Genomic DNA, 57,671 nt, shown 5'->3' on the forward strand with positions numbered 1-57,671 from the left:
GGGAAATAGGCAAAAATCGAACAAAACAGAGGGTGATAACGCCAAAATCGCGCTTGAATGGCTTTTTTTCGAGTTGAAAAGCGATTCAGCGATAAATCAGGCGTTAATCAGACCCTCCCTAGAAAAGCTCCAAGACATAGGAATCTACACCATCGTAGTCACTGCAAAACTATATCGAGCTCATGATTTACCACACTTTGATATGCTCGTGTCAGGTGCCAATTCCTACTCCTCATGCACGAGAGCAGCAGAATTTATCTCAAATCAGCTTTCCTGCAATCTACAACAAAGCAGTAGGTTCATCATACTGCCAACCCTTAAGTCCTCCAGACAAAAACGTATGAAACCTACCTGAATGTATTGAAAAGGGCGTTGTGTGTCTTAACTTTAAAAAGAAATTCCTCATGGGCATACGGTCACTGTGTCAAGTGCTGTAATTCACTAAATCGGTTAATTAGGCGTGACACGGAATCACTTGAATTCGGTAAATTGATAATACAGCGACATAACGTAGGAAGGACATAAATCCTGGCTTCTATATTGTCACTGAAGATTGATACCTAGATCTGTTAACTGATAGAGAAAATTCTATGAACTCAACAAGTGATTCAACCCAAACTAAAAGCCTCCCTGCACTCGTACCGGGACGCTGGGTACGGCCTAACCTGCTTCCAGTGCTTTTTGGGATCAATGCTGAACAGGCGAGGAAATATCGGGAACGCGGATTTTGGCTGGAGGAGAAGCATTGGCGCTTCGATCCCGTTCGTCGCGTTGTTTATAACCCAGAAGAAATCGCAAACTGGTTTGAGGGAAAGCTGTGACAAAAAAGGACAACTCACTGGTGCTGCCGAAAGGGGTCGAAGTCCACGGCAATAAGCTGCGGATCTCCTTTCAGTATGGTGGTATGCGATGCCGGGAATCTGTTCCCGGCATCGCAAAAATTAACAAGTCGAGTATCGCCTACGCTGAAAATAAACGTACTTTGATACTGACAGAAATTAAAGAAAATCGCTTTGATTACGCGGCACATTTTCCGAATTCGAAAAATGCAAAACTGTTCAGTGGTTGGGGTGGTCCCGACCTGAGCAAGTTGGTTTCGGAATGCGTTGATGAATGGCTTTTGAAGCAAGAGGGAAAACAAGCCCCCTCGACTTACAAGAATTACAAGTCGAAATCAAAACATGTCATAACAAAATGGCCGAAGCGAAAGATCGCTGAGGTAACAAAAACTGAGATCGAACTATTCCAGACTGAACTGCTCCGTAAAGGATTGGCACCAAAAACCGTGAACGATGTTTTCACTGTCGTTCGCGGCATTTGGTCAGATGCGTTCCACGACGGCATTGTCCGAATCAATCCTTTGGAGCGTATCCCAAACGTGGAACGAGATAGAGATCCTGAGTTTGCAGACCCTTTCACTCTGCAGGAACTCGATCGCATCCAATCGGTTAAGACGATGCGCCAGCAAGACATTAACATGGTAATGTTCGCGTGTTGGTGTGGGTTGTCCATATCCGAGTTAATAGCGCTCTCCTGGGACGATGTAGACATGATTGGAGGGGTGATTAAAGTGCGCCGCGCCCACGTTAACGGTGAGTACAAAGTGCCCAAGGAAAAATCGCGCGTACGTGAGGTGGAACTGATAGAACCGGCTAAACAGTGGCTAAAACGTCAACAGGCAGCAACTTATCTGTTGCCGCCCTACATCATCGAGGTCCGCCAGCGTGACAATGTGACAATCAAGGAAGACACGGTTCGGCTGGTGTTCCGCAACGGCCAGAGCAATCAACCGTGGAACAACGCCAGTCTGTATCGGTGGTTTTCCGGCCACCTTCGCAGGGCCAAGGTGCGCCATCGCGGGCCGAACCAATGCCGGCACACATTTGCCAGCCGGATGTTGTCCAACTATATAAGTCTGGAATGGGTGGCCCATCAGCTGGGTCACGTGGACACTACCATGGTGAAGAAACACTACGCTCGCTGGATTCAGTCCGACACACCCAAAATGGCCGCTCAGGTTTCGCAGATGCTCGGGTTTAAAGTGGACGATAACGGACAGGAAAAACCGGATTCTGCCCCAATTCTGCCCCAAAAATGAAAAAAGCCCTGATTTTCTATTTGAAAATCAGGGCTTTAGTATGGCGGAGAGGGAGGGATTCGAACCCTCGATACGCTATTAACGTATACACACTTTCCAGGCGTGCGCCTTCAGCCACTCGGCCACCTCTCCAATAAACTGTTTCAAATCAGCAATGTCGTCGCTCATTTGAGGGCGCAAACTTTAATGGTTTTACGGGCGGTTGGCAACTCCCTTTCCAAAAATTGCAAAAACTTTTTAGCCATCAAGCGGATTTCTGTTTACCGGTTGAAGAGATTCAGGACTATCGTTACAAAGAAAGCCATCAACAAGAGGAACTCACGATGCTGATGAAAGCCGAGCAATCGACACTGCTGCTGATCGATGTTCAGGAGAAACTGATGCCCGCCATAAGCCACGGGGATGAAGTGATAGACCGGTGCACCATACTTGCCACCATTGCAGGGCTGATGGAGGTTCCGGTGCTCGGCACCGAGCAATTGCCGGACAAACTTGGCCATAATATTGAAGCGGTGCGGGAGTTGTGCGACCAGACTCTGGCCAAGCATCATTTTGATGCCTGCCCGGACGGTCTCGTTGACCGGTTACCGGAAGGTCGGCAGCACATTGTCATCGGCGGTTGCGAAACTCATGTCTGCATGATGCAGACTGCCCTGAGCCTGCTTGATGCGGGCTATAAGGTCTGGGTGGTGGCCGATGCGACTGGCTCCCGGAACGAATTCGACCGGGATGTCGCCTTGGATCGGCTGAATGAGAGCGGAGCAAAGATTGTCACGCTCGAAATGGTGGCGTTCGAATGGATGCGCCATTGCAAGCACACCCAATTCAGAAACATCCAGTCACTGATCAAATAAAGCCATCCAGCACGGGAACCATGACGTACAAAATCCATTCAGTCACCGGTGCTTTGAGGTTAGCAATGCTCAACATGGACTTTTCCAGAAAGGTCGTTATACGCACAGCCGAACAGGATTGGGTTCCCAGCCCAGCCGGCGGCGTACTCAGGAAGCCCCTCGCCCGGGAGGAAGCCGAACGAGGCCACGCCACCAGCGTTGTGCGGTATGAGCCCGGCGCCTCTTTCAAGCGACATGAGCACCCCCTCGGCGAGGAAATCCTGGTGCTTGAAGGCGTTTTTTCCGATGAAACGGGTGATTACCCTGCAGGCACCTATTTGCGCAACCCTCCGGGAAGCGGGCATGCCCCGTTCAGCAAGGAGGGCTGCACGCTGCTGGTCAAGTTGCATCAGTTCGACGAACGCGATCAGTCAATCGTTCGCGTAGACACTCACAACACGCGTTGGCTACCCGGTATTGGCGGGCTTGAGGTCATGCCGTTGCACGAGTTCGAGCACGAACATGTAGCCCTGGTTAAGTGGCCCGCCAACGAAGTCTTTCAGCCTCACAGGCACTTCGGGGGCGAGGAAATTTTCGTGCTGTCCGGAGAATTCTGTGATGAGCACGGCCGTTATCCCGAAGGTACCTGGATTCGCAGCCCCCACCTGAGCCAGCACCATCCGTTCGTCGAAAAGGAAACCGTCATCTGGGTTAAAACGGGCCATCTACCAATCCAGGCGTAACAAAAAGGGCCCCAAAGGGCCCTGAAGTGCTAAGAGATCGCCGTGTGCTGCCAGTTGTTTCTGTGGAACGCGCCGTTGCTTGCGACCTCCGATGCCGGGCTGAATCGTGCCTCCTCCCCGGCGGGGACCGCAAACACGTGGTAGGCCTCAGGGCCGAAAGGATCGAGCGCCGTATCAAGGTACTCAAGACTGTCCGGCACCGGCTCTCCCGAGAACGCGACGCGGAACTGCCGCTCCAGAGTTGGCGTGGTCACGCTCAGAGGCTGCTCCACCCAGAGATATACAGCCTTGTGGGGCACGATGTACTCGCTGCGCACCACCCTGTAACCCTCTTTGAGCGTGAGCGTGGTCGACTCTTTGCCCGGTTCGAGACGAAATTTATGGATGGTTTTCATAGCTGCTGCTCCTCATTGGGTTGCTGCCTTTTACAGCTTCATAATGAACAGGAACAGGGCTCGATAAAATAAGCTTTTCTGATCTTTTTACATCGATATTTTCGATGTTACTGGGGTTGTTTGTTGCCCTCGTGGGCTTCAACAATGGCACGCACTCCCTCGTGGGCGGTCTTCCGACCACGAGTAATGGCGAACAGCTCATCCATCACCTCTTCAATCGAGGCAATCCGCTCAACCTGGTACTGTCGGCAGACCTCTGCCCTGATCGCAGTCGGGGCAGCAAACACACCATACCCCTGGCTTCCGAAGACCTTTATCAAGGCACTGTCGTCCACCCGGGCGACCAACTTCATGCGAACTCCATTCAGGGAAAACCAGTTCATCAGGCGCTCGAAATAGGGTGCGCCGGTCGCGTTGGCCAACAGCGGCTGTCCATTGAGGGATTCCGGGAAGCCCTTCTTCAGCTTCTTTGCCAGGTCCGGCGCTGCGAACAGGCTCATGCTGGATCCCGACAACGGATGCACGGTGAGATTGCCCTCTTCCTGGAGCTTTGGCACACGGTCTGTGAGCACCAGGTCCAGCTCTTTGCGCTTCAAGCTCAGAACCAGATCCTCAGTACGGCCGGTCTGGCAGTCCAGCTGGATTGCGCGCTCACCCGCCATGGCGGGCTGCAGAAGTTGGTAGGCAATCAATTTGTGAATGGACGCAGATACACCTGCTCGCAAAGTCAGCGGCCGCTCGGAAGGGTCGAGCCTAAGGGTTTCGGTGAGTTCACCAGTGAGTGCAAAGATCTCGTTGGCATATCCCAGGACAAGACGGCCAAAATCGGTCAGGGCCAGCTTACGGCTTTCCCGGGAAAAGAGGCGACCACCTACCGAAGCTTCAAAGGTGGCCAACTGGCCGCTGAGGGTTTGTGGTGCAAGCTCGAGAACCTCACTGGCGCGGGCAATCGAACCTTCTCGACTGATCACCCAGAAATAATAGAGATGGCGAAGGTTAAGCTGCTCCATCACTCTTTCCGGCTTCGACGGCGTCAGGCGCCCGATCCCGCAACAGCCAAATCCCCATCAGCAGCCCGTGCAGAATAAGGAACGGCACCGCAACCATAACCAGCCCGCCCCAACCCAGCCAGCTCAGTATCGCGCCTGCAGACAGCGCAGCTGTAGCCTGGGCACCGAACACCATGATGTCGTTCAGGCCCTGAACCCGGAATCGCTCCGAATCCCGGTAGCCACCAGGCAAGAGCGTGGTGCCGCCGACAAAGAGAAAATTCCAGCCAATACCCAGTAACAACAGGGCGGAAAGGTAGTGGTGGAAACTGATGCCGCTGGCTGCGAGGACAATGCAGCCAAGATAGGCCAGCAGCCCTGCCGCCATCATCAGCGGTATACCCACCACACGGGTCAGCCAGCCACTGATCAGAGACGGAAGATACATGGCCATAATATGAAGCTGTATAACGCGCTTGGCATCATCAAGGTCGTGACCGGCCATCTCAGTCATACTGAGTGGCGTTGCTGTCATGATGAAACTCATCACAGCGTAACCGATAGCTGCACCGCTGATCGCCACCCATACCAGTGGGTTGGCCAGAATCTCCCTTAACGGGCGGCCTCCCCCCGGCCGGGCTTCCTGAACCCGTTCGCCCCGGGCCCGATAGCCAACGCCAAGAATCAGCAGGGCACCACCCTGCACGACCGCCAGACCAACCCAACTGATCAGAAATGGATGCTGCTCGGCCGCGCCACTGCCCAAACCAGCCACTTCTGGCCCAAGCCAGGCCGCCACCAGACCTCCCAGTAGCACCCGAGCTGCGGCAGACCCCGCCATGGCCGATGGCACAGACTCCATGGCCGCAAACCGATATTGGTGAACAACCGCCAGCCCGGTGCCGCCAACGACGGCAGCAAGGCACAATAACGAGAACAAGCCAGACCAGGACGCCAGCGCACCCAAAACGCCCGCCACGATGCCCATGACTGCACCTAGCAGCATGACTCGCTTTCGCCCTACCCGCTCCATCAGCCAGGTGGCCGGTTTGATTGCCAATACCGTACCCACAACCACCAAGCCAACCGGCAGGGTTGCGTACTCTGCCGCCGGTGCGAGCAAGCGCCCTTGAATACTGCCGATAAATACGATGAAGGGGGCGGTGCACATGGCCAGTGCCTGAGCGGCGACCAATATCCAGACGTTCATTGGCATGATTTACTTCTTCCGGTAAATGATGCCGGGGTGGCACTGCACCATCTCATAAAGATCCGGCAGACCATTCAGGGATTCCGATGCCCCCAATATCAGATAGCCGCCCGGGTTGAGCGCCCCGTGCAGACGGGTGAGAATGTCCTTTTTGAGGTCTGCAGAAAAATAGATGAGCACATTACGGCATAGAATGATGTCAAACTTCCCGAGCATGTAGCGCTCCAGGAGGTTCAGCTCCTTGAACTCCACCATGGCTTTGATCTGGGGGCTGATCTGCCAACCACCGTTCAGAGACGGCTTGAAGAAGTGCTTCTGGCGCTCCGGTGACAGCCCGCGCCCAATCGCGATCATCTCGTACTCGCCCCTGCGAGCAACCTCCAGGACGCTTTTCGAAATATCTGTCGCGGTGATCTTCACATCCCTTAGCTTACCGGGACGCGTACGCCGGAATTCATCCACCACCATTGAGACCGAGTAGGGCTCCTGCCCGGTGGAACACGCAGCGGACCAGACCCGCAAGGGCTGCAGAGACTTGCGTTCTTCGAACTCTGGCAGCAGCTTATCCTGGAGAATTCTGAATGGGTGATTGTCTCGAAACCACAGCGTCTCGTTTGTGGTCATCGCATCAATAACCACTTCCCTCAGACTGGTGCGGCCGGGCCGTTTCAGACGCCCTAGCAATTCACCCAGGGAGTTCAGGCTGTTTTCCTCAAGAATCCGGCGCAGACGGCTTTTCACCAGATACTGTTTATTGTCTCCCAGCAGAATGCCACACGCATCCTGCAGGAACGTTTTGAATTCTTCGTATTCCTGGGGCGTTATATCCGCTTTCATTGGATCTCTATTGTGGGTAGATCTGTTAACCGGCGCATCAATGCTGATCGATCACTTCCATCACGCGCTCGGCCAGCTCATCAGGGCTGAATTTTGCCATAAAATCATCTGCACCCACCTTTTGAACCATGGCGCGGTTAAACACACCGCTCAATGATGTGTGCAGCATGATGAAAACATCTTTCAGGGCCGGGTCTTCCTTGATCCTGGTGACCAGGGTGTAACCATCCATTTCCGGCATTTCAACGTCGGAAATAATCAGCGACAAATGATCCCGCGCTTTGCTGCCGTCCTGAGTGATTTCCTTCAAATATTTGAGGGCCTGCTTACCGTCGTTATGAGTAACAACCTCCATCCCGATCGCGGTCAGGCAACGCTGGATCTGCCGGCGAGCAACAGCTGAATCATCAACCACGAGCACCGGAAGATGGCCGGGGATACGCTCGGCGCTTTTTGCAACAAGCTCCTCAGTGACATCTTCCCGAAGCGGAGAAACCTCTGAAAGAATCTTCTCCACATCAATGATTTCTATTAATTTATCTTCTATCCGCGTAACCGCTGTCAGGTAAACATCTCTGCCTGCACCCTTGGGCGGCGGCACGATGTCTTCCCAGTTCATGTTCATAATGCGATCCACGCTCGACACCAGAAAGCCCTGGGTTTTCCGGTTGTACTCGGTGATGATCACAAAGCTGGTCGCCAACTGCTCCTGAGGAATGCCAGGCAAGCCAATCGCCATGCTCAGGTCAATAATCGGGATGGTCTCGCCGCGAATGTGTGACACGCCGCGAACCACATGGCGACTGTTCGGTATTGAGGACAGCTTCGGGCACTGTAAAACCTCTTTCACCTTGAACACGTTGATGCCGTATACCTGTTTGCTGCGCAGCCGGAACAGCAGTAACTCAAGCCGGTTCTGACCGACCAGCTGGGTTCGCTGATTAACGCTGTCTAATACCCCTGCCATGATGTTTCACTCCTGGCGCGCCGAAGCCGGCATCAAAATTGCTTACAATCCACAAAGCGTGGTTTTCGCGCAAGCGGGCCAAATAATTGGCAACCTGCGGTTATCAATCTTTAACGACCGCAACGCCATTTCCTTAACCCGATTGCCATAAACATGCACTTAACAACAGCATAGGATAAAGCGACACAGATGCGAATCATCTTTTTAGCCACCTTATGCCTCTTTACCAGTTTGCCAGTACTGGCCGGGGATGCAACAACGGCGAGCGATATACGACGAATTGCCGACCAGTTTCTGGAGCAATGGGCCGCCAGCCAATCCGAAACCGGTTACCGGATCGAATATAGCGTCGGGAACATTGACAGCCGACTCTCACTTGCGCCTTGCGACGGCAAACCCGCGCTCGGTTTTGCCAGCGAGCCACTGGAAACCACCACGCCGTCAGTACTGGTCACCTGCGAGGGCAAACGCCCCTGGAGGATGTATGTGACCGCCAGCGTTGAAGTATACGGCACCGCTCTTGTCGCCGCCCGCCCGTTGGCGAGAGGTGAACGCTTGTCGGGCAGCGCCGTTGCATCACGCCAGGTACAGATCAACGCCAGCCACCGGGGCGTGCTGAATGACCCTGAAGCCGTATCAGGCATGATGGTTCGCAGATCGGTGAGAACCGGCACCCTGATAACACCAGATCTGCTCGAAGCGCCCAATGCCATCGAACGGGGTGACCATGTTATTATCGTCGCCCGCACTGGGTCCTTTTCGGTCAGCTCCAGGGGCAAGGCACTGGCCAGCGCCGGAATTGGTGAGCAGGTGATGGTGGAAAATCTCCGCTCGTCCCGCACGGTGAGAGCGACGGCAGTCGCGCCAGGCCGGGTAGAAATTCCCATGTAATTCTGCCCACCCCAGCCGCCGGAATTTTTTTTCCGGATTGGACTAAAGTACGGCAACACTTTGCCGATAAGTAGACATAAACCCGAATCCGCCACACCTTCAGTGTGGCCCCAGGCAAGCAGGTAACCTTATGTCAGTTGACTTAAATGGAATTGGCCCAGGCCAGGTCAACACCACCAGAACCACGGCCGATAAATCAACCGGCAGCCAGAGTACGCCTTCGACTGCCGGCGAGCAGGCAAAGGCCCAGAGCCCTGCTGCTCGCGGTGAAAGCGTCAGCCTCAGCAACCAGGCCAAAAACCTGAAGCAGCTGGAACAGAAACTTGGCGACTACCCTGAAATGGATGACGATCGCATTGCGCAGATTCGCTCTGCACTTGAAAGTGGCACCTACAAGATTGATGCAGAGAAACTGGCCCAGAAAATGCTTGAGATGGATAACAGCATTTTTGGGTGAGTAAGACATGGCCGCAATCGATGAGTTGAAGACCCTGCTTTCAGAAGACATCCGCCAGCTTGAAACACTGGCGGAGCTTCTCCACCGGGAAAAACAGGTATTGTCATCTCAGGATGTCAAACCCCTCCAGATTATCACCGAACAAAAGAACCACGTTCTGAGTGACATTCGCGAGCGTGCGCGGCAGAAAATCCGCCTCCTGGTCAGTATGGGCTACCGCCCGGATAGCGGCGAGCCGTCGCGCTTTATCCGTGCTGGCGGCATGGACGACCTGTACCAACTCTGGAAAACCGCCGATCAGAAACTCCGTGAGTGTCAGTCCGCCAACCAGAATAATGGTCGCGTCGTCGGGCACCTGCAAAAGAGGCTGACCCGGATAACAGACATCTTCCGCGGTGCCTCGGCACAGCAGAAGCTTTACGGCGCCCAGGGCCAGCAAACCAGCGTATCCAGCAGAACCATTCTCGCGAGCGCCTGACACCCGCTCCGAAATCAAAAATGCCCGGCATTCTGTGCCGGGCATTTTTTGGTTAGAGCAATCGTTCAGCGAGTGTAGATCGTCATCTGGGAATCCGGATGGAAGCGGATATTCTGGATGCTGATATTACCCATGGACGGCGTTTGACCACCCATCACTCGGATATTATCCATGCGAATTTCCTCGATTCGCTCCGGCATAGCCAGGCGAAGCGCGCCGTCGTCACGAATCGAATATCGCGCCTCCCCTTCACGGTAATGTACCCCGGTAATGCTGAGATCCGAATCCAGAAAGCTGAGAACCGGAACAAAAACGTTGGCGGCGAGGCGAATGCCTTCTACGGCATCCAGACCGGCGGTATCCGGGTCAGTTATATCACCCGCTTCTGCCCGCTCCGGCATGGATGCCACCGTGCTGATACGGTCGAGAAGATTAACGCCACTCTGAGCCGATACGTTGGACATTTCATCTTCCGACAGCGGCGCAAAACCACTGGACTCATACAACTGGCCGGCTTCCGCGGTGGCCGCAGAATCGGTCGAAGTATTGCTTGTCGCCGCGAAAGACACCAACGGCTGGAACGGCAATGCCACCACAGCAACCAGTGCAGCCGCATTACGATAACGGGACTGATGCTTGAGCACTCGGTGCAGTTCTTTCTCGGTAATCCATCCTGCGGAAACCAATACCTCACCGAGCCGCAGCCCCGAAGAGCGCTGCGCATGCAGAGCTTCTTCCAGTTGGCCCTCAGAAAGATAGCCACGGTTAATCAGCAGCCGGCCAAGGCGTGACTTCTCTTCAAATCCTTGATGGACTTTCACTAGACCTCTCCTGTGTTCACAATGAACACCGCACAACTCAGCTCGGTATTTCGGTTTATCCGTTCAATATAGCCCAAGACTAGCCGAGTGCTGCCCCACATGCTGTTTGTATTTGCTCTTATCGGGGTAAGGATCTGTTAAGATCGTGCACTGTTTTGTAGCTAACCTGATTATGTCAGGAATTCAGACACTGATTAAAACAGCGAGCACCATTGAAATGACAAATTCCGTGAAAATCCCCCCGTTTGTGATGTCTGTCGCGTTTATCGTCATGTCCATCCTGTTCCTGTCTGGTCAAGCCCAGGCAGAGACCAACAGTGAACTGCCGAAAGTGCGCTTTGTAACGTCGGAAGGCGCTTTCGAGCTTCAACTTCGACCAGACGTCGCCCCCGAAACTGTGGAAAATTTCCTGGGCTACGTTGAAGACGGCTTTTATGACGCCACCATTTTCCACCGTGTTATTTCGGGTTTCATGATACAGGGCGGCGGGTTTACAGCCGACATGGCTCAAAAGCCGACCAACGCACCTATCAAGAATGAAGGCAGCCAAACCCTGCCCAACCTGCGCGGCACCATTGCCATGGCCCGCACCAGCAATCCGGATTCAGCAACCTCACAGTTCTTCATCAATGTTGCCGACAATGACTTTCTCAACGCCGGTGTGCGTGGTGCGGGTTATGCGGTGTTCGGCAAGGTCACCGATGGCATGGGCGTTGTAGACCGAATCGCATCTGTCGAAACCGGTCGCAAACGTGGCATGGCAGACGTACCGGTTAAACCGGTAGTGATCGAAAGCGTTACAATGCTGAGCGCCGAAGACTGATCACTATGGACCAGCGTGTGAACCCGCCGGCCACAGAGCCGGCGGATTTAATCTGGCGGGAGGGTGTTCCTGAGTCGGCGCGTTTCGGCGACGTGTACTTCAATCGTGAAAACGGGCTGTCTGAATCCCGGTACGTGTTCCTCGAGCCAAACAATCTGCCAGACCGGTTCACCAACCTGCACAGCAACGAGCATTTCGTCATTGCAGAAACCGGCTTCGGAACCGGCCTGAATTTTCTTGTCACCTGGTCTGCATGGCGGAAGTGTCGACCGGAAAATAGCAGCATTCTGCACTTTGTGTCGGTTGAACGCTTTCCACTGCCCCAGGAAGATCTGCGTAAGGCGTTCGAACTTTGGCCGGAGCTGGCCTCACTGGCCGATGAACTGCTCACACAGTACCCCCACCTGATAAAAGGGACCCACCGCCTGGTATTCGACGGCGGCCGGGTTCGCCTCACCCTGAGCTTCGGCGATCTGCTCAGCGCCCTGAGCAACCACTCCTTCCAGGCCGACGCCTGGTACCTGGATGGCTTTGACCCCTCGCTCAACCCGGAGATGTGGACTGATGACGCCATTAAACGGGTCAGAGAACACAGCAAGCCCGGCACCACTCTCGCCACGTTTACGGCGGTTAGCCGAATCCGGAAGGCTCTGGAAACAAACGGTTTCTCCGTACAAAAACGGCCCGGTTTTGGCCGCAAACGGGAAATGCTGACGGCGAACATAAGCTCTGGTGCCCACACATTGGAAGTTCCGGCTGTTGAGAGGGTTACTATTATCGGAGCCGGAATTGCCGGCTCTCTGCTGGCACGCAATCTTGCCGAACGTGGCATTCCGGTGCTGCTGATTGACCAGGCGAGCGCCCCTGGCGCAGCAGCGTCCGGCAACCCCCAGGGTGCGCTCTACGCCAAACTTGGCATCGAATACAACGCTCAGGCCGAACTGGCCGCAACCGCACTGAGCTTCAGCCAACGCTACTACCGGCCATGGCAGTCCGACTTCTGGCATCCTACCGGCCTGCTTCAGCTGGCCACCACGGATCAGGAAGTGGCTCGACAACAACGGTTTTGTCAGCGTAACCGGTACCCCGAAGCCTTTCTGACTCCCGTCGATGCCCGGAAGGCGTCGGCCCTGGCCGGCATCGAGATTAAGGCACCCGGGCTGTGGTTTCCCGGTTCCGGCTGGCTGGAGCCATCCAAAGCCTGTCAGACGCTGGCCGACCACCCGCTGATTGACGCCCACTTTAACGTCAGCGTTGCCCTTGTTGAGCCTGACGACGGGCTCTGGCGCATTCACGACAGTCGCGGCGGCACCCATACCACGAGCCGCCTTGTTATTGCCTGTGGCCACAACACCGCCGAGGTAGCCCCCGTTACCGGCGAATTACGCCTGAAGCCTATCCGGGGCCAAATTACCTGCCTGCCGGAATCGGGCCTGAACCTGCCAGACACCGTTATCTGCGGGTCCAAATACCTGAACCCCGCCAGCAACGGGCAAGCGGTCATCGGCGCTACCTTCGACCTGAAAAGCGACAATCCTCTGCCCACGCCCGAAGGCCATCAAGAGAATCTGGACGAACTGTTCCGGATGCTGCCCTCGCTCAGTTCCGACAGGGCGCCGGAACCAGACTCCATGGCTGGCCGGGTTGCCTTTCGCTGCACCACACACGACTATCAACCGGTGTCGGGACCACTGCATACGCCAGCAGGCGACGAGGTAAAGGGCGTCTTCCTGTTTACTGGCCTGGGCAGCAAGGGCCTGGTTTGGGCTCCACTACTCGCGGAGTTCCTTGCCGACCAGATCACCGGCCAGCCGGCCTGTTTGCCCGACTACCTGGCCCGACGCGTCGAAACGCGACGCCTGTACCGGAAGACTGATGCATGATGGCAATAAACTCTCTCTGAAGTTATTGGCTATTCGGCCGATAACTCGTTTATGTGAGGCCTCGCAGCGAATGCGAAGGTCCGTTTCAAGGGGTGTTCCATGTCAATTCACGTCAGCGAGCCGGGGCGACCGGTAGGTACGCGGCTGCCGGAGATTTTCCGAAACCGACGGGTGGGTGATGTAACGGAGCTGACAGAATCCAGCGCCATCTCAACAGATCACAGTGAAGCAACCGACGCCGAATTCCAGCAAGCCGCTAACAGTGGCAGGTACCGTGCTTTGCAGGAGTATGGTGCAGCCGGGGCTGGGGAACGCAGGGAAGAAAGGGTGTATTTGCCGGTTTCGGAAATCTGCTCGCCGGCCCAGTATTCCGTACCGGCTTACGTAACGATGAGCCAGGCCCTGTCGGCCATGGAAGACAACGGCGTACATCACCTCGTGGTGTTATCAGACGACAACGTAGCCGGGCTAATCGATCTGCGATGGCTTTTAACCTGGGTGCACGAGCACTCCGCTGAAGCTGACAGCCAGAGCCTTATGCACGTTGAACTGCCGGCGTTCCTGACCGCTTCGCCGGAAACAGACGCTCATCAACTTGCACGATTAATGCTCGCACACCGCCTGAACGCGGCGCTTGTTGTCGACGGCCGCGGCAAGCCGACGGGTATCGTGACCAGCACGGATTACCTCAAGCTGTATGCCAACGCCAGCCGGCACGAAGGATCGGTTTAGACCCGGCCCTTCGTGCACCCCGGCTGTCAGGGAGCTACCGGAGTCAGTAGTTTGCCCTCCGGGCTGAATACCAGAAGTTGGCGGATTCCTGCTACCTCGACCAGCGCCAACACCTCGTCATCCCGATAGTTCACCAGGTCCAGGAACTCAATCGCCTGCGGCAGTTGTGTGCTCCAGTTCCGATAGGCCGCCTCTTCTTCAGTGCTCCGGCGCGCCAGAATGCCATCACTGCCGGTCACTGCTGCAACACCCGCTTCAAATTCGCCGTTGGTATTGCCGGCAACCAGAATATCACCATCGAACAACACACTACGGCTCAGCGTTTCTGTAGCTGAATCAGCCGGGTCGTTAATGGTATAGGCCACACCGGGTTCGCCACTGGTATTGACGCCCCATACGAAACCCGCCTGGCTGTTCAGCTCCTGAGAGCGGGCCAGTTGATTGTCCTCACCTTCCACTTCAGTGATCGAATAGGCGATTCCGCTCGCGTTGCCCAGCAGCCAGGCATAGCCCGCACCATAGACACCATGGTTTAACTGCTCAGTCTGATCTTGACCCACCTGGAAAAGGGCTGGCCCGGATGCCGCACGGCCACTGGCAAAGAAAGGCCCGACCGAACCGGTACCATCCACAGACACAGGGGCCTGACCAAAAAGCACGGCATTTGAGATATTGGTGCTACCACCAAGCAACTTGTCGGCGCCATTCGAACCAACCAGGCTGACGGCGCTGAGCGCAGCCGCACCGCTCTCATCCTTGATTTCTGCCAGAAACACGTCCGCGCCACCGGAGGGTGATTGCTCTCCCCAACTGCCGGACGTCTCACCCGCAACCATCACAACCGGCTTGCTGCTTTCCGCGGTCAGGCCCACCCAACGAACCAGGTCGTCTGCAGCGGAGCCAGTTTCGAATACCGACGCCCACACACTCTGATAGCTAGTTCCGTCGAACCGATAGAACGCCGTATTCACATCCTCGCCCCCTGACAAACCGGGCGCCGAGTAGCCAACCGCAAGTTCATAGTAAGTCTGGCGAGGCGTTGCACTGATATCCAGCCGGTCCGCAACATCAATATAGATATCCGTGCCGGTGACCCCTGGAGCTACCACAAACGCTTGCAGCAGCGTGGCGGCCTGATCGAATATTCTCACCTCAGCTTCACTGGCGGTATAGCCTGCAACGAACAAACGACCGTTGTGGCCCAACGCGATGTCGGTCGGTGTAAAACCACCGCTGAACGTCTGAGCGGTGACTAACTGATTGAGATTGACCCGTAACAGGCTCTCGTTCTCACCCCGGGCGTAACCCTCTTTACCTGCCTGGAAAAAATTATCCACTCCGAGCCTGAGAAAGCGGTCGTCAAAACCGTCATCAGAGCCGAGGGTGTAGGCGTTGCCCCGGATACGGAATTCAATTTCATTTTTGCCAACCGGAAACACTAATTCCGTGGCCACCACGTCATTCGGGCCGACAATCTCATAATGAGTGCCCAACTGAGCACCGGAATCCCGAGCATCATCAAACTTAACCCGCACTTCACCTTCTCGCTCGCCAGAGAGAATGGCTTTATAGGCAGTGAGCTTTGCAATATCAGGCTCACCATCCGCATTAATGGCATCTTTTTTCCCGCCGTTCAGCGTTTGAACTGACACCACCGGCTCATTATCGGCAATGGTAATGCCTGCCTTGACCTCCGTATCACTGGCGCCGAGAGCGGCAATGCCGGAACGGACTTCGGTCAGGCGAATGCTGGCGAGTTCGCTTGGCTCCGGAATACGGTCATCCACGACTTCCAGCGGGATGTAACACTCTGTGATACCCGGCTCAAGCGTGAGGACACCCCGATCATAAACACCCTGGCTGTTCTGCTGGTAGGTCACGTACGAGAGCAGATTTCCGTTCTCGTCTGTCGGTGCCGCCGAGTTCGAACCACGGGCGACGATATCCTGCCCGATTATCGCTCGACCCGTGTTGGCGGTGCTGTATTCGCAGTTTTTGTGTGGGGCGGTAAAGTTGGAGTCACAACTATCAGGGTTAAAGTCGCTGCCCAGCTCAAAGGCGATGGCAATGCGAGTCACTGAGGGCTGGTCAAGCTCGACTTTGGCGTAAGTTCGGTACGTTTTTTTTGTGATTCTGTTGGACGTATCAAACGAGCCATCATCAATATACACATTGAGGTCAAAAGCATGCTCACCGGTTGGCTCCAGATCGGGCACTGCACAGGCTGCGTCTGAAGGGTCCTTTACTTCCAGCGCTTCACCCTCAGTGACCTCGGAGGCTTCTGCAGACAGGACATTGCGTTTGACTTCGATATCAAAGGGCTGGAACCCGGACATCCGCCCGTCAGTACCGATGACCTCAATGTTCTCACGCTTGCCGAGATCCGCGTCGCCACGGTTACCGCCGGACAGCCCGGGAACGCCCCGCATGATAATGCCCTGCCGCGCCTTGTTGCTGGTGTCTTCCAGCGCCAGCCAGGACGGTGCGTTGGTCAGCGAATAATCGAGAATGCTCTCGCCGCCATAAGCGCCCCAATTGTAGTAGTACTCAACGCCGAGATAGGCTGTGGCAGGCGGCGCACCGATCAAGGTGGGCTGATCCGGATCTTTCTCGGTTTTGCAGCCGGCGACCGCCAGTGCAATAAGAGTCAGGCTAGCCAGACGGCTGGAAAGGACAGTGCGGGGGAGCAAATCGGCGCGCATGCAAAAATCCGTTTCATGACGTTGTTGTTATGGCGGTGCCCGGCCACGATGTCAGGGGGCCGGCTTACACACCGTTACAGATCAACACCATGTTAGCCAATTTGAACCAGACAGGACCTGCGCGAGTTCTCAGATTCACCGGCCAGAGTCTACTCAGCCCCCATCCCGTGTTGGTCCAGTAATGCCAACAGGCCATCTTCGTCGAGTACAGGCACACCAAGCTGTTCCGCTTTGGCAAGTTTTGAGCCTGCCGCCTCACCGGCCACGACACACGCAGTCTTTTTCGACACGCTGCCGGCAACCTTGGCACCCAGGGCCTCCAGCTTCTCTTTTGCCTGGTCGCGGGTCATTCGCGAAAGGGCCCCTGTAAGCACCCAGGTTTCTCCGGCCAGAGGCTGCTCATCGGCCGCAACTACCTGCTCTGTCTGCCAGGCAACGCCCGCCTGTTGTAATGCCTGCAAGGTTTCCTGATTATGAGCCTGGTCAAAAAAACGGCGAATGTGACCAGCCACAATCGGGCCCACATCAGGCACCTGCTGCAATGCCTCTTCATCGGCGCTCGCAATGGCTTCCAGTGTGCCAAACCAGGAGGCCAGAGACTTGGCGGTCGCCTCCCCAACCTCGCGAATGCCCAGAGCGTACAGAAATCGCCACAGTACCGGGTTGCGGGAACGGTCAATGGCAGCAATCAGGTTACCTGCGGACTTGTCACCCATACGTTCCAGGCTGGCCACCTGAAACCTGGTAAGCCGATAAAGGTCCGCAACCGTGGCCACCATACCCTCGTCAACCAGCACCTCGATCAGGCGATCGCCAAGGCCCTCAATGTCCAACGCCTTACGGGATGCGTAGTGGCGAATGGCTTCCTTGCGCTGGGCCGGGCAATACAATCCTCCGGAACAGCGGGCGACGGCCTCACCTTCGAGCTGCACGATATCGGAGTCGCACACCGGGCAGTGTTTAGGCATGGTGACTTCCGGGGCCCCCGCAGGGCGCTTCTCGGCCACCACCTTCACAACCTGGGGAATCACATCGCCGGCCCGGCGAATAAAGACGGTGTCTCCGATATGAACATCCAGCCGGCGAACTTCATCCATGTTGTGAAGCGTGGCGTTGGAGACCGTCACGCCGCCCACAAACACTGGTTTCAGCCTTGCTACCGGAGTCACTGCGCCAGTGCGCCCCACCTGGAATTCAACATCCTCGACCGTGGTCAGCTCTTCCTGGGCCGGGAACTTGTGGGCAATGGCCCATCTTGGCGCCCGGGATACAAAGCCGAGCGTCTGCTGCAAGTCCAGTCGATTAACCTTGAACACAATCCCGTCAATTTCATAAGGCAGGGTATCGCGCTTTGCCATCAGGTCGTTGTAGGCTTCCAGACAGGCGTCAGCGCCTACAGCGAGGCGCATTTCCGGATTGATTCTGAAGCCCCAACCCCTAACTCGTTGCAGGCTGTCCCAGTGAGTTGCTGGTAACTGGTTTTCATCCGTTACCGCCATGCTGTAGGCACACAACTCCAGTGGCCGCCTGGCGGTGACCGTGGATTTTTTCTGGCGCAGACTGCCAGCGGCGGCATTTCGAGGGTTAACGAAGGTCTTTTCGCCCTGAGCCGCCAGTCCCTGGTTGAGTTTTTCAAACCCGGCCCTGGGCATATAAACCTCGCCGCGAACCTCAACCAGATCGGGGAAATCTGAACCCCTGAGCTTCAGGGGAACCGAGGGAATGGTGCGGATATTGGCGGTAATATCTTCGCCGGTATAACCATCACCCCGGGTTGCTGCGCAGGTGAGCAGGCCTTTTTCGTAGTGCAGGCTGACCGCCAGGCCGTCCAGTTTCGGCTCGCAGACATACTCAACGGGCACGTCGGTACCTAGCCGCTCACGAACCCGACGGTCAAAATCCTGCAATTCCTCTTCACTGAACGCGTTATCCAGAGACAGCATCGGCAACCGGTGGGTAACTTCGGCAAAACTGGTCTCAGCGCTGCTACCTACCCGGCGGGTGGGTGACTCTTCAGACGCCAGTTCCGGGTACCTGGATTCCAGAGCCTGGAGTTCGCGAAACAATCGGTCGTATTCTGCGTCCGGAATTTGGGGGTCATCCAGTACGTAGTAATGGTAATTATGGTCATCCAGAGCAACGCGCAGGTCCTCTAAGCGCTGCCGAATATCTGCAGAAATCTGGGTCATCAGGTGGGTGTCCTGGTTGTGCGTTACACCCGGTGGGAACGCTGTTTACGTTCAAATTCACGGATGCGCTGACGGCAGTGCTCGATGGTTTGGGGCGTCATAACACTCCGGCGCTCGTCTTTCAGGTCGCCCCCCATGTTACGAACCACGCACTGGGCTGTTTCGAGCATGAATTCGAAAGCCTGCATCGCATTAGAGGGCCCCGGCAGACTCATGAAAAAGCTGATACCGGGCGTGCTCAGCGACGCCATATCCTGGGGACGGAAGGTACCGGGCTCTACGGCACTTGCGACACTGAACTGAACCGGGGTCGTGGTATCAGCACCCTCGTGGCGGTGGTAGATGTCCATGTCACCATGCTCCAGACCACAGGCTTCAAACAATTTCTTCAGCACGGGCCCCTGAAACTCTGCGCCCTGATGGGCCAGTACGTTAATGACCAGCACTTCCTTGGCTTCCGGCCGGTTAGCGCCAGCCAAAGGCTGATTTTTTGCCGGCCTGGCCACCTGCCTTCTGGCGGTGTCTTCCTCTACCTCAGAAACCTTGCCCACCTCCGGGCGCTCTTCCACTTCCGGATCGTCGCTCTCTTTGGTGGCTTTCGGTTCAGGCGTCGGCGTTTCTGGTTGCGCGGTTTCGCGACGTAACACTCTGGGCGGGCTGAGAATGCCATCGTCGTCATCCTCGGCCATATCCGGAATGGGGTCTTCGTCTTTGCGGTTCGCGCTCCAACCCGACTCCGGCGCAACATCGTCGTCATCGGCGCTGGTGATAGGCTCAGAGGTATCAGATTTCAGATAGCCCTTCTCTTCAAGTGCACCTCTGGAGACGATGCGGGCGCCACCGTTCGGCAATTCGGGGTTGAACTCCCGATCCAGGGGCGATTCCTGAAGATCATCCACCCCCATGCCAGACGAGATCGCCATGGATTCCTTGCGGGCACGATGCATTCGCCGGATGCCATCAATGACAATTCCAAGAATAACCAGGGTACCTATGGCAATTAACCATTCCCTAAGAGACATAATGCGGCTGTCCTGTTTGCAGTTTGGAACGTTGCTACTCTAAGAAAAGCCCGTAATGAATACAACGCACACCGGGCTCAGATGGCGTTATTGTCATGGTTGACGGCTTTTTCGCCAACCCTCAGGCTTCGGCCAGGGCCGCTGCCTCGTCGACATCCACCGACACGAGCCGCGAACATCCCGGTTCGTGCATGGTGACCCCCATCAACTGGTCCGCCATTTCCATAGCGATCTTGTTGTGAGTAATGTAGATGAACTGCACTTGTTTCGACATCTCCTTGACGAGGTTGGCATAGCGCCCGACGTTGGCGTCGTCCAGTGGCGCGTCCACTTCGTCCAGCATGCAAAAGGGCGCCGGATTGAGCTGGAAAATCGAGAACACCAGCGCAATGGCGGTAAGTGCCTTCTCACCACCGGACAGGAGGTGAATGGTACTGTTCTTCTTGCCAGGGGGGCGCGCCATAATCGCCACACCGGTTTCCAGCAGGTCGTCACTGGTCAATTCCAGGTAGGCGTTACCGCCACCAAAGACTTTGGGGAACAGAGCTTGTAAGCCACCGTTTACCTGATCGTAGGTTTCCCTGAAGCGCTGACGGGTTTCCCGGTCGATCTTCCGAATCGCATTATCCAGTGTTTCCAGGGCTTCCATAAGGTCATTATGCTGCTCATCCAGGTAGTGTTTGCGCTCCCCCTGCACCTGGTATTCCTCAATGGCGGCCAGGTTAATGGCACCCAGTCTTTGAATGCGATTGCCGATTTTTTCAAGTTCCTCTGCCCAGGCCTTTTCCTCCGCATCGTCCGGCAACTGCGCGAGCACATCCTGCAGTTTCACGTCGAGCTCTTTGAGTTGCTCAATGTGATTGGCCGAACGAATCTCCAGAGCCTGAGATTCCATTTTCAGCTTTTCCAGGCTGGCACGCACATCCTGAACCACGTGATCGGTGCGGCTTCTGCCCTGCTCCCGGTCCCGCACCTCCCGGTCGATATCTTCAAGCGCATCTCTCGCGGCACTGAGCTTTTCTTCTTCTGCCAGCCGGCGCTCGAGCAGGCCTTCGAGTTGCAACTTGAGGTCTTCAATCGGCTCCTCAGAGCTTTCTCTGGTTTCGCCCAAAACTTCCAGGCGTTCGTCCAGCCGCTCTTTTTGCAACTGCATACGATCAATGGTTTGCTTCAAGCCGTCCCGCTGGCTCTGGAGCGTTTGGAGCTGTAATTGCAGCTGATGAGCATGATCTCTGTCGTGGCGGGCTTCCTGACGCAGCCGGTCGAGGTTCTCTCGAAGGCTGTCACGTTGTTCCAGCAGCCGCTCTTTCTCTTCCTCGCTGTCTTCACTGGAAGCCAGAGCCATATCCCACTCTTCTTTGGCGCTTTGCAGGTGTTCTTTCTGCTCTTCCAGGCTGCTATTGACGTCCTCTATATCGTCCCGGATTCGCGCCAGGCGTGCATCAATCTGTTCTGCACGCGCCTTCAAGGCACTCACCCGAGACGACAATCCACCCAACTCGCGCTCAACGTCACTTTGCCGGTTCTGGGCATCCTCCCGGGCAGCTTCCGCACGCTCCCCCTGCTCCTGCAGCCGCTCCAGGCGAGCGACGGCCACTTCAAGCTGCTGATCGGACTCGGCATGCTGCCGGTGCAACTCATCAACCTTTTTCTGCCGCTCTATGACGCCCACCTGACCCGCTTCGGAATTCGGCATCAACACCCAATCCCGTGCCACCCATACGCCGCCCCGGGTAATCACGCTTCCTGTCGGCCCAAGACTGGAACGACGCGAGAGCGCTTCAGCGGTTGATTCCGCAACCTCTATACCGCCAAGCAGATTCTCGATGCCGGCCAGGCCAGACACCTTTGCGGCCAGGCCGCCCGCCTTCGCGCTGCTATCCGCCTGCCCGGAGATCACGGCCACGCCGTTCGGGGCCTCCGCCAGCGTTTCGCTCAGGTGATCAAGCCCCGGCAAAACAAGCCCTTGGGTAAACCGGCCAATGACCTGTTCGACTGCCAGCTCCCAGCCATCCTCTATCTGCAGATTTGCGGCAACCCGCGGCGCATCGGCCAGACCGCTCTCCTTCAGCCAGGCCTGCAGGCTGTCGTCCTGGCCGCCCAACTGCTCATCCAGCAGTGCCTGTTGCGAATCCAGAGAGGCGCGCAGGCTTTGTACCTGTTGCCGCGCCCCCGCCACTTGCTGCTCTGATTCTTTGAGCTGTTGCCGGGCTTCGTAAACATTATCCTGCAAAGACTGAATGCGCTGTGCCGCTTCTTCCCTTTGAAGCTCGAGGGTTTCCTGCTGCTCCAGCAGGTCCTCAAGTTCTGACCGGTCGAGCTGGCTTTCCAGCACATCCTGCTCATCCTTGAGTTTGCCATGACGGTTCTGCAGCTGGCTGATCGCCTCTTCAAGGGAGCGAATGCGCGACTGGGCGAGCTCTGCCTGCCGGCGGGCATCAGAGGATCGGGTACTGAAAGCCTCCCAACCTTGCTGCCATTCGCCCATGGCATCCTCAGCTTGCTGAAGCTTTTCGCCGGATTCTTCGGAGCGCAGTGCCAATGCTTCCTGCTCGGGCTCGATCATGCCCAACTCTTCCAGAATCGTTGCCAGCTTGTCTTCGTCCTGCTCCAGCTCCCGATGAATTTCGCGCTGGTTAGCGACGGCCTGATCCAGCTCAATGGCAGTCTGACGGCTACGATCACGATGGTGCTCAAGACTTTGCTCTATGCGGGCGATGTCTGCACCGGCCTCATAGTAGCGGGCCTGTGCCCGATTAAAGTGCTCGGTTCGGTCGTGATGGGCATCCCGAAGTGATTCCAGAGAGGTTTCAAGATTTACCCGCTCTGTGAGCAACTTCTCGAGTTCAAGCTCTGTATCGCGGATCTTTTCACGCCAGGTTTGCAGATCATGATCCAGCGCTTTCCACCGAAGTACCGTCAGCTCCGCTTTTTTCTGCCGCTCTTCGTGTTTGTAAGCTTTGTATTTTTCTGCGGCCGCAGCCTGACGCTCCAGATGTTGCAGTTGGCGACCAAGCTCTTCCCGAAGATCAGTCAGCCGTTCAAGGTTCTCCTGGGTTCGCTTGATCCGGTTTTCAGTTTCCCGCCGGCGCTCCTTGTATTTGGAGATACCCGCTGCTTCTTCAATGTATACACGCAGCTCTTCGGGCTTGGCCTCAATCAGCCGGGAGATCATGCCCTGCTCGATAATCGCATAACTTCGCGGGCCCAGACCTGTGCCCAGAAACAGATCGGTGATATCCCGGCGACGGCATTTCGAGCCGTTAAGAAAATACTCGGACTGCCCCTCACGCGACACCCGGCGTTTAACCGAGATCTCGTTGAACTTAACGAACTCGCCAGGAGCCTTTCCTGCCGCGTTATCGAAAACCAGCTCGATGGATGCCTGACCAACAGGCTTGCGGGCACTGGAACCATTAAAGATAACGTCGGTCATGGATTCGCCGCGCAGGTATTTGGCTGAGCTCTCACCCATAACCCAGCGCACGGCATCAATAATATTGGATTTCCCGCATCCGTTGGGCCCGACGACCGCCGTCAGGTTCGTCGGAAACGGCACGGTTGTCGGGTCTACAAACGATTTGAAGCCGGCCAATTTTATGGACTTTAGCCTCATATCAGGCGCTCTCCTCCGTGAGAATGCTCAGCACCAGCTGGCGCTGATGTTCACCAAATTCCCGTATGGCCTGCTGCAGCCGGGCAGGATCATTCTGTAGCGCCGCATCGGCAAGGTGCCGGAAGAATGTCGCGGTTTCCGCCATTTCCCCCCGGAAATGCTCCAGAGCAACATAATAGGTTCGGCTTATTGCAGGGCGAAAGTTCTCCAGAGTTTCCTGAAGAAAGGGGTTGTCGACCAGCCGGTAGGCATACTGAACAACACCAAATCCGGCCTCAATAACTCGCTCAGCGGCGTCGTCAGCATTGGAGTTGAGGGCATCAATTACCGCCCGGAGCTCTTCGACCTGGCTCATCAAGCCGCCCAGTTCATTGCCCGGCCAGCGTTCAAGAACCTTGCGCCCAAGCATGCAGAGCAGGTCAATATAGATATCGTAGAGGGCATTTACAGAGTGGGCAGTGAGCTCAGAGACGACAGCTCCGCGACGCGGAAAAATATCAACCAGATGTCGGCGCTCAAGAATCAGCAAGGCTTCACGTACCGAGCCACGACTCACATTCAGCTCGCCAGCAACCTTCAGTTCCTGAATACGCTCCCCGGGCTTCAGGTCGCGCACAACGACCCTCTGGCCAATATGCTGGGCAATCTGCTCTGAAAGACTCTCTGGCGCCTCAAATCTCATACAACTGCTGCTCGCTTAACACATTCGAGCGCTGGAGTTTATCACAGCGTATGGCGTGCCCCACCCCCTTGTCCGACATTTTGATTGCAGGAATCCGGGGTGGCGGCAACCACGTGCCGGAAAAATGACAACCGGTTAAATCAAAGCCCCTTAAAAAGCGTCAAAATTCCATATCTGAAACCTAGACACATGGTTTTATTGAACTATTTGATCATGGCATTAAACGTGCTTTCACCGACTCATGATTCTTTTTCTGAACAGAGTGAGCTGATGTGAAAAACCTGACATCGATCCAGCCATCAACAACCAAACCAGCGCGCCTGGCCGCGCTGAAGCAGTCATTCCAGGATTGGAGCAGCGGCCCGGACCTGCTGACCAGAGTGACAAAGCGGTTGTCTACGACGCTGTCACTGGAAAGTCAGCTGAGCATGGTTGCCGAGGAGATATCAGCCACCATTCCGTTTGATTCGATGCAATACCGGCACAGAATTGCCCGACAGGATTTCGTTTTTTCCACAGGTATGGGCGGGCCACATCGATGTGAATACCGGCTGACACTTGAGGGCACCCACTATGGCTGCCTCACCTTTCACCGGCGTCAGAAGTTTTCCGATGAGGAACTCGCCGGTATCGAGATGATGCTGTCCGCCGCCATTTGCCCGCTACGCAACGCCTGTCAGTTTATTGCCATTGAGCAGGCCGCTCTGACAGATTCCCTGACCGGCATCGGCAACAAACGCGCTCTTGATGAAGAACTGAAACGAGCAGCAGCGCTTGCAGATCGCCTTGGCGCACCCTGCAGCCTGATTCTGTGTGATCTTGATCACTTCAAGTTGATCAACGACAACCACGGCCACGTCGTCGGCGACCATATCCTGGCAAAGACCGCTGAAAAGCTGGAGCAGGCTATTCGAAACTCCGACACGGTCTACCGGTTTGGCGGTGAGGAGTTTGCAATATTGCTCCCCCACACCGGTGAGAACGAAGCCAGGGACGTTGCCGAGCGGATCCGTATGGCGCTGGAAGCAATTCGTGTGGATGGTGGCGAAACCCCGCTCACGGTAACCGCAAGCTGCGGCGTAGCCATGCACCTGGTTGACGAACAACCTGAGCAGTGGATGGCCCGCGCAGACGAAGCCCTCTATCGCGCCAAAGCAGGCGGACGGAATTGCACCCGGGTGTTTGCCAGCATCTCCTGATACAGCAGGGCTCTATGAGCCCCGGTTGTTCCTGGCTGGGCGGGCATTACCCGCTACGCCCTTTCTGACTGATTTCTTCGGCTTGGCCGGCGCCGATTCGCTGACCTGCCAGCTACCGCGCTTGGAACGCTGGGCGGATTTACCCGGGCTCTTGCGTTGCTTTCGGTCATGTTCCGCCTGCTCACCCGGTGTTTTCTGGGGCACCTCAACGGACTGAAGACCCACGGCACGGCTGAGTAAGTCCACGGCTTTCTGATCCAGCTCTTCCCACTTACCCAGTGTCAGCCTGCTTGGCAAAAAGATTGGGCCATAGCGCACCCGCTTCAGACGGCTGACCCTGACACCCTGTGATTCCCACAAGCGCCGCACTTCGCGGTTACGGCCTTCCAGCAGAGTCACATGAAACCACTGGTTCATGCCGCTGCCGCCGGCCGGAGAAATGTCTGAAAACTGGGCCAGGCCATCATCCAGCAACACGCCTTGCAGCAGACGCTTTTGCATAGCTTCATCGACATCGCCAAACACCCGAACAGCGTACTCCCGGTCAATCTGACTCGACGGGTGCATCAGCCGGTTAGCCAGCTCACCGTCGGTGGTAAAAAGTACCAGGCCTGTGGTGTTGATATCCAGCCGGCCGATGGAGATCCAGCGTTGGTCTTTCAGGCGTGGAAGACGATCAAACACCGTTGGGCGGCCTTCGGGATCTTTCCGGCTGGTCACCTCACCCTCAGGCTTGTTGTAAATCAGCACGCGGCGCACGACCTGGCCCGCCGAGGAGACGTCCAGTTGCTTACCATTAAGCTCAAAGCGATCTGAGATTGTCGCTTTTTGACCCGGCTCTGCTGGCTGGCCGTTTACCAGCAGCTGGCCCGCCTCCATCCAGCCTTCAATTTCCCGGCGCGAACCAATACCTGCCCGGGCCAGAAGCTTCTGAATGCGTTCCGGGCCTTCCGCCAGGGATTTCTCACCACGAGCCGGTTTTTTTCCTGCACCTGGTTTTCCGGGGCTAGATGCCACCATGTGTTCTTTCCTTACTAAGTAGCTGACACCTAAGCAGTGTCAGTGAATTGTCTGTTCTGACGATGCGTCGTCTCCTGAGCCTTCGTCCGTCTGTGACTCAGGATTGCTTGGGGTGGACTCGAATTCGATCTCACCCTGAATATTCTTTTCGATTTCCCGGCCAATCTCTTCCAGATCCCGCACTTCGGACAACGGCGGCAATTCATCGAGGCCAGTGAGATTAAAATAGTCCAGAAACTGCCTGGTGGTGGCGTACATGGCCGGCCTGCCAGGCACATCTCGATGCCCGACAACTCGCGCCCACTCTCGCTCAAGAAGGGTACGAATGATATTGCTGCTTACCGTAACACCGCGAATGTCTTCAATCTCGCCGCGGGTGATCGGCTGCCGGTAGGCAATCAATGCCAAGGTTTCCAGCAGCGCACGGGAATAGCGCTGCGGCTTTTCCTCAAACAAGCGACTCACCCAGGGTGCAAACTCCTCACGCACCTGAAGTCGATAGCCGCTGGCCACCTGTTTCAACTCAAAGCCCCGGCCGGCACAGGACTGCTCCAACATTACCAGGACATGCTCCATCGCCTGACGAGCGGGCCGTTCATCATCCAGAAACAACTCCCTGAGCTGCTCAATGGACAACGGCTTTCCTGCCGCCAGTAATGCTGCTTCTACGATGGCCTGAATTCTTGCTATCTGCTCTTCGTTCATGGCGTTTCGTTATCCTTCAGCTGACGGCTCTGGCACGAACATGAATTGGCCCAAGAACCTCCGCCTGCACAATCTCGATCAACTGCTCCTTGACCAGCTCCAGTGTCGCCAGAAAACTGACCACCACACCCAGCCGACCTTCTTCGACCGTAAACAGGCTTTCAAAGGTCACAAAACGATCTCCCTGCAATACCGAGAGTATGTGTGACATGCGCTCACGGGTAGACAGTCGCTCTTTTTCCACGTGGTGACTGGTGAACAGATCCGCACGTTTGAGTACACCGTGCAGTGCCAGGATCAACTCCTGCATGTCCACATCGGGATGAGGCTGAGACGACGGCATCTTTGGCAGCGCCGCCGAACCTGTAAACGTGTCGCGCTCCACTCTGGGCATCTGGTCGATGTCTTCTGCGGCCTGCTTGAACCGCTCATACTGTTGCAGCCGCCGGATCAGCTCGGCCCGTGGATCCAGCTCTTCATCATCATCGCTTTCCTGGCGCGGCAGCAACATCCGGGATTTGATCTCGGCCAGAGTCGCCGCCATGACCAGATACTCGGCAGCCAACTCGAATCGCATGGATTCCACGGCGCCGATATAGTCCATGTACTGTCGTGTGATTTCGCTGACATCAATCTCCAGTATGTTCATGTTCTGGCGACGAATCAGGTACAACAGCAAGTCGAGGGGGCCTTCGAAGGCTTCCAGAAAGACCGCGAGCGCATCGGGTGGTATATACAGGTCTTTCGGCAAATCCACCAAAGGTTTGCCGGAAACAAGCGCAAGTGGCACCTGCTCCGGGGTTTCTGGCTTTGCTTCAGCCGGCGCCCTGGTATCGTCCGTCATGCCACCGCCCACCTGTCGTTAACCATTGCCGAAGTCGGCTCAGCGATAGCTGAGCCCCATGGCCGCCCGAACCTCTTCCAGAGTATCCCGTGCAGCGTCCCTTGCGTGCTCACGACCTTCCTGCAGAATGGAATGCACAAGATCGGGGTTGCTTTCGTACTCTTTCGCCCGCTCGTGCAATGGCTTCTGTTCTTCAATGATGGAGTCGATCAGCGGCTTCTTGCAGTCCAGACAACCGATGCCTGCGCTGCGACAGCCTTGCTGCACCCAGTCACAGGTTTCCGCGCTCGAATACACTTTGTGCATTCCCCAAACCGGGCACTTCTCAGGTTCACCCGGATCGGTGCGGCGTACTCGCTGGGGATCCGTCTGCATGGTCCGGATTTTCTGAGCAACGCTGTCCTGATCTTCCCGAAGACCGATGTAATTATTGTAGGACTTGGACATTTTCTGGCCGTCCAGCCCCGGCATTTTGGACTCCGGCGTCAACAGTGGCTGGGGTTCCGGCAGGATCACCTTGCCGCCCCCTTCGATGTAGCCATACAGCCGCTCACGGTCACCCAGAGAAATGTTCTGCTGCTCTTTCAGCAGGGCCCGAGCTGTTTCCAGGGCTTCATTATTGCCCTCCTCCTGATAACGCTTCTTCAGGTTGCGATACAGCTTGGCGTTTTTCTTACCCATTTTGACGATTGCCGCCTCGGCTTGATCCTCAAAGCCCGGCTCACGGCCATAGATGTGGTTAAAGCGACGGGCAATCTCACGGGTAATTTCAACATGAGACACCTGATCAGCACCGACCGGAACCTTGCCGGCGCGATACATCAGAATGTCGGCGGTTTGCAGGAGTGGATAGCCCAGGAACCCGTAGGTGGCCAGATCTTTCTCCCGCAGTTTCTCCTGCTGATCCTTGTAAGTGGGAATCCGTTCCAGCCAGCCCAGCGGCGTAATCATCGACAGCAGCAAATGCAATTCGGCGTGTTCCGGCACCTGAGACTGGATAAACATGGTGGAAGAGCCCGGATTAACCCCGGCCGCCAGCCAGTCAATGACCATATCCCACACACTCTGCTCAATACCCGAAGGGTCATCGTACTGGGTGGTTAACGCATGCCAGTCTGCCACGAAGAAGAAGCACTCATACTCGTGCTGGAGTTTCACCCAGTTTTTCAGCACACCGTGGTAGTGGCCGAGGTGCAGCTTGCCGGTCGGACGCATGCCGGACAACACTCTTTGCTGGGAATCGACAGAACTCAAAGCACGAACTCCTTCTGCTGTTTGAAAGGCGCCGGATTTCACCGCGATAATGCGGCCTCTGGAATCAGGCTGACCGGGCATTATAGTCTTAACGCCCGCCTGCGTTAAGCGCGCACTGGTAAAACCGTGCCCCCATAACACAAAACCCCCGGAATTCTTGCGAATCCGGGGGTTTTGGTAAAGGTTGTGAGGTAGCTTACCAGCCAGTCACTTCCTTCAGAGCCTTGCCGATGTCGGCCAGGCTGCGCACCGTTTTAACGCCTGCGTCATTCAGAGCAGCAAACTTCTCGTCTGCGGTACCCTTACCACCAGAAATGATGGCACCTGCGTGGCCCATACGCTTGCCTGGAGGTGCAGTTACACCGGCAATGTAGGAAACCACAGGCTTGGTCACGTTCTCTTTGATGAACGCGGCTGCTTCTTCTTCGGCGGTACCGCCGATCTCACCAATCATCACGATGGCCTCAGTCTGCGGATCTTCCTGCAGAAGCTTGAGGATATCGATGAAGTTGGAGCCCGGAATCGGGTCGCCACCGATACCGATGCAGGTAGACTGACCGTAGCCGAAATCGGTGGTCTGCTTGACCGCTTCGTAAGTCAGGGTGCCTGAACGGGAAACGATGCCCACTTTACCCGGCTTGTGAATGTGCCCCGGCATGATGCCGATCTTGCACTCACCCGGTGTGATCACGCCCGGACAGTTGGGGCCGATCATGCGCACGCCCTGACGATCAACGTATTCTTTCGCATACAGCATGTCGATGGTCGGGATGCCTTCGGTGATGCACACAATCAGCTGGATGCCAGCGTCTGCGGCTTCAATGATGGCGTCTTTACAGAACGGGGCCGGTACGTAGATAACGGTCGCTTCTGCGCCAGTCTGCTCAACAGCTTCACGAACAGTATTAAACACCGGCAGGCCCAGGTGCTTGGTGCCGCCTTTGCCGGGGCTTACGCCGCCGACCATCTTGGTGCCGTATTCAATCGCCTGCTCAGAGTGGAACGTACCCTGCGCGCCGGTAAAGCCCTGGCAGATAACCTTGGTGTCTTTGTTGATCAGGATGCTCATTATTTACCCCCTGCGGCTTTAACGACTTGCTCTGCGGCATCCGCCAGACTGGTGGCGGCGATGATGTTAAGGCCACTGTCAGCCAGTACCTTGATACCCAGTTCAGCATTGTTGCCTTCCAGGCGAACCACCACAGGAACCTTGACGCCCACTTCCTTGACCGCACCGATGATGCCCTCTGCGATCATGTCGCAGCGAACGATACCACCGAAGATGTTGACCAGAACGGCCTGCACATTGTCGTCAGACAGAATGATCTTGAACGCTTCAGAAACGCGCTCTTTGGTCGCACCGCCGCCAACGTCCAGGAAGTTAGCAGGACGGCCGCCAGACAATTTGATGATGTCCATGGTGCCCATGGCCAGGCCAGCGCCGTTAACCATGCAGCCGATGTTGCCTTCCAGGGCTACGTAGTTCAGTTCCCACTTGGCCGCTTCGGCTTCACGAGCGTCTTCCTGGGAGGGATCGTGCATTTCATGGATTTTCTTCTGGCGGTACAGTGCGTTACCGTCTACGCCGAGTTTGGCGTCCAGGCAGTGCAGGTCGCCAGCCGGAGTGATAACCAGCGGGTTGATTTCAACCAGCGCCAGGTCGCAATCCTCAAACAGTTTCGCCAGGCCCATGAAAATCTTGGTGAACTGACCGATCTGCTTGCCTTCCAGGCCCAGTTTGAACGCCAGTTCGCGCCCTTGGTATGGCTGTGCGCCTACCAGCGGATCTACTTCGGCCTTCAGAATTTTCTCAGGGGTTTCTTCAGCAACTTTCTCGATTTCCACGCCGCCTTCGGTGGACGCCATGAACACGATACGACGGGTACCACGGTCAACCACCGCGCCCAGGTAGAGTTCCTGGTCGATATCAGTCAGGGATTCAACCAGAATCTTGCTCACCGGCTGGCCGTTTTCGTCTGTCTGGTAGGTCACCAGCTTCTGGCCCAGCCATTTCTCGGCAAACTCACGGATTTCGTCTTTGTTCTTGACCAGCTTTACACCGCCGGCTTTACCGCGACCACCCGCGTGAACCTGAGCCTTGACAACCCACGCGTCACCACCGATTTCACCGGCTGCGTCGACTGCTTCTTTCGGAGTATCGCAGGCGATGCCCTTGGATACTGGCAGGCCATATTCAGCAAACAGCTGCTTGCCCTGATATTCGTGCAAATTCATAGTTAATGTCCCGTCATTTGATGGAGGATAACCACGTACGGAAAAGAACCCGCAGGCATGCCGCCCTTGGCATACCTTTAGCGAATTCGTTCTGGCGGGCGAGGGATCGCCTGTGCCCGCCGGTTACGCATCCCGAAACCTGCCGTTTTGATGGCAGCGGGGCGCCGATTCTGGCGCCCCGACTTTCGGTGTTGCGTTACTTCTTTTTGCGGCGGTTGGCGATGTGAATCGCGCCACCAGCAACGGCCAGAGCCGCTTCATGCACAGACTCGGACAGAGTCGGGTGCGCAAAGCAGGTCAGGGCCAGATCTTCAGCACTGGAACCGAATTCCATGGCGATGACACCCTGGGCAACGATTTCAGACGCCTGCGGGCCAACCACGTGGAAGCCCAGAATACGGTCGGTCTTCGCGTCTGCGATGATTTTGACCATGCCACCCGTCGAATTGGCGGCCATGGCACGACCATTGGCCGCAAACGGGAAGGTGCCCACATTGTATTCTTCACCTTCGGCTTTCAGCTGCTCTTCGGTCTTGCCAACCCAGGCAACTTCCGGCGCGGTGTAGATTACGTTGGGGATGCAGTCGTAATTGACCTGCGGCTTGTGGCCTGCGATACGCTCGGCAACCATCACGCCCTCTTCAGACGCTTTGTGAGCCAGCATTGGGCCACGAACGATATCGCCGACAGCCCAGACGCCCGGCGCTTCGGTCTTGCAGTTGTCATCGACAAAGATGAACCCGCGCTCATCCAGCTTGACACCGGAATCCTCAGACAGCAGCCCATCCGTATAAGGCCGACGGCCAACCGCGACGATCAGCTTGTCAAACTTGACCTCTTGCTTGCCCTTGGAATCCTCGTAGTTCACGTAAACCAGCTTGCGCTTGACTTCAGCACCGGTCATACGAGCACCGGTAATGATGTTCAGGCCCTGCTTTTTGAAGTGCTTGAGAGAATCCTTGGCGATCTGCTGATCGACAACCGGCAGGAAGGTGTCCTGCGCCTCCAGAATGGTCACTTCCGCACCCAGGCGAGCCCATACACTACCGAGCTCGAGGCCGATAACACCAGCGCCGATAACGCCCAGACGCTTGGGCACTTCCGTGAACTCCAGTGCGCCCTCGGAATCGACGATGTAATCGCCGTCGAACGGCGCAGGCGGAATTTCGATCGGCTTGGAGCCGCTGGCAAGAATCACGTTATCCGCTTCGTAAGTCTTGGTTTTACCGTCTTTATCGGTGACCTCGACCTTACGGCCCGCCAACAATTTACCGTGACCATGAATTGACGTTACACCGTTCGCTTTGAACAATCCGCCAATACCGCCGGTCAATTGTTTAACGATACCGGCTTTGCGTTCCATCATCTTGGCGACGTCAATTTCAACGCCCTTCGCCATGATACCCATGGACTCGTAATCGTGGCTGGCTTCCTCAAACTTGTGAGTCACTTCCAGCAGCGCCTTGGACGGTATGCAACCAACATTCAGACAGGTACCACCCAGCACCTGGCTTTTGCCGTCTTCGGCTGTCCAGGATTCGACACAGGCGGTCTTCAAACCCAGTTGCGCGGCTTTGATCGCTGCCACATATCCACCGGGGCCAGCACCAATGACAATGACGTCGTACTTATCGGACATAATCTTTCCTGTTCTCAGATTCGGTGAATGTCAGCTTACACGTCCAGCAGAATGCGAGCCGGGTCTTCAAGCATTTCCTTGATGGCCACCAGGAACTGCACGGCTTCCTTACCATCGATCATGCGGTGATCGTATGACAGTGCCAGGTACATCATCGGCAGAATTTCAACCTTGCCGTTCACCGCCATCGGGCGCTCCTGGATCTTGTGCATACCCAGGATGGCGGTCTGCGGCGGGTTCAGGATCGGCGTCGAGATCAAGGAACCGAAAATACCGCCGTTGGTGATGGTAAAGGTACCACCGGTCATGTCTTCAATGCCGAGTTTGCCGTCTTTCGCCTTGGTGCCGTATTCGACAATTTTCTTCTCGATATCAGCCAGCCCCAATGCATCGACGTCACGAACAACCGGTACCACCAGGCCACGGTCAGTGGAAACGGCAACGCCGATGTCCTGATAACCGTGATACACCATGTCGTTGCCATCGATAGACGCGTTCACGGCCGGGAAGCGCTTCAAAGCTTCGGTCGCCGCCTTGGTGAAGAACGACATGAAGCCCAGCTTGATACCGTGACGTTTCACGAAGCTTTCCTGGTACTGCTTACGCAGCTCCATGATCGGCGCCATGTTCACTTCGTTGAAGGTGGTCAGCATCGCTGCCGTTTGCTGAGCGTCAACCAGACGCTTGGCAATGCTGGCCCTCAGGCGAGTCATCGGAACACGCTTTTCCGGACGCTCGCCCGGCGCCATGCTCACTTCCGGCATGGCTGCTGGCTTGGCCGCCGCTGGCGCGCTGGATTTACTGCTGGCCACATGGTTCTGAACGTCTTCCTTGGTCACACGGCCGTCTTTGCCTGTGCCTTTGACCGCAGCCGGATCAACGTTATTTTCCTCGGCCAGTTTACGTGCCGCCGGGCTCAGGATGGCGTCTCCGGAAGCAGCGTCTTCCTTGGGCGCTTCCGCCTTTTCGTCAGGCTTGCTCTCAGCAGGCTTGGATTCACCGGCCGCACCGGCCTTGAACTTGCCGATCACTTCACCGCTTTCGCAGGTGTCGCCTTCGCCTTTCAGGATTTCTTCAATCACACCATCGGCCGGCGCAACCACTTCCAGCACAACCTTATCGGTTTCGATATCGACAATCAGCTCGTCTCGGGAGCAGGCTTCACCCGGCTGCTTGTGCCAGGTCGCGACGGTGCCTTCGGCAACCGACTCAGGGAAAACTGGGGCTTTAATCTCTGTTGACATTACGGATCCTTAGTTCGGTAGCTCGTCAGATTTCGAACGCGTCGTTGACCAGTTTCTTCTGCTCTTCGATGTGCACAGACATGTGCCCACAGGCTGGAGCAGCAGAGGCGTCACGACCGGCATACTGAAGATAGAGTTTCGGGTTCAGGCGCTGCAGCGCATTGCGCATATGATGCTGACTGCAGTACCAGGCGCCCTGGTTCATCGGCTCTTCCTGACACCAGACCACATGCTTGAGCTTGGGGTACTGGCTCAGAAGTTCATCCAGATCGTCACCCGGGAACGGGTACAGCTGCTCGATCCGCACGAGGGCAACGTCATCACGCTCATCTGTCTTCTTCTTTTCCAGCAGATCGTAGTAAACCTTGCCACTGCACATCACCAGGCGCGTTACTTTCTTCGGATCAGAGGGCTCTTTCTCCGGCAACACGGTCTGGAAGGTGCCAGACGTCAGATCATCAAGGCTGGATATCGCTTCTTTATGGCGCAGCAGGCTCTTGGGTGTAATCGCCACCAGCGGCTTGCGCAACGGGCGCTTCACCTGGCGACGCAACATATGGAACACCTGCGACGGCGTGGTCGGAACACACACCTGAATATTGTGCTCCGCACTCAACTGCAGGAAGCGCTCCATACGAGCCGAACTGTGTTCCGGGCCCTGCCCCTCGTAACCGTGCGGCAACAGCAACGTCAGACCACACAGACGGCCCCACTTATGCTCACCGCTGGTCAGGAACTGATCGATCACCACCTGGGCACCGTTGGCGAAGTCGCCAAACTGCGCTTCCCAAACAATCAATGCATCCGGCTTGGTCGTTGAGTAGCCATACTCGAACGCCATAACGGCTTCTTCGGAAAGAAACGAATCATAGATATCAAACTTGGGCTGATCTTCAGCAAGTTCTTGCAGGGAAACGTGCGTGGAACCGTCTTTCTGGTTATGCAGCACGGCGTGGCGGTGTGAGAAGGTACCACGGCCAACATCCTGACCGGTCAGGCGGATCGGATGGCCTTCATTCAGCAGGGTGGCATAAGCCATCATCTCACCGTAGCCCCAGTTCAGAGACAGGGCACCGGCGGTCATCTTTTCCCGATCGTTGACGATTTTGGAAACCTGACGCTGAATACTGAACCCTTCGGGCACCTGGGTCAGCTTCTTGCCAAGTTTCTGAACCGTTTTAGGCGCAACACTGGTCTTGCACTTGGCAGTCCACTCATGGCCGAGATACGGCGCCCAATCAACGTACAGCTCTTTGTTTGGTTCTTTCACCAGCGACTTGACCACGTGCTCGCCTTTATCAAGCGCATCACGGTAGTCGGTTTCCATCTGCTTGGCTTCTTCTTCGCTGATCACCCCGGCGGCAACCAGTTGCTCGGCATAAATACCCCGAGTGGTGTTCAGCTTGCGAATTTTCTCATACATCAGCGGCTGGGTTGCTGCCGGCTCGTCCGCCTCGTTATGGCCGCGACGGCGGTAACAAACCAGATCGATCACCACGTCCCGCTTGAACTCGTTGCGGTAATCCATGGCCATCTGAGTAACAAACATGACCGCTTCAGGATCATCTGCGTTCACGTGCAGGATCGGCGCCTGAACCATTTTCGCCACGTCGGTACAGTATTCTGTCGAACGGGCGTCTTCCTGCTTGCTGGTGGTGAAGCCTACCTGGTTGTTGATCACAATATGGATAGTACCGCCTACCCCGAAGCCCCGGGTCTGGGACATCTGGAAGGTTTCCATGACCACACCCTGACCCGCAAATGCAGCGTCACCGTGCATTACAATTGGTAGCACCTTACTGCCGTCGGTGTCTCCACGACGATCCTGGCGGGCACGTACCGAACCGACGACAACCGGCGAAACGATCTCGAGGTGTGACGGGTTAAACGCCATCGCCAGGTGAACTTCGCCACCCGGAGTCATTACGTTGGAGGAGAAACCCTGGTGATACTTCACGTCACCGGAACCGGAATCCGCGAGCTTTTTGCCCTCAAATTCATCAAACAGCTCTTTCGGGTTTTTACCAAGGGTATTAATCAAAACGTTCAGGCGGCCACGGTGCGCCATGCCCAGAACAATCTCTTTGGTGCCGTAGGAACCCGCACGCTGGATAAGCTCATCCAGGCACGGAATCAGGCTTTCGCCCCCTTCCAGACCAAAACGTTTGACGCCCGGATAACGGGAGCCAAGGTATTTTTCAAGGCCTTCTGCCGCAGTCAGGCGCTCCAGAAGATGCTTACGGGTTTGCGTCTCATACTCCGGACGGGACCTTACCGGCTCCATACGCTGTTGAAACCAGCGCTTGATGCGGGTATCCACCACATGCATGTATTCTGCGCCAATACTTTTACAGTAGGTCTGGCGCAGGCCTTGAACGATGTCTCCGAGCTTCATGGTCTCGGAGCCGAAATTCAGGGAACCGGTCTGAAATTCCAGGTCAAGATCGGATTCACCCAGTTCATGGAAAGACGGATCAAGATCCTCAACAGGCTCGCGCTGCCAGACACCAAGTGGGTCAAGCGTGGATTCCTGATGACCGCGAAAACGGTAAGCGTTAATCAGCTGTAGAACACGGATCTGCTTTTTGTCAGCGTCAGTGGTGGCACTGGCCGGCACGCCGCCATTGGCCAGGAAACGCTGATTGCGGGAGATATGCTCGAACTGTTCGCGGATGGATGAGTGGACCACATCACGGCCGTGATGGCCGTCGACACTGGGGAGTTTGTCAAAGTAACTCCGCCACTCTTCAGGAATTGCGTTCGGGTCTGTCAGGTAGGTTTCAAAAAGCTGTTCAACATAGGCCAGATTTCCACCCTGCAAGTGGGAAGTCTGCCATAACTGCTCCATGATGCTTTCGTGCATTTTGAATAGCTCACCTTGGGCTGGTGCGGGGGAGCGAGTATGGTCGGCCAGGGGTAATTCTCAGTCAATACGGGATATTACGGCATGACTTATGGCCACCACACCCTGCAAGGATGTTTTCCGTCCCCAGTGATTTTTTATACTCAGCGACACCACCCGACATCCTGGATAAGGCGACCGGGCAGCAGACGTAAGTTTGCACCCCGGTAAGACTTTTGACTATAAGCCTTTGGTTGAAGGCCCCGCATAAGCGAGGCCTTCAAGGGGTGCCAACTGGCATCAAAACACCAGTATAGCTGGTTCTGCTCAGTTTGCCGGTCAGGTGGCTCGCTGAAGCAGAAGATTCCGTATATGCCCGATGGCTTTGGTAGGGTTCAAGCCCTTCGGACAGACACTGACGCAGTTCATGATGCCCCGGCAGCGGAACACGCTGAACGGATCGTCCAGGTTCTCAAGACGCTCCGCCTGCGCGGTGTCACGACTGTCCGCCAGGAAGCGGTAGGCTTGCAGCAGACCAGAAGGCCCAATGAACTTGTCCGGGTTCCACCAGAAGGACGGACAGGCAGTAGAGCAGCACGCACAGAGAATACACTCGTACAGACCGTCCAGCTTTTCACGCTCTTCCGGAGACTGCAGGCGCTCAATAGCAGGCGCCGGCTTATCGTTAACCAGGTACGGCATGACCTTTTCGTACTGCTTGTAGAAAAGACCCATATCCACGACCAGGTCACGGATCACCGGCAGACCTGGCAGCGGACGCAGAACCAGTTTGTTGTTCTTGACCACGTCCGAGACCGGCGTGATACAAGCCAAACCGTTCTTGCCGTTCATGTTCATACCGTCAGAGCCGCAAACACCCTCACGGCAAGAACGACGGTAGCTCATAGAAGGATCTTTCTCCTTCACGAGATTGAGAACATCCAGCACCATGAGATCCTTACCTTCCGGGATCTCAACCTCTACATCCTGCATGTAAGGGGCATTATCGGCTTCTGGGTTATAGCGATACAGACTTACCAACATATTCAGGATCTCCCCTTAGTAGGTCCGGATTTTCGGCTCGAAGGTCGGAACAGTCTTCGGCGCAAAGTTCACGTCACGCTTGCCCACGCGCTTATCGAGCGGGAAGTACATGGAATGCTTCAGCCAGTTCTCGTCGTCACGCTCGGTGAAGTCGTTACGGGCATGCGCACCACGGCTTTCTTTACGCTCGTTCGCCGAAATCGCAGTTGCCAGCGCCACCTCGTAAAGGTTGTCCAGCTCCAGTGCTTCGATACGCGCTGTGTTGAAGGCTTTACTGGTATCAGCCAGCTTGGTCTTACGCACGCGCTCACCGATGGCTTCCAGTTTCTTCAGACCTTCTTCCATGCTCTTTCCGTCACGGAATACGCCAAAGTAAAGCTGCATGCAGTTCTGCAGATCCTTGCGGACCTTCGCGACATCTTCACCTTCAGAAGCCGTATCCAGACGATCCAGACGAGCCATGGCACGTTTGATGTCTTCATCGCTGGCACCGTCGACGTCGAAACCGCCGCGAATCTGTTCTTCAATGTGCAGGCCAGCAGCCCGGCCAAAGACAACCAGGTCCAGCAACGAGTTGCCGCCCAGACGGTTAGCGCCGTGAACAGACACGCAGGCAGCTTCACCGCAAGCGAACAGGCCAGGGATTGGCTGGTCGTTGCCGTTTTCGTCCTGGGTCAGCGCCTGGCCACCAACGTTGGTCGGGATACCGCCCATCATGTAGTGACAGGTCGGCACCACCGGAACCGGCTCTTTTACCGGGTCCACGTGGGCAAAGGTACGGGACAGCTCACAAATGCCGGGCAAACGCAGGTTCAGAGTTTCTTCACCCAGGTGATCCAGCTTCAGCAAAACGTGATCCTTTTCGGGACCACAACCACGGCCTTCCAGAATCTCGAGAACCATGGAACGGGCTACCACATCGCGGCCAGCAAGATCTTTCGCGTTTGGCGCATAACGCTCCATGAAACGCTCACCTTCGGAGTTGATCAGATAACCACCCTCTCCGCGGCAACCCTCTGTCACCAGCGTACCCGCGCCGTAGATACCGGTCGGGTGGAACTGCCACATTTCCATATCCTGCACCGGGAAGCCTGCACGCAGCGCCATGCCGATACCGTCACCGGTATTGATCAGGGCATTGGTTGTAGACGCATAGATGCGACCTGCACCACCCGTCGCCAGTACCGTAGCCTTGGCTTTGATGTAGGCCACTTCACCGGTTTCGATTTCAATCGCAACAACACCAACCACTTCGTTCTTGGCGTTCTTGACCAGATCAACCGCATACCACTCATTCAGGAAGCTGGTACCGCCTTTCAGGTTCGCCTGATAGAGCGTGTGCAGCAGAGCGTGACCAGTACGGTCAGCAGCGGCACAGGTACGCGCGGCCTGAGTAGGATCATCCGGGCCTTTGGACTGACCACCGAACGGACGCTGATAGATACGGCCCTGCTCAGTACGTGAGAACGGCAAGCCCATGTGCTCAAGCTCGAAGACTGCCTGCGGACCTACAGAACACATGTATTCGATCGCGTCCTGGTCACCGATGTAGTCGGAGCCCTTGACGGTGTCATACATGTGCCAGCGCCAATCGTCGTTGGGATCAGCACTTGCGATCGCACAGGTAATACCGCCCTGGGCAGATACCGTGTGCGAGCGGGTCGGGAATACTTTAGTGATACACGCGGTGTTAAGACCGGACTCTGTCAGCTGCAGGGCGGCTCGCATACCGGCTCCGCCACCACCAATCACAATCGCGTCGTAAGACATGGTTTTGATGTTAGCCATCTATTAAAGCCCCCAAAGAATCTGAATGCCCCAAACTACATACACAAACATCACGAGTACGCAGGCCGCCTGAAGCAGGAAACGCGGCATCGCTGGTTTGATATAGTCGGTAGAAACTGTCCACAGGCCAACCCATGCGTGCCCTGCAATCGACAGCAACGCAAGCAGACTGAAAATCTTGAACCATCCCTGACCGAAAAGCGCTGACCAAGCCTGGTAATCGACATCCGTCGTCACAAAAAAGCCCAGGAGGAACAGTGTGTACAGAGCCAGGATGTAAGCAGTAGCGCGCTGGATGATCCAGTCCTGAATCCCGTTACGACCGATGTTCGTTACACTATTCATGCCCATACCCAGACTCCTGCCAGAATAATGAGAACAATGGAAACCACTAGCGTGATTTTCGCGGCAAGGCGACCACTTTCAAGCTCTTCGCCAACACCCGCGTCCATCAGCAAATGCTTGATGCCCGCGACGAGATGGTACAGCAGAGCAGACAGGATGCCCCAGGTAATCAGCTTTGCCAGGAAGCTGTCCAGCAGTTCATTCACACGATTGAAGCCATCTTCTCCGGACAGGGAGAGATCCAGGCCGTACATCAGAAAGGCAACACCCACAAAGATGATGATGCCGCTGATGCGATGCAGGATCGAAGTAATGGCTGGCAGCGGGAAATGGAACTTGCCGAGATCGAGATTTACTGGTCGTTTGCTATTCACAGCGCTCTCACACTCTCTCTTGGTTCCGCAAAGCCGAAAATCCGGCAGCGGATGGTTAGTATGTTGGGATCGGAGAATCGTTACGATACCGATAACCGATTGGTTCAGGAGGGCGGATGACAACCAGATAGCTTGCTATGCTGGAGCCTGCAGGCAGGCGCATCCCCGATTCCGGGCTACGGATTATAAGGAGACGCCCCGGTAATTACAAACTTGCAACCGGCCCGAAAGCCTTGCCTGCCGCCTGCCAGCCCCCTCTTTTTGGCTTATTGACAAAACCGTTTCAGGCCCGCAAGCGCCGGAACTGCACCCTTCGCGATTCAATCTCCACCACTCAATTCAGGGTTTTCCAACCCAATAGATTGACAAAAAAAGCTGACACCCTATATTTTGCCGCCAGTTTTGCGATAATACGCGCCTTCTTGCGCACCTTATATAAATGCAAAAAGCTGTTACAGCTAATCAAACAGGAGAGCAACATGACCGACAGGAAAGCCACGCTCTCGGTGGGAGACAAGTCCATTGAGCTTCCGGTTTACTCCGGCACCGTCGGCCCTGACGTTATTGACGTACGCGGCCTAGTCCAGGAAGGCGTTTTCACATACGATCCCGGTTTCGTCTCCACGGCAGCCTGCGAATCAGCCATTACCTACATTGATGGCGCCAACGGCGTATTACTGCACCGGGGCTACCCTATCGATCAGCTCGCCGAGCAGTCCGATTTCCTCGAAGTTTGCTACCTGCTCCTCAACGGTGAGCTACCGAATGAGGATGAAAACAAAGCTTTCCACGAAACCATCAAAAACCACACCATGCTGCACGATCAGATGCGCAATTTCTTCAACGGCTTCCGCCGTGATGCGCACCCGATGGCCATTATGTGTGGTGTTGTAGGCGCCTTGTCGGCGTTCTATCACGACCAGATGGACGTATCGGACCCCAAACAGCGTGAAATCACCGGCCATCGCCTGATTGCGAAAATGCCCACGATCGCTGCATGGTGCTACAAATACTCCATGGGTCAGCCGTTCATGTATCCTCGGAACGATCTGTCCTACGCAGAAAACTTCCTGCACATGATGTTTGGCACGCCTTGCGAAGACTACAAGCCAAACCCTGTTCTGGCTAACGCTATGGACAAGATCTTCATCCTGCACGCAGATCACGAGCAGAATGCATCAACATCGACCGTTCGCCTGGCAGGCTCCACGGGCGCTAACCCCTACGCCTGCATCGCATCTGGCATTGCAGCCCTTTGGGGCCCTGCTCACGGCGGTGCAAACGAAGCCGTTCTGGATATGCTGGCCGAAATTGGCGATGTATCCAACATCGATACCTTCATCGCCAAAGCGAAAGACAAAGACGATCCTTTCCGCCTGATGGGCTTTGGTCACCGGGTCTACAAGAACTTCGACCCACGCGCCAAAGTGATGAGCGAAACTGCGCACCAGGTTTTGAAGGAACTCGGCCTTGAAAACGATCCGCTGCTGAAGATCGCCCAGCGCCTTGAGCAGATTGCTCTGGAAGACGAATACTTCGTCCAGCGCCAGCTGTACCCGAACGTCGACTTCTACTCCGGCATTATCCTGAAAGCTATCGGTATCCCAACATCCATGTTTACCGTTATTTTCGCGATGTCCCGGACCATCGGCTGGTTCTCCCACTGGAACGAAATGGTCAGCGGCAACAACCGGATTGGTCGCCCGCGCCAGCTTTACACTGGCTCACCCAAGCGCGACTACCCCAAGAAGTAATTGCCCGGCACCAACCGGGAAACACAAAAAGGCCGCTGAAATCAGCGGCCTTTTTGTACACAGGAACCTGTCAGTTCCAGACGCTCATCTCGAGAGCACGTTCACCGACATGCAGCCGGCAACAGCTCAACGGATACGTTCTGACCATAACACATCCAGGTTAACCCGGAATCCGATACAGTCGGCTCAAGCACGATGTATTCCGGCTCGCCCAGCTCATCAGTTCCCATCTCTATGCCAATGATGCCGTCGTCATAGACATCAATAGAGAAGGAGTTGGCCGGATCATCAAGCGTTGCCTCCGGATACCCCAAATCCTGCATGGCAACAGGCCACATCTGGTTATCCGCCACATACCCGTCTATCGCATCCCGAACTTCCAGAGCACTGGAGTAGGCCGTCTGATAGCGAACACGCTCCACATATTCCTGATATTGGGGAATGGCAACAGCCGCCAGAATACCAACCACTGCAACCACTACCACCAGGGACGCAACACCCCCGCCACCGACGCCAAGACGCGGGATAAACAGCGCCAGAAACCAGGCCAACAGACTGCGGCGAGGGTGCGACACCTCCCTACCCTCGGAAAGTGCCACCGCCGTTGCCATTCGCTTCGTGAGCCAGGGGTAATCGCCCGTCAGTTCATTGAACGACATCCAGAATCCGTTGGTCACTGAAACCTGCTGGATATAAGCGTCAATATTCATGGTCTTCCAGCGAGTATCACCCGCAGCAATGGCCGCCAACGCCGCTTTGATGTCGTCGGGAGACTGGCAGCACGCCACCCCATACCGGTCGCAGGTATACTCTTCCGCTCTGCGCAACGCAGGACCAATGACCGGAAGCCAGCCCCCGGTCATCAGGAACGGATCCCAGGACAAATGTTTACGGTGAATGTGGCCGAGTTCATGGCCAATGTAGAAATCGATGGCACCGGGCTGATCCTCCAGCGCATCAACAACATCCGTGAACAGCACCACAAAATGGCGCCCCAGAAACTTCGTTGCCAACGCGTTAAAAAAATCCGTTCGCAACAGATAAGCCTCCGGCACTTCCCTTAAGCCCACCTTCTGACAGCACCGCACCAGGCTGTCGTGAAGATCGGGGTACTGTTCTTTACTTATCCGGACACCAGAGCCTTTCAGGTGCGAGATGAAGGCTGAGTGTGCAAAAAGAAAGAACACATAGCCAAGCAGCAAATAGACCAGCAGTATTCCAAAGGTACCCAAAAACAAGGCAAGCCAAACGATCGCAGCAACAACCGCCGTTATCAGAACCAGCGGCTTTTCATTTTTATAAACCAAATTCATTGTATTCCCTCAACAAAAAACTGCAGGACAGCAAACAGCATCTGTCCTTTTTCGGTTAAACCGCAGGAATACAAAGGGCCGTGGTGGGAAATTGAACATGGCGTGGCGAACTTTGTGCGTCCTTGCAGCAAGCGCCCGAAGTATAGGAAGGCAACAGTTTCAAGTCCATGAATTCAGTGCATTTCACCAACCGGCACCTCCACAATGTGACCTGGCTCAACTATCGTACCCGTGCAGTAATTCGGCTATCCTCAATCTCAGGACGCGGGCGTCCCAGTGCAAACTCAGAAGCCATACAGGAGCATTGAACAATGTCGTTAACAGCCACTTTTATCGGCCTGGGCGTTATGGGCTACCCCATGGCAGGTCACCTGGTCAAAGCAGGCCTGTCTGTAAGAGTCTGGAATCGATCACCGGAGAAAGCACAACAGTGGGCGTCCGAACATTCGGGAGTTGCCTGCAGCACCATTGCCAGCGCCGTCCAGGGCGCCGACTTCATCATCACCTGTGTCGGCGCGGACAGAGATCTGGTCGCCATTTACGAAGGTAAAGACGGCATTATTTCCAACGCGCCGGCAGGTGCCGTGCTGATTGACCACACAACAGCTTCGGCGGGCATCGCCGAGCACTTGGCGGCACTTTCGGTCCAGGCCGGGCTAGGTTTTGTTGATGCACCGGTATCCGGTGGGCAGCAAGGCGCAGAAAACGGCCAGCTGACCATCATGTGCGGAGGACACGATGACGATTACAATAAAGCCGCACCGATCATGCAGCACTATGCCCGCGCCATGAACCTGATGGGCCCCGCCGGCAGTGGCCAGAGAACAAAGATGGTAAATCAGATAGCCATTGCAGGCCTGGTCCAGGGGCTGTCTGAAGCGCTGCATTTTGCCGAGCAGGCCGAACTGGATGTACGCAAAGTGGTGGATGTCATCTCCAAGGGGGCAGCACAATCATGGCAGATGGAGAACCGCTCAGGCACCATGATTGATCACCAGTTCGAGCACGGATTTGCCGTGGACTGGATGCGCAAGGACCTGGGCATTTGTCTGGATGAAGCTCGCCGCAACGGCTCAAAACTGCCGGTTACGGCCCTGGTAGACCAATTCTACGGCGATATACAGGACATGGGAGGTCATCGCTGGGATACGTCTTCATTGATCCAGCGACTTCGAAAAAAATAACGCTTTACCAAGGAAAGGCCGAACGCTCGGTTAACCACGAAACCCGCGAACAAAGAGTAAAGTAAACACTTTGTTTCCCGGGTTTCGTGGCTAAAAAATCACTTCTTCTTGTCTCTAGGTACCCAGCGCCCGTTTTCATACCAGGCAGACCAGCCCGTCGCTTTGCCGTCTTGCTCCGACATCACGTACTGCTCCTTGGACTTCCTGCTGTACCGAATTACCGTCGGGTTGCCCTCGGGGTCTTTCTCCGGGGCGTCCATCAGGTAATCGTACTTCGGGTCGATTTCCTTACGGTGCGGCTTGATTTCCATCACCAGCGGCGGCCTGGTTTCCCGGTTTTTGGGGAACTTGCTGGCCGCCAGGAACAGACCCGAGGCACCGTCACGCAGCACGTATGTGTCATCGACCTTCTGACACGCTAACTCTGGCATCGGCACCGGGTCCATCTTGGGTGGCGCCGGCTCTCCGCTCTTCAGCAGCTTGCGTGTGTTCTTACACTCATCGTTGGTGCAACCGAAGTATTTTCCAAAGCGACCCGTCTTCAACTGCATCTCCGAGCCGCACTTGTCACACTCCAGCGTCGGTCCATCGTAGCCTTTGATCCGGAAAGTACCCTGCTCTACCTCATACCCGGAACAGTCGGGATTGTTACCGCACACGTGGAGCTTACGAGTCTCATCCACCAGGTAGCTGTCCATGGCGGTACCGCACTTACCACAGCGACGCTTTTTCCGGAGCAAGCGGGTTTCGCCCTCGCCTTCCACATCTTCATCGGCACTGACCACTTCATCGCCGGAGACCAGATTGATTGTGGTTTTGCAGCGTTCCTTCGGGGGTAGCGAGTAACCCGAACAACCCAGGAACACACCCGTACTGGCAACCCGTATCTGCATGTTCCGACCACAACTCGGACACGCTATATCGGTTTCTGTCGGGCTGTTTGCCCGCATACCACCTTCCGGTTGCTCAGCACTTTCAAGCTGATTACGGAACTTGGCGTAAAAATCATTGAGCACTTTCTTCCAATTCACAGCGCCACCGGCGATGTGATCCAACTCGCCCTCCAGGCGCGCCGTGAAATCGTAATCCATCAGGTTCGGAAAGGATTCCGCAAGACGCTCAGTAACGATCTCACCCATCTTTTCAGCGTAGAATCGGCGATTCTGTAACCGCACATAACCCCGATCCTGAATCGTCGAAATAATCGATGCGTAGGTGGAAGGCCGGCCAATACCCTGCTTCTCAAGCTCCTTCACCAGACTCGCTTCCGTGTAGCGGGGCGAAGGCTTGGTAAAGTGCTGGGTTGGATCAAGTTTCTTGAGATCCAGAACCTCATCAACTTTGATATCGGGCAGCGCCACGTCTTCATCTTTTTTAGCGGACTGGGGGGCGGCCTTCAAAAAGCCTTCAAACTTGACGATACGGCCGCGGGTCCGCAACTCGTAATCACCGTTAGCCACCACAATCGAGGTGCTCAGGAACTCGGCATCGGCCATCTGGCAAGCAATAAACTGACGCCAGATCAGGTCGTAGAGCTTCTCTGCGTCTTTTTCCAGACCGGAGATGTCGGTAGGCCGGCGAGACACATCCGATGGACGGATGGCCTCGTGGGCCTCCTGAGCACCCTCTTTGCTGCCGTACAGGCGGGGGCTGTCTGGTAGGTAGCGCTCACCGAACTGTTTTTGAACGAACTCGCGACAACTGGCAACCGCGTCCTGGCTCAGGTTGGTGGAGTCAGTACGCATGTAGGTAATGTAACCAGCCTCATAGAGGCGCTGTGCCAGCATCATGGTCTTTTTGACGCTGAAGCCCATCCGGTTACTGGCCGCCTGCTGCAACGTCGACGTAATGAAGGGCGCGGAAGGCTTTGAGCGCGTCGGTTTGTCTTCGCGCTTGGCAACCTTGAAGCCACCCTCCTTGAGACGAGCCACATGCTCGTTGCTCTGAGCTTCGCTCACCGGCCGATACGGCTTATCGTTATGGCGCGTCACCTCGAAGCGCACGGGCTCTTTGGCACCGGCGGCACCGAGGTCGGCATGTAATTGCCAGAATTCTTCAGGAATAAATTTCCGGATTTCCCGCTCACGCTCAACAATCAAGCGAACCGCAACCGACTGCACTCGCCCGGCCGACAAGCCGCGGGCAATTTTTGCCCACAACAGGGGCGACACCATATAGCCCACTACCCGATCGAGAAAGCGGCGGGCCTGCTGGGCATTTACACGGTCATTATCCAGGCTTCCTGGATCTTTAAAGGCTTCCTGGATGGCACGCTTGGTGATCTCGTTAAACACCACCCTGCGGTATTTTTCCGGCTCACCACCGATGGTCTCCTGAAGGTGCCAGGCAATGGCCTCCCCTTCTCTATCCAAATCCGTCGCGAGATAGATATGATCGGCAGACTTGGCGAGGCGCTTCAATTCACTGACGACTTTTTCCTTGCCCGGCAGAATTTCGTAACGGGCACTCCAGTCGTGATCCGGGTCAACACCCATACGCGCAACCAGCTGCTCCCTGGACTTGCGCTTTTTGTGTTCAACCTTTTCTTCCGGACTCAATTTTCGGGTGACTGCAGCCTGCTTGGCCCTCTCTTTCGGGTCCGACTGACTGCCGCTACCACTGACCGGCAGGTCACGAATGTGGCCGACACTGGACTTAACAATAAAATCCGAGCCCAGGTACTTGTTGATGGTCTTCGCTTTCGCTGGCGACTCGACAATAACGAGACTTTTACCCATATCGGAGATCTATATCCTTGGCGATAAATCGGTTAAGCGCTGAACAAACCGCAAACTCGCATAAAAATCAGGCAACTGGAAAACATAAGGCTGCCATTGTGTATAGGCTCACTGTTTTACAGGGTCAAGAATAGCAAGACAACCCATTCTTTGACTTCAGTCATCCTTTTTTTGAAATATTGGCACCTGATCGCCACACCACAAACAGGAAGGCCCGGCAAAAGCCGGGCCTCCTGAATACGCGTAACCGATTCTAACTAGCCGATCAGAGGCGTTCCCATACTGTTGCAATACCCTGGCCCAGGCCGATACACATGGTGGAAACACCAAGCTTACCGCCTTTGGCCTGCATCACGTTCAGCAGAGTTGTGGAGATACGGGCACCAGAGCAGCCCAGCGGATGGCCAAGAGCAATCGCGCCGCCGTTCAGGTTAACCTTCTCTTCCATTACACCCAGCAGTTTCAGGTCTTTCAGAACCGGCAGGGACTGGCCAGCGAAGGCTTCGTTCAGCTCCCAGAAGTCGATATCTTCAACTTTCAGGCCTGCACGCTTCAGCGCCTTCTTGGTCGCTGGAACCGGACCGTAACCCATGATCGCGGGATCACAGCCGGCAACCGCCATGCTGCGAATCTTGGCAATCGGGGTGAGACCCAGTGCCTGAGCACGCTCAGCAGACATCAGCACCATAGCGGAGGCACCGTCAGTCAGCTGTGAAGAGGTACCTGCTGTTACAGTACCGTTCTTCGGATCAAACGCCGGGCGCAGCTGGCCGAGGGACTCAGCCGTGGTTTCCGGACGAATGGTCTCATCTTCTTCGATCAGCTTCACAAAGCCGTTTTCATCGTGACCTTCGATCGGAACGATTTCGTTCTTGAAGCGGCCTTCGACGGTGGCTTCGTGTGCCAGGCGATGAGAGCGAGCACCGAACTCGTCCTGCTGCTCACGGGTAATACCGTGCATCTTTGCCAGCATTTCCGCGGTCAGGCCCATCATGTTGGACGCCTTGGCGGTGTACTTCGAGGCGGCCGGGTTGTGGTCAAAGCCGGCAGTCATGGGTACGTGACCCATGTGCTCGACACCACCCACCATGAACACATCACCGTTGCCAGTCTGAATAGCCTGGGCCGCGGTGTGGATCGCGCTCATCGCAGAGCCGCACAAACGGTTAACGGTCTGGGCAGCAGACTCATGAGGGATACGGGTCAACAGAGAAATCTGCCGCGCCACGTTAAAGCCCTGCTCTTGAGTCTGGTTTACACAGCCCCAGATCACATCTTCTACTTCTTTCGGGTCGAGCTTAGGGTTGCGCTCGAACAGTGCGTCGATCAGCGCAGCCGACAGGGTCTCCGCACGCACGTTGCGGAAACAACCGTTTTTGGCACGACCCATCGGAGTCCGCACGCAATCGACGACGACAACGTCTCTCGGATTAAGGCTCATAGATCTTTCTCCGTTCGGAAATCTCGTTCAGGGTTAGCCAAAGAACTTTTTGCCAGTCTTGGCCATTTCACGCAGCTTCTCGGTCGGATGATACAAAGGACCAAGGTCTGCAAACTTGTCTGCCAGTTCAACGAACTTGTCTACACCCAAATCGTCGATGTAGCGCAGGGCACCACCACGGAACGGCGGGAAGCCGATACCGAAGATCAGGCCCATATCCGCGTCGGCCGGATCTTCCACGATGCCGTCTTCCAGGCAGCGCACAGTTTCCAGGCAAAGCGGGATCATCATGCGAGCAATGATGTCTTCTTCGCTGAACTCATTCTTGCCCTGAACAACCGGCTCAAGCAGCTTGTAGGTCTCTTCATCAACAACCTTCTTCTGCTTGCCTTTGCGATCCAGTTCGTACTTGTAGAAGCCAACGTTGTTCTTCTGACCATAACGGTTGTTATCAAACATCACGTCAATGGCAGTGGTTTCTGCGTGTTTCATACGATCCGGGAAGCCGTCGGCCATCACATCGCCGGCGTGCTTGCCGGTATCCATGCCAACCACGTCCAGCAGATAGGCGGGGCCCATCGGCCAGCCGAACTTTTCCATCACCTTGTCAACTTGCTGGAAATCCGCGCCGTCACGAACCAGGCCAACAAAACCGCCGAAGTAAGGGAACAGTACACGGTTAACCAGGAAGCCCGGGCAATCGTTGACAACGATCGGAGTCTTGCCCATGGCCTTGGCATAAGCCACGGTGGTCGCGATAGCACGATCACTGGTCTTCTCGCCGCGGATAACCTCAACCAGCGGCATCATGTGCACCGGGTTGAAGAAGTGCATGCCACAGAAGTTTTCCGGACGCTTCAGGTTTTTCGCCAGAAGGTTGATGGAAATTGTGGAGGTGTTGGAGGTGATGATGGCGTCATCGCGAACCATTTCTTCGGTTTCACGCAGAACGGCATCTTTCACTTTCGGGTTTTCAACAACCGCTTCAACAACCAGGTCTACGTTCTTGAAATCACCGTAGTTCAGGGTCGGAGTGATGTTGTTAAGAACGTCTGCCATCTTGCCGGCATCCATCTTGCCCTTATCCACACGCTTGGTCAGCAGCTTCTTGGCTTCGCTCAGGCCCAGCTTGATGCCGTCCTGATTGATGTCCTTCATGATGATGGGCGTGCCCTTCAGGGCAGACTGGAAGGCCACACCGCCACCCATGATACCGGCACCGAGTACAGCAGCCAGTTTCACATCAGAGGCTTCTTTTTCCCAGGCGCTGGCTTTCTTCTTCAGAGCCTGATCGTTCAGGAACAGACCAACCAGACACGCCGCAACATTGGTCTTGGCCATTTTAGCGAAGCCCTTGGCCTCTACTTCAATGGCTTTGTCGCGGGTCATGCCAGCATGCTTCTGCATGGTCTTGATGGCTTCCACCGGCGCCGGATAGTTCTTGCCAGCTTTGCCGGCCACGAACGCCTTGGAAATCTCGAACGCCATCATGCTTTCCATGGCGTTGAGCTTGATTTTGCCTTTCTTTTCTTCACGACGAGCCAGGTTATCCAGCTTGCCTTCGTTGCACTGCTTGATAATTGCAACAGCAGCATCAACCAGCTTGTCTGCTTCAACCACTGCATCAACGGCGCCCACTTTCAGAGCGGCGTCTGCGCGGTTTTCTGTGCCGCCGGCGATCCATTCAACAGCGTTATCCACACCGACAAGACGGGACAGACGTACAGTACCGCCGAAGCCCGGGAAGATGCCCAGCTTGACCTCAGGCAGACCAACTTTGGCCTTGGACGCCATGACACGGTAATCCGTCGCCAGACACATTTCGAAACCACCGCCCAGTGCGATACCGTTGATGGCAGTAACGGTCGGGAACGGCAGATCTTCAATGGCATTAAATACTTCGTTCGCCTTCAGGTTGTTGGCAACGAGGTCTTCCTCGGAACCTGCAAACAGCTCGGTGAACTCGGTGATGTCTGCACCAACAATAAAGCTGTCCTTGGAGCTGGTAACCACCAGGCCCTTCAGGTTCTTCTGGGATTTGAGTGCTTCAGCTGCGGCGCCCAGCTCTTCGATGGTGAGGCGGTTGAACTTGTTGACTGACTCGCCTTGCAAGTCAAAGTCCAACTGAGCAATCCCACCGTCGATCTCTTTAACCGTGATGGCTTTACCTTCGTAAATCATCAACTGATCTCCAGTCTGTGTTTGAAACTGCTGACAGCCATTCGACGTTATCCGTCATCATGACTGCTTTTGCAGCGAGATTTCGGTCACTGCCCGATCTTTCCGATCCAAAATTCATACAGTCGTTTGAATCTTGAGGGCACACGATGAAAAAAAATGGAGCATTTGTCAATTTGTTTCTTCAGGGAGCCTGTAGAAAACAATGAGGAGAAATTTGTGACAGCTGGAAACTACTTGATTAGCCAGCAAAGTTACTTTAACTTCGGGGTACGACTTTAGTCCACAATAATAAAACCGCATTACGGAGACTCATCCGATGAAAGACGCTCGCCTGAGCATACTGTCCCTGGTAACCGCGCTGTTTCTGCTCTCACTGACTGCGGTTAGCGCTAAAGCCCAGGAAACCAGCGCAGAATTCCTCTCAGACCTGCATGATTTCCGAATCAGCAACTACATGGCACTGGATGCCTTTTACAGCTTCAGCGCGACGGGCGATACCGACACCCTCAACCGAATTGTCGTTAGCATCAACAACGCCAATGACTCGATGAACTCCGTTATCTCAAGCACCAGCGGCGTTCTGTCGGAAGATCAGGTAGAAGGATTAAACCAGGAGTTTGATCAATTCAAAAACCTGATGCGGGGTAACATCAACGAAGTCCGCGACCGCGGCTACCCAGACCTCCGACTCATGGCAGACCTCGCTACCCAGGCCTCAAACCTGAACAATCAAGCTTCGGAGCTGTACGCCATTTCACAGGAAAAAAGCGGCGTGGCCACCAGTGATCGCGTTGAGTCAGCAAGATCCGCGGCGGTGATCATGGTTCAGATGATGTCGCGCTATGCGGCCAGGAGCAACTCCTCAGTCTCCCAGACCTTTCAAGGCGCATCCTCCGACGTCCCCCTGGATGAACAAGCCATAGCCTTCGAGAAACAACTCTCTAGTGCGCGCTCTGGCTCTCCAACCGGTGAACTGAAAGCCGCTCTGGACGATGTGGCTGCAAAATGGCAATTTATTCGCAGCTCCTACATCAATTACAACGACAACAACGTGTCATTCATCATAGATCGTTACTCAAAGGGCATTATCGAAGGACTCGAAAACGCCATTGATCTGATGGGTACCACGAGCTGACCCTGTAATCCGGGGGCTGGCAAGTTGCTTACCCCCGACAATTTCCCTTCAGATTGACGCCGGTCAGAATGCCCCCGCTCTTCCCTCGGTAGCTTAACGGTACTATTCTTGGTTTATCCCCCCTACACACAAAGGAGTGAACCCATGCCCACTTACAAGCGAATGCTGGTTGCGATTGACCTGACGGAAGAAGCCCCGCAGGTTCTGGAGAAGGCGAAAGCCGTTTGCGACGCTCACGGCGCCAAGCTGATGCTTGTGCATGTGGTTGAACCGGTCGGGTACGCCTATGGCGGTGACATACCGATGGACCTCTCTGAGCTTCAAGATCAGCTGGACAAAGCGGCCAGAGAGCAGCTTGGAAAATACGGGGAACAATACGGCGTCGGTAGAGAAGACCAGGTGGTTACGGTAGGTCGCCCCGAGTCCGAGATTCATCGACTGGTCAAAGAGCACCAGGTGGATTTGGTCATCGTGGGCAGTCACGGCCGCAAAGGCTTCCAGCTGCTGCTGGGTTCAACCGCAAACGGCGTATTGCACGGCACAGAGTGTGATGTGCTCGCTATCCGGATTCACTGATAGCACACAACAGGCACGGTAAGAGGAGGCTCATGCCTCCCCTTTCATCCGTGCCTGAAGCTTTCTTAGCTGACTTTCGAGTGACACACTGACACTGGATGCCATTGAGAAGAAGTTAAGCAACGCCTTCAGATTGCTATCCCCCTTGCAGACCGCGTGAATGCGCTGCCACAGAGCCTGGTTGACCAACTGCAGCTTTTGATTGCGTTGCACCAGTCCTGCCAACTCCCAGTCCGGCTCTTGCTGATTTCGCTTGGCGAACAGCTGTTGCAGTAGATAATGCCCGACACTGCGCATGACGAATTCGTCGCTGTTGGCAAACGGCAAATGATGCAACGCCATGGGCTTCAACTCAGCCAGTATCGGACAGCCACTGGTCGCCATTTTTACGCCCAGCAATGACCGTAACGACTCTTCCAGGGTGGTTTGCTTAAAATAGGAGCGGCGCTCGTCAGTCACCGTCACATCGACTTTCTGATAGGCATCTTCTTCTTTGAACGCCTCAACCACTGGAAGAATTTCAGTAGCAGCCGGGCAATAGGTCACTTCACCTTTTTTCAACGGGCAACTGGAACACTGGCAGTGCTCCAACCGCACCCATGCCGGCATTTGTTGACCCGCGGGAATCGCCGGAGACTCACCGGTAACCCGAAAATCAATATTCCGACCATCCTGAAATTTAAAATTGTAATTAATATTCATTGGTTAGCCTGCTCTTCCAACTCCATCCACCTTTCAATAACCGACTCAAGCCGGGATTCCGTTTCCGACAATTGTTCCAGAGTGGCCGATACCTCTTCCGGTGGGCATGAATAAAATTCCGGGGCAGACACCCTACCCTGCAGCTCTGCAACCCGTGATTCCAGCTGCTCAATCATAGCGGGCAACTGCTCCAGCTCAAGCTTAAGCTTGTAACTCAGCTTAACGGTTTTCTGTTTTGACGACTGCCCCACAGTCCCGGCAGCTGAAGCGGCTTTATTGGTGGAATTGTAGTCTTTGTCACGCTTATCCTGCTTATCCGGACGGCTGCCCGAGGTTTCAGCGGGAAAGCGTCCACCTTGCCGGCGCCAGTCGCTGTATCCGCCAACAAACTCATGGACGGAACCGGTACCGTCCAGGAAGATAATGTCAGTGACTACGTTATCCAGAAACTCCCGGTCGTGACTGATCACAATCACGGTTCCCTTGAACTCTGACAACTGCTCTTCCAACAACTCCAGGGTTTCAACATCAAGGTCGTTAGTGGGTTCGTCCAGCACGAGAATGTTGGCCGGTTTACTGAACAGCTTCGCCAACAGCAAGCGGGCCCTTTCGCCACCAGAAAAGACACTGACCGGGGAGCGAGAGCGCTCGGGGGTGAACAAGAATTCCTGCAGATAACCCAGCACGTGCTTGCTCTGGCCATTAATATCGATAAACTCCCGGCCCTCTGACAGGTTATCCAGAGCGTTACGCTCCAAATCCAGCTCACCACGCAGCTGATCAAAATAGGCAACCTGCAGGTTGGTGCCGAGCCGGATACTGCCTTCGGTGGGCTCCAGCTCACCCAGGAGCAGCCGCACCAGAGTGGTCTTGCCGGTCCCGTTCTCACCGACCAGGCCAATCTTGTCACCGCGGAGCACGGTCAGATCAAGATCCTTGATAACCGGTGGTTGCTCAGGGTACGCAAACACAGCATGACTGGCTTCAGCCACCAACTTTCCTGACCTCGCCGCTTCTTCGACCGAAAAGCTCGCTGTTCCTCCCCGAACACGGCGCTGCCGGTGTTCATCACGCATCGCTTTTAACGAACGTACACGGCCCATATTTCGGGTCCTGCGGGCTTTGATGCCCTGCCTTATCCAGACCTCTTCCTGCTTAAGGCGCTTGTCAAACAGCGCGTTCTGGCGCTCCTCTTCCTCCAGCGCCTTTTCCTTGAGCTCAAGGTACTTGTCGTAAGACGCAGAGAAGCTCACCAGCTGCCCACGGTCCAGCTCCACGACCCGGGTAGCCATGCGGCGAATAAACGCGCGGTCATGGCTGACAAACAGCATGGCACCACGAAATTGCGTGAGCGCATCTTCCAGCCAGGCAATGGCGGGTACATCCAGGTGGTTGGTCGGCTCATCCAGCAGCAGAATGTCGGGTTCGGCGACCAGCGCTTTGGCAAGCAACACCCGCCTTTGCCAACCACCGGAGAGCGTGTTCAGAGTTCGTTCCGGGTCCACACCGTACTGACCGAGAATGGTGGTTACCTTTTGATCCAGGCGCCAACCATCCAGCGCTTCCAGCCGCTCCTGAACGTTCATCATACGCTCCATGCTGGCATCATCCACCTGGTGCGAAAGGTGGTGGAATTCAACCAGCAGCTCACCCGTTTCCGGAAACGCAGATGCGACGACGTCATAAGCCGTTCGGGCATCTCCCGAAGGCAGATTCTGCGGCAAAACAGAGAGCACAGAGCCCTCTTCAAAGCGAATGACGCCGCCGTCTGGCGTTACCTCGCCACTGACAATCTTCAGCAGCGTCGACTTGCCTTCGCCATTGCGCCCTAAAAGGCAAACCCGCTCTCCAGGCTCGATCAAAAGTGAGGCGCCATCCAGCAACGGATGCATGCCGAAAGCCAGGGAGATTTTATCCAGGGTTAATAAAGGCACTTTGTTAAACACTCCTGTCAATAAATAACAACACGATCTCCAACCGCCACTCTACCCTTACGCTGATGGACTGCATTCTGACCAAAAATCACCCCTTCCGGGGTTCGTCGGTAGGTGGACAGCGTCTTAAGCGGCTGGGTACCCGAATCCTTCACACCGGTATCCGGGTCGACCGTCGTCAGCACACACCGTGAGCACGGCTTGACCACTTGAAACCCGACCTCCCCGGCCTGTAGAGAACGCCAATCATCTTCAGCCCAAGGCTCGGCACCGGAAACCACAATATTAGGCCTGAACCGTCGGATATCGACCGGCCGTTCCAAGCGACCGTTCAGCTCATCCAGAGAGGACTGGTTCACCACGAGCAACGGAAAGCCGTCGGCAAAGCCTACACGCCGGGAGTCTGCCAAGCGTTCCGGATCAACTCTTCGGTAGGTTGAATCCGGCATGTAAACCAACCGCAAAGGCTGCGCACAGAACCGGCTTAAAGCGCTATCAACCTGTTCTTGACCAGGGCTTGCCGCAACGTCATCGCGCCAGACTCGAACCTGAAACGTCGCTGAACCTGGCTCCAACGCAAACGTACCCTCACCCGGGATGGTAATCTTCGCAACGTGCCCTGCCAGCTCGGTGGTGATAAGCGCCAGGCGTGGCAATGTTCTCTGCGTGACAAACTGGCCCTGCTCATCAACAATCATCCAGCGACGGTCCCCCGAAGGACCAAAGTCGTCCAGCTCAAACGCCGGAACCTGTATGCCTGCGAGCGATTTAACCGGATAGATAAATAGAGATTGCACTTTCATGTTGCGCTCTCGGAAGTATCGAATTCGTAAAATCAGGGAGACGAGTATAACTGACGCAAATGGCCGAAGGGGGAGTTATCCGTAAACTGAAAGCAAAAAACCCGACACGGAGGTCGGGTTTTTCTTGAATCTGGAGCGGGAAACGAGATTCGAACTCGCGACCCCAACCTTGGCAAGGTTGTGCTCTACCAACTGAGCTATTCCCGCTTTTCGGCTGCGAGGCATTGCCTCTCAACGGCTGCGTATTCTACTGATAAGTGACCGGGCGTCAACAACTTTGTGAAAATTTTTTGACGATGAAATCACGCTCACTAGTCAGGTTGCACACCCAGCGCCAGCTGAACAATACGCTCGACCGAGGCACCCAGAACCTCCGTTTCTGTTCCGGGCACTTCCAACAGCAAGTCGTAGCTCATTCCCAGAACCACATTGACGATCAGCGTTGCATCCTGACGGGGCAGCGGCGAATCCAGTCGGGCCAGAAGTCTTTCGAGCCCGTCAATCCAGGATTGACGGTATTGCCGCGCAACATTCGCCAGACGCTCATCGCGTAACGCCTCCATCACGAATACCTGCTCGGCCAGCACCTGATCTCTCCTTCTGGAAAACTGGTCACGCATCCAGACCAGGGCAATCTGGGTCAACCGCTCAGCAAGAATTGGCCGAAAGGGGCTATCGCGGCGCAGGCTGTCATCCGGAACCGTATCGAGCACCAGATCAAGCGCTTCATAGAACACCTGAAGCTGTTGCTGTGCCCCAACAGCAAACAGTGCAAATGCATCATTGATCAGCTCATTGATATCGCGGAAATAATAGGTGGTCGCAGCCAACGGAACACCTGCCTCGCTGGCTACCGCACGGTGCTTGATGCCCCGAATACCCTCCCGGGCCGCAACGCGAATTGTGGCCTCAAGAAGGGCTCTACGCCGACGTTCACTTTTGGCTCTGGCGGTTTTCCGACCAAGAAAGGCACTCCCTTTTCCCTGCCGGACTGAGCCAGGCTCTGCTT

48 protein-coding genes and 2 tRNA genes (1 of these 50 running past the window's edge) are annotated in these 57,671 nt (G+C 55.5%); 16 read left to right on the top strand and 34 right to left on the bottom strand.

From position 1 onward, the window contains the following. The 3 genes from QPL95_RS15950 to QPL95_RS15960 all read left to right on the top strand — a co-directional run. Positions 1-355 (top strand): hypothetical protein (locus tag QPL95_RS15950; protein WP_303291927.1); only part of this gene is annotated, 355 nt, incomplete at its 5' end. A gap of 235 nt (positions 356-590) precedes the next feature. After that, complete coding sequence (locus tag QPL95_RS15955; RefSeq protein WP_273044072.1) at positions 591-821, top strand: DNA-binding protein; 231 nt, start codon at positions 591-593, stop codon at positions 819-821. Beyond that, positions 818-2,098, top strand: coding sequence for a DUF3596 domain-containing protein (locus QPL95_RS15960; RefSeq protein WP_303291928.1), 1,281 nt, complete (start codon positions 818-820; stop codon positions 2,096-2,098). The genes QPL95_RS15955 and QPL95_RS15960 overlap by 4 nt, the downstream gene beginning before the upstream one ends. 41 nt (positions 2,099-2,139) lie before the next feature. Here the strand turns inward: QPL95_RS15960 and QPL95_RS15965 are convergent. Further along, positions 2,140-2,230 (bottom strand) — tRNA-Ser (locus tag QPL95_RS15965). A gap of 191 nt (positions 2,231-2,421) precedes the next feature. Between QPL95_RS15965 and QPL95_RS15970 the strand changes: the two genes are divergently transcribed. Then, entirely contained in the window at positions 2,422-2,952 is a 531-nt protein-coding gene (locus tag QPL95_RS15970; protein WP_303291929.1) for an isochorismatase family protein, read from the top strand. A gap of 65 nt (positions 2,953-3,017) precedes the next feature. Next, positions 3,018-3,674, top strand: coding sequence for a cupin domain-containing protein (locus tag QPL95_RS15975; RefSeq protein ID WP_303292026.1), 657 nt, complete (start codon positions 3,018-3,020; stop codon positions 3,672-3,674). A 29-nt stretch (positions 3,675-3,703) separates the two neighbouring features. Here QPL95_RS15975 and QPL95_RS15980 read toward each other — a convergent pair whose 3' ends face one another. The 5 genes from QPL95_RS15980 to QPL95_RS16000 all read right to left on the bottom strand — a co-directional run bounded on the left by QPL95_RS15980 (position 3,704) and on the right by QPL95_RS16000 (position 8,072). Further along, positions 3,704-4,069, bottom strand: a complete 366-nt coding sequence (locus tag QPL95_RS15980) for a hypothetical protein (protein WP_303291930.1) — start codon at positions 4,067-4,069, stop codon at positions 3,704-3,706. Positions 4,070-4,176: 107 nt separating this feature from the next. Continuing rightward, positions 4,177-5,079 (bottom strand): LysR family transcriptional regulator, encoded by a 903-nt coding sequence (locus QPL95_RS15985; protein WP_303291931.1) that lies wholly within the window; start codon positions 5,077-5,079, stop codon positions 4,177-4,179. Further along, positions 5,066-6,274, bottom strand: coding sequence for an MFS transporter (locus QPL95_RS15990; RefSeq protein ID WP_303291932.1), 1,209 nt, complete (start codon positions 6,272-6,274; stop codon positions 5,066-5,068). Before QPL95_RS15990 ends, QPL95_RS15985 begins: the two co-directional genes overlap by 14 nt. Before the next feature lie 3 nt (positions 6,275-6,277). Continuing rightward, positions 6,278-7,105, bottom strand: coding sequence for a protein-glutamate O-methyltransferase CheR (locus tag QPL95_RS15995; RefSeq protein WP_303291933.1), 828 nt, complete (start codon positions 7,103-7,105; stop codon positions 6,278-6,280). A 37-nt stretch (positions 7,106-7,142) separates the two neighbouring features. Beyond that, complete coding sequence (locus tag QPL95_RS16000) at positions 7,143-8,072, bottom strand: chemotaxis protein CheV (protein WP_303291934.1); 930 nt, start codon at positions 8,070-8,072, stop codon at positions 7,143-7,145. 189 nt (positions 8,073-8,261) lie between these two features. On the opposite strand from QPL95_RS16000, the gene flgA reads away from it, so the two are divergent. The 3 genes from flgA to QPL95_RS16015 all read left to right on the top strand — a co-directional run bounded on the left by flgA (position 8,262) and on the right by QPL95_RS16015 (position 9,898). Then, positions 8,262-8,963: a flagellar basal body P-ring formation chaperone FlgA gene (gene flgA, locus QPL95_RS16005; protein ID WP_303291935.1), complete on the top strand. Its 702-nt coding sequence runs from the start codon at positions 8,262-8,264 to the stop codon at positions 8,961-8,963. A gap of 130 nt (positions 8,964-9,093) precedes the next feature. After that, complete coding sequence (gene flgM, locus QPL95_RS16010) at positions 9,094-9,420, top strand: flagellar biosynthesis anti-sigma factor FlgM (RefSeq protein ID WP_303291936.1); 327 nt, start codon at positions 9,094-9,096, stop codon at positions 9,418-9,420. A 7-nt stretch (positions 9,421-9,427) separates the two neighbouring features. Then, entirely contained in the window at positions 9,428-9,898 is a 471-nt protein-coding gene (locus QPL95_RS16015; RefSeq protein ID WP_303291937.1) for a flagella synthesis protein FlgN, read from the top strand. Positions 9,899-9,963: 65 nt separating this feature from the next. Here the strand turns inward: QPL95_RS16015 and QPL95_RS16020 are convergent, their stop codons facing one another. After that, positions 9,964-10,719, bottom strand: coding sequence for a pilus assembly protein PilB (locus QPL95_RS16020; protein WP_303291938.1), 756 nt, complete (start codon positions 10,717-10,719; stop codon positions 9,964-9,966). A gap of 217 nt (positions 10,720-10,936) precedes the next feature. Between QPL95_RS16020 and QPL95_RS16025 the strand changes: the two genes are divergently transcribed. From QPL95_RS16025 to QPL95_RS16035, 3 genes are all read left to right on the top strand, one after another. Next, on the top strand, positions 10,937-11,542 hold the full coding sequence (locus tag QPL95_RS16025; protein WP_303292027.1) for a peptidylprolyl isomerase: 606 nt from the start codon (positions 10,937-10,939) through the stop codon (positions 11,540-11,542). Positions 11,543-11,547: 5 nt separating this feature from the next. Beyond that, the gene (gene mnmC, locus QPL95_RS16030) at positions 11,548-13,425 is read left to right on the top strand and encodes a bifunctional tRNA (5-methylaminomethyl-2-thiouridine)(34)-methyltransferase MnmD/FAD-dependent 5-carboxymethylaminomethyl-2-thiouridine(34) oxidoreductase MnmC (RefSeq protein WP_303291939.1); all 1,878 of its coding nucleotides are present in this window, start codon (positions 11,548-11,550) and stop codon (positions 13,423-13,425) included. 99 nt (positions 13,426-13,524) lie between these two features. After that, entirely contained in the window at positions 13,525-14,157 is a 633-nt protein-coding gene (locus QPL95_RS16035; protein WP_303291940.1) for a CBS domain-containing protein, read from the top strand. A 26-nt stretch (positions 14,158-14,183) separates the two neighbouring features. Here the strand turns inward: QPL95_RS16035 and QPL95_RS16040 are convergent, their stop codons facing one another. The 5 genes from QPL95_RS16040 to QPL95_RS16060 form a co-directional block, all read right to left on the bottom strand. After that, positions 14,184-16,859, bottom strand: coding sequence for a hypothetical protein (locus QPL95_RS16040; protein WP_303291941.1), 2,676 nt, complete (start codon positions 16,857-16,859; stop codon positions 14,184-14,186). Positions 16,860-17,008: 149 nt separating this feature from the next. Continuing rightward, entirely contained in the window at positions 17,009-19,048 is a 2,040-nt protein-coding gene (gene ligA, locus QPL95_RS16045) for an NAD-dependent DNA ligase LigA (RefSeq protein WP_303291942.1), read from the bottom strand. Positions 19,049-19,071: 23 nt separating this feature from the next. Continuing rightward, the gene (gene zipA / locus QPL95_RS16050; protein WP_303291943.1) at positions 19,072-20,070 is read right to left on the bottom strand and encodes a cell division protein ZipA; all 999 of its coding nucleotides are present in this window, start codon (positions 20,068-20,070) and stop codon (positions 19,072-19,074) included. Between the two features lie 121 nt (positions 20,071-20,191). Continuing rightward, positions 20,192-23,686: a chromosome segregation protein SMC gene (smc, locus tag QPL95_RS16055; protein WP_303291944.1), complete on the bottom strand. Its 3,495-nt coding sequence runs from the start codon at positions 23,684-23,686 to the stop codon at positions 20,192-20,194. Between the two features lies 1 nt (position 23,687). Further along, positions 23,688-24,368, bottom strand: a complete 681-nt coding sequence (locus QPL95_RS16060) for a GntR family transcriptional regulator (RefSeq protein ID WP_303291945.1) — start codon at positions 24,366-24,368, stop codon at positions 23,688-23,690. Between the two features lie 272 nt (positions 24,369-24,640). Here QPL95_RS16060 and QPL95_RS16065 point away from each other — a divergent pair, with 272 nt between their 5' ends. Further along, positions 24,641-25,567, top strand: a complete 927-nt coding sequence (locus tag QPL95_RS16065) for a GGDEF domain-containing protein (protein ID WP_303291947.1) — start codon at positions 24,641-24,643, stop codon at positions 25,565-25,567. A gap of 12 nt (positions 25,568-25,579) precedes the next feature. Here QPL95_RS16065 and rluB read toward each other — a convergent pair whose 3' ends face one another. From rluB to sdhC, 13 genes are all read right to left on the bottom strand, one after another. Beyond that, entirely contained in the window at positions 25,580-26,587 is a 1,008-nt protein-coding gene (gene rluB, locus QPL95_RS16070; RefSeq protein WP_303291948.1) for a 23S rRNA pseudouridine(2605) synthase RluB, read from the bottom strand. Positions 26,588-26,626: 39 nt separating this feature from the next. Next, positions 26,627-27,292 (bottom strand): SMC-Scp complex subunit ScpB, encoded by a 666-nt coding sequence (scpB, locus tag QPL95_RS16075; RefSeq protein ID WP_303291949.1) that lies wholly within the window; start codon positions 27,290-27,292, stop codon positions 26,627-26,629. Positions 27,293-27,308: 16 nt separating this feature from the next. Continuing rightward, positions 27,309-28,136, bottom strand: a complete 828-nt coding sequence (locus QPL95_RS16080) for a ScpA family protein (RefSeq protein WP_303291950.1) — start codon at positions 28,134-28,136, stop codon at positions 27,309-27,311. 39 nt (positions 28,137-28,175) lie between these two features. Beyond that, positions 28,176-29,390, bottom strand: a complete 1,215-nt coding sequence (locus QPL95_RS16085) for a tryptophan--tRNA ligase (protein ID WP_303291951.1) — start codon at positions 29,388-29,390, stop codon at positions 28,176-28,178. Between the two features lie 196 nt (positions 29,391-29,586). After that, positions 29,587-30,459, bottom strand: a complete 873-nt coding sequence (sucD, locus tag QPL95_RS16090; protein WP_303291952.1) for a succinate--CoA ligase subunit alpha — start codon at positions 30,457-30,459, stop codon at positions 29,587-29,589. Next, positions 30,459-31,625: an ADP-forming succinate--CoA ligase subunit beta gene (gene sucC, locus QPL95_RS16095; protein WP_303291953.1), complete on the bottom strand. Its 1,167-nt coding sequence runs from the start codon at positions 31,623-31,625 to the stop codon at positions 30,459-30,461. The genes sucD and sucC overlap by 1 nt, the downstream gene beginning before the upstream one ends. Before the next feature lie 196 nt (positions 31,626-31,821). Beyond that, entirely contained in the window at positions 31,822-33,264 is a 1,443-nt protein-coding gene (gene lpdA / locus QPL95_RS16100; RefSeq protein WP_303291954.1) for a dihydrolipoyl dehydrogenase, read from the bottom strand. A 35-nt stretch (positions 33,265-33,299) separates the two neighbouring features. Then, positions 33,300-34,508: a 2-oxoglutarate dehydrogenase complex dihydrolipoyllysine-residue succinyltransferase gene (gene odhB / locus QPL95_RS16105; protein ID WP_303291955.1), complete on the bottom strand. Its 1,209-nt coding sequence runs from the start codon at positions 34,506-34,508 to the stop codon at positions 33,300-33,302. Between the two features lie 25 nt (positions 34,509-34,533). Next, complete coding sequence (locus QPL95_RS16110) at positions 34,534-37,371, bottom strand: 2-oxoglutarate dehydrogenase E1 component (RefSeq protein WP_303291956.1); 2,838 nt, start codon at positions 37,369-37,371, stop codon at positions 34,534-34,536. A gap of 318 nt (positions 37,372-37,689) precedes the next feature. Continuing rightward, complete coding sequence (locus QPL95_RS16115) at positions 37,690-38,394, bottom strand: succinate dehydrogenase iron-sulfur subunit (protein WP_303291957.1); 705 nt, start codon at positions 38,392-38,394, stop codon at positions 37,690-37,692. A gap of 15 nt (positions 38,395-38,409) precedes the next feature. Further along, positions 38,410-40,182 (bottom strand): succinate dehydrogenase flavoprotein subunit, encoded by a 1,773-nt coding sequence (gene sdhA, locus QPL95_RS16120; RefSeq protein WP_303291958.1) that lies wholly within the window; start codon positions 40,180-40,182, stop codon positions 38,410-38,412. A gap of 3 nt (positions 40,183-40,185) precedes the next feature. Next, positions 40,186-40,533 carry a succinate dehydrogenase, hydrophobic membrane anchor protein gene (gene sdhD / locus QPL95_RS16125; RefSeq protein WP_303291959.1) on the bottom strand — a complete coding sequence of 116 codons (348 nt, stop codon included), beginning with the start codon at positions 40,531-40,533 and terminating at the stop codon, positions 40,186-40,188. Beyond that, positions 40,524-40,901, bottom strand: a complete 378-nt coding sequence (gene sdhC / locus QPL95_RS16130; protein WP_303291960.1) for a succinate dehydrogenase, cytochrome b556 subunit — start codon at positions 40,899-40,901, stop codon at positions 40,524-40,526. Before sdhC ends, sdhD begins: the two co-directional genes overlap by 10 nt. Positions 40,902-41,380: 479 nt before the next feature. Here sdhC and gltA point away from each other — a divergent pair, with 479 nt between their 5' ends. Further along, the gene (gltA, locus tag QPL95_RS16135; RefSeq protein WP_303291961.1) at positions 41,381-42,655 is read left to right on the top strand and encodes a citrate synthase; all 1,275 of its coding nucleotides are present in this window, start codon (positions 41,381-41,383) and stop codon (positions 42,653-42,655) included. Positions 42,656-42,756: 101 nt separating this feature from the next. On the opposite strand, the gene QPL95_RS16140 is transcribed toward gltA, so the two are convergent. Further along, a complete protein-coding gene (locus tag QPL95_RS16140) occupies positions 42,757-43,968 on the bottom strand; it encodes a M48 family metallopeptidase (protein WP_303291962.1) in 1,212 nt (403 codons plus the stop codon). A 311-nt stretch (positions 43,969-44,279) separates the two neighbouring features. On the opposite strand from QPL95_RS16140, the gene QPL95_RS16145 reads away from it, so the two are divergent. Beyond that, complete coding sequence (locus tag QPL95_RS16145) at positions 44,280-45,152, top strand: NAD(P)-dependent oxidoreductase (protein WP_303291963.1); 873 nt, start codon at positions 44,280-44,282, stop codon at positions 45,150-45,152. Positions 45,153-45,250: 98 nt separating this feature from the next. Here the strand turns inward: QPL95_RS16145 and topA are convergent, their stop codons facing one another. The 3 genes from topA to fadB all read right to left on the bottom strand — a co-directional run bounded on the left by topA (position 45,251) and on the right by fadB (position 51,512). Further along, positions 45,251-47,890 (bottom strand): type I DNA topoisomerase, encoded by a 2,640-nt coding sequence (topA, locus tag QPL95_RS16150; protein ID WP_303291964.1) that lies wholly within the window; start codon positions 47,888-47,890, stop codon positions 45,251-45,253. A 265-nt stretch (positions 47,891-48,155) separates the two neighbouring features. Beyond that, positions 48,156-49,331 carry an acetyl-CoA C-acyltransferase FadA gene (fadA, locus tag QPL95_RS16155; protein WP_303291965.1) on the bottom strand — a complete coding sequence of 392 codons (1,176 nt, stop codon included), beginning with the start codon at positions 49,329-49,331 and terminating at the stop codon, positions 48,156-48,158. A gap of 33 nt (positions 49,332-49,364) precedes the next feature. Beyond that, positions 49,365-51,512, bottom strand: coding sequence for a fatty acid oxidation complex subunit alpha FadB (gene fadB, locus QPL95_RS16160; RefSeq protein WP_303291966.1), 2,148 nt, complete (start codon positions 51,510-51,512; stop codon positions 49,365-49,367). Positions 51,513-51,828: 316 nt separating this feature from the next. Here fadB and QPL95_RS16165 point away from each other — a divergent pair, with 316 nt between their 5' ends. Together QPL95_RS16165 and QPL95_RS16170 are read left to right on the top strand one after the other, a co-directional pair. Beyond that, on the top strand, positions 51,829-52,647 hold the full coding sequence (locus QPL95_RS16165; RefSeq protein WP_303291967.1) for a hypothetical protein: 819 nt from the start codon (positions 51,829-51,831) through the stop codon (positions 52,645-52,647). A 144-nt stretch (positions 52,648-52,791) separates the two neighbouring features. After that, complete coding sequence (locus QPL95_RS16170; RefSeq protein ID WP_303291968.1) at positions 52,792-53,223, top strand: universal stress protein; 432 nt, start codon at positions 52,792-52,794, stop codon at positions 53,221-53,223. A gap of 30 nt (positions 53,224-53,253) precedes the next feature. Here QPL95_RS16170 and QPL95_RS16175 read toward each other — a convergent pair whose 3' ends face one another. The 5 genes from QPL95_RS16175 to QPL95_RS16195 form a co-directional block, all read right to left on the bottom strand. After that, positions 53,254-53,925: a hypothetical protein gene (locus tag QPL95_RS16175; RefSeq protein ID WP_303291969.1), complete on the bottom strand. Its 672-nt coding sequence runs from the start codon at positions 53,923-53,925 to the stop codon at positions 53,254-53,256. Further along, on the bottom strand, positions 53,922-55,859 hold the full coding sequence (locus tag QPL95_RS16180; protein ID WP_303291970.1) for an ATP-binding cassette domain-containing protein: 1,938 nt from the start codon (positions 55,857-55,859) through the stop codon (positions 53,922-53,924). Before QPL95_RS16180 ends, QPL95_RS16175 begins: the two co-directional genes overlap by 4 nt. Before the next feature lie 17 nt (positions 55,860-55,876). Continuing rightward, a complete protein-coding gene (locus QPL95_RS16185) occupies positions 55,877-56,662 on the bottom strand; it encodes an MOSC domain-containing protein (RefSeq protein WP_303291971.1) in 786 nt (261 codons plus the stop codon). 131 nt (positions 56,663-56,793) lie between these two features. Further along, positions 56,794-56,869 (bottom strand) — tRNA-Gly (locus tag QPL95_RS16190). Positions 56,870-56,973: 104 nt separating this feature from the next. Next, positions 56,974-57,671: the 3' portion of a TetR/AcrR family transcriptional regulator gene (locus QPL95_RS16195; RefSeq protein ID WP_303291972.1), read on the bottom strand. The gene runs 34 nt beyond the window's last position; only the last 698 of its 732 coding nucleotides appear in the window; its start codon lies off the right edge, out of view; its stop codon occupies positions 56,974-56,976.

This window comes from Marinobacter sp. SS5-14b (assembly GCF_030541005.1).
In the GTDB taxonomy this organism is placed as follows: Bacteria; Pseudomonadota; Gammaproteobacteria; order Pseudomonadales; family Oleiphilaceae; genus Marinobacter.

Bases quoted from the DNA above. Each gene is read 5' to 3' on its own strand.
- sdhA (WP_303291958.1), bottom strand. From the start codon at position 40,182: ATGGCTAACATCAAAACCATGTCTTACGACGCGATTGTGATTGGTGGT.
- sdhD (WP_303291959.1), bottom strand. From the start codon at position 40,533: ATGGGCATGAATAGTGTAACGAACATCGGTCGTAACGGGATTCAGGAC.
- smc (WP_303291944.1), bottom strand. From the start codon at position 23,686: ATGAGGCTAAAGTCCATAAAATTGGCCGGCTTCAAATCGTTTGTAGAC.
- QPL95_RS16170 (WP_303291968.1), top strand. From the start codon at position 52,792: ATGCCCACTTACAAGCGAATGCTGGTTGCGATTGACCTGACGGAAGAA.
- sucC (WP_303291953.1), bottom strand. From the start codon at position 31,625: ATGAATTTGCACGAATATCAGGGCAAGCAGCTGTTTGCTGAATATGGC.
- QPL95_RS16025 (WP_303292027.1), top strand. From the start codon at position 10,937: ATGACAAATTCCGTGAAAATCCCCCCGTTTGTGATGTCTGTCGCGTTT.
- ligA (WP_303291942.1), bottom strand. From the start codon at position 19,048: ATGACCCAGATTTCTGCAGATATTCGGCAGCGCTTAGAGGACCTGCGC.
- QPL95_RS16035 (WP_303291940.1), top strand. From the start codon at position 13,525: ATGTCAATTCACGTCAGCGAGCCGGGGCGACCGGTAGGTACGCGGCTG.
- fadB (WP_303291966.1), bottom strand. From the start codon at position 51,512: ATGATTTACGAAGGTAAAGCCATCACGGTTAAAGAGATCGACGGTGGG.
- QPL95_RS16040 (WP_303291941.1), bottom strand. From the start codon at position 16,859: ATGCGCGCCGATTTGCTCCCCCGCACTGTCCTTTCCAGCCGTCTGGCT.
- QPL95_RS15985 (WP_303291931.1), bottom strand. From the start codon at position 5,079: ATGGAGCAGCTTAACCTTCGCCATCTCTATTATTTCTGGGTGATCAGT.
- fadA (WP_303291965.1), bottom strand. From the start codon at position 49,331: ATGAGCCTTAATCCGAGAGACGTTGTCGTCGTCGATTGCGTGCGGACT.
- QPL95_RS16115 (WP_303291957.1), bottom strand. From the start codon at position 38,394: ATGTTGGTAAGTCTGTATCGCTATAACCCAGAAGCCGATAATGCCCCT.
- flgA (WP_303291935.1), top strand. From the start codon at position 8,262: ATGCGAATCATCTTTTTAGCCACCTTATGCCTCTTTACCAGTTTGCCA.
- zipA (WP_303291943.1), bottom strand. From the start codon at position 20,070: ATGTCTCTTAGGGAATGGTTAATTGCCATAGGTACCCTGGTTATTCTT.
- QPL95_RS15975 (WP_303292026.1), top strand. From the start codon at position 3,018: ATGCTCAACATGGACTTTTCCAGAAAGGTCGTTATACGCACAGCCGAA.
- lpdA (WP_303291954.1), bottom strand. From the start codon at position 33,264: ATGTCCGATAAGTACGACGTCATTGTCATTGGTGCTGGCCCCGGTGGA.
- scpB (WP_303291949.1), bottom strand. From the start codon at position 27,292: ATGAACGAAGAGCAGATAGCAAGAATTCAGGCCATCGTAGAAGCAGCA.
- QPL95_RS16015 (WP_303291937.1), top strand. From the start codon at position 9,428: ATGGCCGCAATCGATGAGTTGAAGACCCTGCTTTCAGAAGACATCCGC.
- QPL95_RS15995 (WP_303291933.1), bottom strand. From the start codon at position 7,105: ATGAAAGCGGATATAACGCCCCAGGAATACGAAGAATTCAAAACGTTC.
- QPL95_RS15955 (WP_273044072.1), top strand. From the start codon at position 591: ATGAACTCAACAAGTGATTCAACCCAAACTAAAAGCCTCCCTGCACTC.
- QPL95_RS16140 (WP_303291962.1), bottom strand. From the start codon at position 43,968: ATGAATTTGGTTTATAAAAATGAAAAGCCGCTGGTTCTGATAACGGCG.
- QPL95_RS16145 (WP_303291963.1), top strand. From the start codon at position 44,280: ATGTCGTTAACAGCCACTTTTATCGGCCTGGGCGTTATGGGCTACCCC.
- QPL95_RS16175 (WP_303291969.1), bottom strand. From the start codon at position 53,925: ATGAATATTAATTACAATTTTAAATTTCAGGATGGTCGGAATATTGAT.
- gltA (WP_303291961.1), top strand. From the start codon at position 41,381: ATGACCGACAGGAAAGCCACGCTCTCGGTGGGAGACAAGTCCATTGAG.
- topA (WP_303291964.1), bottom strand. From the start codon at position 47,890: ATGGGTAAAAGTCTCGTTATTGTCGAGTCGCCAGCGAAAGCGAAGACC.
- QPL95_RS16185 (WP_303291971.1), bottom strand. From the start codon at position 56,662: ATGAAAGTGCAATCTCTATTTATCTATCCGGTTAAATCGCTCGCAGGC.
- odhB (WP_303291955.1), bottom strand. From the start codon at position 34,508: ATGTCAACAGAGATTAAAGCCCCAGTTTTCCCTGAGTCGGTTGCCGAA.
- QPL95_RS16165 (WP_303291967.1), top strand. From the start codon at position 51,829: ATGAAAGACGCTCGCCTGAGCATACTGTCCCTGGTAACCGCGCTGTTT.
- QPL95_RS16000 (WP_303291934.1), bottom strand. From the start codon at position 8,072: ATGGCAGGGGTATTAGACAGCGTTAATCAGCGAACCCAGCTGGTCGGT.
- QPL95_RS15970 (WP_303291929.1), top strand. From the start codon at position 2,422: ATGCTGATGAAAGCCGAGCAATCGACACTGCTGCTGATCGATGTTCAG.
- mnmC (WP_303291939.1), top strand. From the start codon at position 11,548: ATGGACCAGCGTGTGAACCCGCCGGCCACAGAGCCGGCGGATTTAATC.
- QPL95_RS15990 (WP_303291932.1), bottom strand. From the start codon at position 6,274: ATGCCAATGAACGTCTGGATATTGGTCGCCGCTCAGGCACTGGCCATG.
- QPL95_RS15980 (WP_303291930.1), bottom strand. From the start codon at position 4,069: ATGAAAACCATCCATAAATTTCGTCTCGAACCGGGCAAAGAGTCGACC.
- QPL95_RS16060 (WP_303291945.1), bottom strand. From the start codon at position 24,368: ATGAGATTTGAGGCGCCAGAGAGTCTTTCAGAGCAGATTGCCCAGCAT.
- QPL95_RS16080 (WP_303291950.1), bottom strand. From the start codon at position 28,136: ATGACGGACGATACCAGGGCGCCGGCTGAAGCAAAGCCAGAAACCCCG.
- sucD (WP_303291952.1), bottom strand. From the start codon at position 30,459: ATGAGCATCCTGATCAACAAAGACACCAAGGTTATCTGCCAGGGCTTT.
- QPL95_RS16110 (WP_303291956.1), bottom strand. From the start codon at position 37,371: ATGCACGAAAGCATCATGGAGCAGTTATGGCAGACTTCCCACTTGCAG.
- rluB (WP_303291948.1), bottom strand. From the start codon at position 26,587: ATGGTGGCATCTAGCCCCGGAAAACCAGGTGCAGGAAAAAAACCGGCT.
- flgM (WP_303291936.1), top strand. From the start codon at position 9,094: ATGTCAGTTGACTTAAATGGAATTGGCCCAGGCCAGGTCAACACCACC.